This window comes from Microbacterium sp. NPDC056003 (assembly GCF_042274785.1).
Classification (GTDB): domain Bacteria; phylum Actinomycetota; class Actinomycetes; order Actinomycetales; family Microbacteriaceae; genus Microbacterium.
Genome location: NZ_JBHJXQ010000001.1, coordinates 1 through 54,747, shown reverse-complemented (window position 1 = coordinate 54,747; position 54,747 = coordinate 1). Strand labels below are relative to the sequence as shown.

The 54,747-nt window shown below is 69.8% G+C and carries 56 protein-coding genes, 1 rRNA gene and 1 riboswitch (1 of these 58 only partly in view); of the genes, 32 read left to right on the top strand and 25 right to left on the bottom strand.

The genetic code is table 11. The annotated features are described in order from the left end of the window. Together ychF and ACFC1W_RS00280 are read left to right on the top strand one after the other, a co-directional pair. Positions 1-610, top strand: partial view of a redox-regulated ATPase YchF gene (gene ychF, locus ACFC1W_RS00285; RefSeq protein WP_375987360.1) — the 3' portion only. Its footprint begins 464 nt before the window's first position; 610 of the gene's 1,074 nt are visible here — the last part of the coding sequence; its start codon lies off the left edge, out of view; it ends in the stop codon at positions 608-610. A 95-nt stretch (positions 611-705) separates the two neighbouring features. Then, positions 706-1,272 (top strand): alpha/beta fold hydrolase, encoded by a 567-nt coding sequence (locus ACFC1W_RS00280; protein ID WP_375987358.1) that lies wholly within the window; start codon positions 706-708, stop codon positions 1,270-1,272. 10 nt (positions 1,273-1,282) lie between these two features. On the opposite strand, the gene ACFC1W_RS00275 is transcribed toward ACFC1W_RS00280, so the two are convergent. The 5 genes from ACFC1W_RS00275 to ACFC1W_RS00255 form a co-directional block, all read right to left on the bottom strand. Continuing rightward, positions 1,283-1,633 carry a LysR family transcriptional regulator gene (locus ACFC1W_RS00275; protein ID WP_375987356.1) on the bottom strand — a complete coding sequence of 117 codons (351 nt, stop codon included), beginning with the start codon at positions 1,631-1,633 and terminating at the stop codon, positions 1,283-1,285. A 102-nt stretch (positions 1,634-1,735) separates the two neighbouring features. Next, a complete protein-coding gene (locus tag ACFC1W_RS00270; protein WP_375991331.1) occupies positions 1,736-3,376 on the bottom strand; it encodes a glycoside hydrolase family 13 protein in 1,641 nt (546 codons plus the stop codon). 100 nt (positions 3,377-3,476) lie between these two features. Further along, positions 3,477-4,298, bottom strand: a complete 822-nt coding sequence (locus ACFC1W_RS00265; protein WP_241113237.1) for a carbohydrate ABC transporter permease — start codon at positions 4,296-4,298, stop codon at positions 3,477-3,479. Positions 4,299-4,399: 101 nt separating this feature from the next. Next, on the bottom strand, positions 4,400-5,332 hold the full coding sequence (locus ACFC1W_RS00260; RefSeq protein WP_375987355.1) for a carbohydrate ABC transporter permease: 933 nt from the start codon (positions 5,330-5,332) through the stop codon (positions 4,400-4,402). 23 nt (positions 5,333-5,355) lie between these two features. After that, the gene (locus tag ACFC1W_RS00255; protein WP_375987353.1) at positions 5,356-6,621 is read right to left on the bottom strand and encodes an ABC transporter substrate-binding protein; all 1,266 of its coding nucleotides are present in this window, start codon (positions 6,619-6,621) and stop codon (positions 5,356-5,358) included. A gap of 112 nt (positions 6,622-6,733) precedes the next feature. Between ACFC1W_RS00255 and ACFC1W_RS00250 the strand changes: the two genes are divergently transcribed. Then, the gene (locus tag ACFC1W_RS00250) at positions 6,734-7,954 is read left to right on the top strand and encodes an ROK family protein (protein ID WP_375987351.1); all 1,221 of its coding nucleotides are present in this window, start codon (positions 6,734-6,736) and stop codon (positions 7,952-7,954) included. A gap of 10 nt (positions 7,955-7,964) precedes the next feature. On the opposite strand, the gene ACFC1W_RS00245 is transcribed toward ACFC1W_RS00250, so the two are convergent. Beyond that, complete coding sequence (locus tag ACFC1W_RS00245; protein ID WP_375987349.1) at positions 7,965-8,108, bottom strand: hypothetical protein; 144 nt, start codon at positions 8,106-8,108, stop codon at positions 7,965-7,967. Positions 8,109-8,165: 57 nt separating this feature from the next. Between ACFC1W_RS00245 and ACFC1W_RS00240 the strand changes: the two genes are divergently transcribed. Beyond that, positions 8,166-8,798: a hypothetical protein gene (locus ACFC1W_RS00240; protein ID WP_375987347.1), complete on the top strand. Its 633-nt coding sequence runs from the start codon at positions 8,166-8,168 to the stop codon at positions 8,796-8,798. A gap of 613 nt (positions 8,799-9,411) precedes the next feature. On the opposite strand, the gene ACFC1W_RS00235 is transcribed toward ACFC1W_RS00240, so the two are convergent. The 4 genes from ACFC1W_RS00235 to ACFC1W_RS00220 all read right to left on the bottom strand — a co-directional run bounded on the left by ACFC1W_RS00235 (position 9,412) and on the right by ACFC1W_RS00220 (position 12,036). Further along, on the bottom strand, positions 9,412-9,633 hold the full coding sequence (locus ACFC1W_RS00235) for a hypothetical protein (protein ID WP_375987346.1): 222 nt from the start codon (positions 9,631-9,633) through the stop codon (positions 9,412-9,414). Positions 9,634-9,724: 91 nt separating this feature from the next. Further along, positions 9,725-10,237 (bottom strand): DUF1697 domain-containing protein, encoded by a 513-nt coding sequence (locus tag ACFC1W_RS00230; protein ID WP_375987344.1) that lies wholly within the window; start codon positions 10,235-10,237, stop codon positions 9,725-9,727. A 56-nt stretch (positions 10,238-10,293) separates the two neighbouring features. After that, positions 10,294-11,226 (bottom strand): alpha/beta fold hydrolase, encoded by a 933-nt coding sequence (locus ACFC1W_RS00225; RefSeq protein ID WP_375987342.1) that lies wholly within the window; start codon positions 11,224-11,226, stop codon positions 10,294-10,296. Positions 11,227-11,295: 69 nt separating this feature from the next. Then, a complete protein-coding gene (locus tag ACFC1W_RS00220; RefSeq protein WP_375987340.1) occupies positions 11,296-12,036 on the bottom strand; it encodes an alpha/beta fold hydrolase in 741 nt (246 codons plus the stop codon). 175 nt (positions 12,037-12,211) lie between these two features. On the opposite strand from ACFC1W_RS00220, the gene ACFC1W_RS00215 reads away from it, so the two are divergent. The 6 genes from ACFC1W_RS00215 (at position 12,212) to ACFC1W_RS00190 (ending at position 16,108) form a co-directional block, all read left to right on the top strand. Next, the gene (locus ACFC1W_RS00215) at positions 12,212-13,117 is read left to right on the top strand and encodes an RNA polymerase sigma-70 factor (protein ID WP_375987338.1); all 906 of its coding nucleotides are present in this window, start codon (positions 12,212-12,214) and stop codon (positions 13,115-13,117) included. A gap of 131 nt (positions 13,118-13,248) precedes the next feature. Next, positions 13,249-13,527, top strand: coding sequence for a hypothetical protein (locus ACFC1W_RS00210; RefSeq protein ID WP_375987336.1), 279 nt, complete (start codon positions 13,249-13,251; stop codon positions 13,525-13,527). A gap of 79 nt (positions 13,528-13,606) precedes the next feature. Continuing rightward, the gene (locus ACFC1W_RS00205) at positions 13,607-14,365 is read left to right on the top strand and encodes an SDR family oxidoreductase (protein ID WP_375987334.1); all 759 of its coding nucleotides are present in this window, start codon (positions 13,607-13,609) and stop codon (positions 14,363-14,365) included. A 131-nt stretch (positions 14,366-14,496) separates the two neighbouring features. Then, positions 14,497-15,231 carry a hemerythrin domain-containing protein gene (locus tag ACFC1W_RS00200; protein WP_375987332.1) on the top strand — a complete coding sequence of 245 codons (735 nt, stop codon included), beginning with the start codon at positions 14,497-14,499 and terminating at the stop codon, positions 15,229-15,231. A gap of 2 nt (positions 15,232-15,233) precedes the next feature. Then, entirely contained in the window at positions 15,234-15,716 is a 483-nt protein-coding gene (locus ACFC1W_RS00195; RefSeq protein WP_375987331.1) for an SRPBCC family protein, read from the top strand. Between the two features lie 62 nt (positions 15,717-15,778). Then, positions 15,779-16,108: a hypothetical protein gene (locus tag ACFC1W_RS00190; RefSeq protein WP_375987329.1), complete on the top strand. Its 330-nt coding sequence runs from the start codon at positions 15,779-15,781 to the stop codon at positions 16,106-16,108. 5 nt (positions 16,109-16,113) lie between these two features. Here the strand turns inward: ACFC1W_RS00190 and ACFC1W_RS00185 are convergent, their stop codons facing one another. From ACFC1W_RS00185 to ACFC1W_RS00175, 3 genes are all read right to left on the bottom strand, one after another. Beyond that, on the bottom strand, positions 16,114-16,398 hold the full coding sequence (locus ACFC1W_RS00185; protein WP_375987327.1) for a hypothetical protein: 285 nt from the start codon (positions 16,396-16,398) through the stop codon (positions 16,114-16,116). After that, complete coding sequence (locus ACFC1W_RS00180; RefSeq protein ID WP_375987325.1) at positions 16,385-16,714, bottom strand: ATP-dependent DNA ligase; 330 nt, start codon at positions 16,712-16,714, stop codon at positions 16,385-16,387. Before ACFC1W_RS00180 ends, ACFC1W_RS00185 begins: the two co-directional genes overlap by 14 nt. Positions 16,715-16,829: 115 nt before the next feature. Next, a complete protein-coding gene (locus ACFC1W_RS00175; RefSeq protein WP_375987323.1) occupies positions 16,830-17,159 on the bottom strand; it encodes a hypothetical protein in 330 nt (109 codons plus the stop codon). 155 nt (positions 17,160-17,314) lie between these two features. Between ACFC1W_RS00175 and ACFC1W_RS00170 the strand changes: the two genes are divergently transcribed. From ACFC1W_RS00170 to ACFC1W_RS00160, 3 genes are all read left to right on the top strand, one after another. After that, complete coding sequence (locus ACFC1W_RS00170) at positions 17,315-17,794, top strand: GNAT family N-acetyltransferase (protein WP_375987321.1); 480 nt, start codon at positions 17,315-17,317, stop codon at positions 17,792-17,794. 58 nt (positions 17,795-17,852) lie between these two features. Further along, entirely contained in the window at positions 17,853-18,683 is an 831-nt protein-coding gene (locus ACFC1W_RS00165; protein WP_375987319.1) for a DNA-formamidopyrimidine glycosylase family protein, read from the top strand. A gap of 200 nt (positions 18,684-18,883) precedes the next feature. Further along, positions 18,884-19,387, top strand: a complete 504-nt coding sequence (locus tag ACFC1W_RS00160; RefSeq protein WP_375987317.1) for a hypothetical protein — start codon at positions 18,884-18,886, stop codon at positions 19,385-19,387. 52 nt (positions 19,388-19,439) lie between these two features. On the opposite strand, the gene ACFC1W_RS00155 is transcribed toward ACFC1W_RS00160, so the two are convergent. From ACFC1W_RS00155 to ACFC1W_RS00145, 3 genes are all read right to left on the bottom strand, one after another. Then, on the bottom strand, positions 19,440-20,024 hold the full coding sequence (locus ACFC1W_RS00155) for a carboxymuconolactone decarboxylase family protein (RefSeq protein ID WP_375987315.1): 585 nt from the start codon (positions 20,022-20,024) through the stop codon (positions 19,440-19,442). 89 nt (positions 20,025-20,113) lie between these two features. After that, positions 20,114-21,631 (bottom strand): MDR family MFS transporter, encoded by a 1,518-nt coding sequence (locus tag ACFC1W_RS00150; RefSeq protein ID WP_375987313.1) that lies wholly within the window; start codon positions 21,629-21,631, stop codon positions 20,114-20,116. 200 nt (positions 21,632-21,831) lie between these two features. Continuing rightward, a complete protein-coding gene (locus ACFC1W_RS00145) occupies positions 21,832-22,044 on the bottom strand; it encodes a hypothetical protein (protein ID WP_191767242.1) in 213 nt (70 codons plus the stop codon). Between the two features lie 53 nt (positions 22,045-22,097). Between ACFC1W_RS00145 and ACFC1W_RS00140 the strand changes: the two genes are divergently transcribed. Beyond that, positions 22,098-24,113 (top strand): ABC transporter ATP-binding protein, encoded by a 2,016-nt coding sequence (locus ACFC1W_RS00140; protein WP_375991327.1) that lies wholly within the window; start codon positions 22,098-22,100, stop codon positions 24,111-24,113. A 31-nt stretch (positions 24,114-24,144) separates the two neighbouring features. On the opposite strand, the gene ACFC1W_RS00135 is transcribed toward ACFC1W_RS00140, so the two are convergent. The 6 genes from ACFC1W_RS00135 to ACFC1W_RS00110 are packed head-to-tail and all read right to left on the bottom strand — an operon-like array spanning position 24,145 to position 30,795. Further along, a complete protein-coding gene (locus ACFC1W_RS00135; RefSeq protein WP_375987311.1) occupies positions 24,145-25,095 on the bottom strand; it encodes a glycosyltransferase family 2 protein in 951 nt (316 codons plus the stop codon). After that, positions 25,092-26,237 (bottom strand): cysteine desulfurase family protein, encoded by a 1,146-nt coding sequence (locus ACFC1W_RS00130; RefSeq protein ID WP_375991325.1) that lies wholly within the window; start codon positions 26,235-26,237, stop codon positions 25,092-25,094. The genes ACFC1W_RS00135 and ACFC1W_RS00130 overlap by 4 nt, the downstream gene beginning before the upstream one ends. 16 nt (positions 26,238-26,253) lie before the next feature. After that, a complete protein-coding gene (nadC, locus tag ACFC1W_RS00125; protein ID WP_375987309.1) occupies positions 26,254-27,111 on the bottom strand; it encodes a carboxylating nicotinate-nucleotide diphosphorylase in 858 nt (285 codons plus the stop codon). Then, complete coding sequence (gene nadB / locus ACFC1W_RS00120; RefSeq protein ID WP_375987307.1) at positions 27,105-28,715, bottom strand: L-aspartate oxidase; 1,611 nt, start codon at positions 28,713-28,715, stop codon at positions 27,105-27,107. Before nadB ends, nadC begins: the two co-directional genes overlap by 7 nt. Next, entirely contained in the window at positions 28,712-30,064 is a 1,353-nt protein-coding gene (gene nadA, locus ACFC1W_RS00115; protein WP_375987305.1) for a quinolinate synthase NadA, read from the bottom strand. The genes nadB and nadA overlap by 4 nt, the downstream gene beginning before the upstream one ends. 11 nt (positions 30,065-30,075) lie before the next feature. Continuing rightward, positions 30,076-30,795: an NUDIX domain-containing protein gene (locus tag ACFC1W_RS00110; protein ID WP_375987303.1), complete on the bottom strand. Its 720-nt coding sequence runs from the start codon at positions 30,793-30,795 to the stop codon at positions 30,076-30,078. Positions 30,796-30,920: 125 nt separating this feature from the next. Between ACFC1W_RS00110 and ACFC1W_RS00105 the strand changes: the two genes are divergently transcribed. The 4 genes from ACFC1W_RS00105 to gcvP all read left to right on the top strand — a co-directional run bounded on the left by ACFC1W_RS00105 (position 30,921) and on the right by gcvP (position 36,804). Further along, positions 30,921-32,090, top strand: coding sequence for a MarP family serine protease (locus ACFC1W_RS00105; RefSeq protein ID WP_375987301.1), 1,170 nt, complete (start codon positions 30,921-30,923; stop codon positions 32,088-32,090). A gap of 44 nt (positions 32,091-32,134) precedes the next feature. Then, a riboswitch (glycine riboswitch) is annotated at positions 32,135-32,230 on the top strand. Between the two features lie 163 nt (positions 32,231-32,393). Beyond that, on the top strand, positions 32,394-33,518 hold the full coding sequence (gene gcvT, locus ACFC1W_RS00100; RefSeq protein ID WP_375991322.1) for a glycine cleavage system aminomethyltransferase GcvT: 1,125 nt from the start codon (positions 32,394-32,396) through the stop codon (positions 33,516-33,518). A 26-nt stretch (positions 33,519-33,544) separates the two neighbouring features. Then, a complete protein-coding gene (gcvH, locus tag ACFC1W_RS00095; protein ID WP_375987299.1) occupies positions 33,545-33,928 on the top strand; it encodes a glycine cleavage system protein GcvH in 384 nt (127 codons plus the stop codon). Next, positions 33,925-36,804, top strand: coding sequence for an aminomethyl-transferring glycine dehydrogenase (gcvP, locus tag ACFC1W_RS00090; RefSeq protein WP_375987297.1), 2,880 nt, complete (start codon positions 33,925-33,927; stop codon positions 36,802-36,804). The genes gcvH and gcvP overlap by 4 nt, the downstream gene beginning before the upstream one ends. Before the next feature lie 46 nt (positions 36,805-36,850). Here the strand turns inward: gcvP and ACFC1W_RS00085 are convergent, their stop codons facing one another. Then, positions 36,851-37,654: a CPBP family intramembrane glutamic endopeptidase gene (locus ACFC1W_RS00085; RefSeq protein WP_375987295.1), complete on the bottom strand. Its 804-nt coding sequence runs from the start codon at positions 37,652-37,654 to the stop codon at positions 36,851-36,853. 196 nt (positions 37,655-37,850) lie between these two features. Here ACFC1W_RS00085 and ACFC1W_RS00080 point away from each other — a divergent pair, with 196 nt between their 5' ends. The 3 genes from ACFC1W_RS00080 to ACFC1W_RS00070 all read left to right on the top strand — a co-directional run bounded on the left by ACFC1W_RS00080 (position 37,851) and on the right by ACFC1W_RS00070 (position 42,678). Then, on the top strand, positions 37,851-39,716 hold the full coding sequence (locus ACFC1W_RS00080; protein WP_375987293.1) for an ABC transporter family substrate-binding protein: 1,866 nt from the start codon (positions 37,851-37,853) through the stop codon (positions 39,714-39,716). Positions 39,717-39,940: 224 nt separating this feature from the next. Then, entirely contained in the window at positions 39,941-41,476 is a 1,536-nt protein-coding gene (locus ACFC1W_RS00075) for an ABC transporter permease (RefSeq protein WP_375987291.1), read from the top strand. Positions 41,477-41,478: 2 nt separating this feature from the next. Next, positions 41,479-42,678 (top strand): ABC transporter permease, encoded by a 1,200-nt coding sequence (locus tag ACFC1W_RS00070; RefSeq protein WP_375987289.1) that lies wholly within the window; start codon positions 41,479-41,481, stop codon positions 42,676-42,678. Here ACFC1W_RS00070 and ACFC1W_RS00065 read toward each other — a convergent pair. After that, a complete protein-coding gene (locus ACFC1W_RS00065; protein WP_375987287.1) occupies positions 42,669-43,268 on the bottom strand; it encodes a PH domain-containing protein in 600 nt (199 codons plus the stop codon). The genes ACFC1W_RS00070 and ACFC1W_RS00065 overlap by 10 nt on opposite strands. Before the next feature lie 53 nt (positions 43,269-43,321). On the opposite strand from ACFC1W_RS00065, the gene ACFC1W_RS00060 reads away from it, so the two are divergent. From ACFC1W_RS00060 to ddaH, 10 genes are all read left to right on the top strand, one after another. After that, on the top strand, positions 43,322-45,004 hold the full coding sequence (locus ACFC1W_RS00060) for an ABC transporter ATP-binding protein (protein ID WP_375987285.1): 1,683 nt from the start codon (positions 43,322-43,324) through the stop codon (positions 45,002-45,004). A 119-nt stretch (positions 45,005-45,123) separates the two neighbouring features. After that, entirely contained in the window at positions 45,124-47,037 is a 1,914-nt protein-coding gene (gene typA / locus ACFC1W_RS00055; protein ID WP_375987283.1) for a translational GTPase TypA, read from the top strand. A 147-nt stretch (positions 47,038-47,184) separates the two neighbouring features. Then, positions 47,185-47,955 carry an AzlC family ABC transporter permease gene (locus ACFC1W_RS00050; protein WP_375987281.1) on the top strand — a complete coding sequence of 257 codons (771 nt, stop codon included), beginning with the start codon at positions 47,185-47,187 and terminating at the stop codon, positions 47,953-47,955. Further along, positions 47,952-48,266, top strand: a complete 315-nt coding sequence (locus ACFC1W_RS00045; protein WP_375987279.1) for an AzlD domain-containing protein — start codon at positions 47,952-47,954, stop codon at positions 48,264-48,266. The genes ACFC1W_RS00050 and ACFC1W_RS00045 overlap by 4 nt, the downstream gene beginning before the upstream one ends. 40 nt (positions 48,267-48,306) lie before the next feature. Beyond that, entirely contained in the window at positions 48,307-48,678 is a 372-nt protein-coding gene (locus ACFC1W_RS00040; RefSeq protein ID WP_375987277.1) for a DUF6113 family protein, read from the top strand. A gap of 9 nt (positions 48,679-48,687) precedes the next feature. Then, entirely contained in the window at positions 48,688-49,008 is a 321-nt protein-coding gene (fdxA, locus tag ACFC1W_RS00035) for a ferredoxin (RefSeq protein WP_191767224.1), read from the top strand. Between the two features lie 27 nt (positions 49,009-49,035). Beyond that, positions 49,036-50,145 carry a succinyldiaminopimelate transaminase gene (dapC, locus tag ACFC1W_RS00030; protein WP_375987274.1) on the top strand — a complete coding sequence of 370 codons (1,110 nt, stop codon included), beginning with the start codon at positions 49,036-49,038 and terminating at the stop codon, positions 50,143-50,145. Positions 50,146-50,330: 185 nt separating this feature from the next. Beyond that, positions 50,331-51,626, top strand: coding sequence for a citrate synthase (locus tag ACFC1W_RS00025; RefSeq protein ID WP_191767222.1), 1,296 nt, complete (start codon positions 50,331-50,333; stop codon positions 51,624-51,626). 53 nt (positions 51,627-51,679) lie between these two features. Then, the gene (locus ACFC1W_RS00020; protein ID WP_375987272.1) at positions 51,680-52,048 is read left to right on the top strand and encodes an SHOCT domain-containing protein; all 369 of its coding nucleotides are present in this window, start codon (positions 51,680-51,682) and stop codon (positions 52,046-52,048) included. Between the two features lie 4 nt (positions 52,049-52,052). Next, positions 52,053-52,814: a dimethylargininase gene (ddaH, locus tag ACFC1W_RS00015; protein WP_375987270.1), complete on the top strand. Its 762-nt coding sequence runs from the start codon at positions 52,053-52,055 to the stop codon at positions 52,812-52,814. A gap of 19 nt (positions 52,815-52,833) precedes the next feature. Here ddaH and dapD read toward each other — a convergent pair whose 3' ends face one another. Beyond that, positions 52,834-53,790, bottom strand: coding sequence for a 2,3,4,5-tetrahydropyridine-2,6-dicarboxylate N-succinyltransferase (gene dapD / locus ACFC1W_RS00010; RefSeq protein WP_375987268.1), 957 nt, complete (start codon positions 53,788-53,790; stop codon positions 52,834-52,836). Positions 53,791-54,457: 667 nt separating this feature from the next. On the opposite strand from dapD, the gene ACFC1W_RS00005 reads away from it, so the two are divergent. Next, positions 54,458-54,747, top strand: a 16S ribosomal RNA gene (locus ACFC1W_RS00005); the annotation flags it as partial.

The window sequence follows — 54,747 nt, the reverse complement described above, 5'->3', positions numbered from 1 at the left end:
GCTCGACCCCTCCGTCCTTGCGGCGGCCGTCGAGGCGCGCGAGGCGCTGCAGCGCGGCGAGCTGCTGTCGGCCTCGGGCGTCGACCTGTCGCCGATCCGCGAGCTCGGGCTGCTGACCGCGAAGCCGTTCATCTTCGTCTTCAACGTCGATGAAGCCGTGCTGACTGATGAGGCGCGCCGCGCGGCGCTCGCGGCGCTCGTCGCACCGGCCAAAGCGGTCTTCCTCGACGCGAAGATCGAGTCGGAGCTCATCGATCTCGACCCCGAGGACGCCGCAGAGCTGCTCGCGTCGACGGGTCAGGATGAGTCGGGTCTCGACCAGCTCGCGCGCATCGGCTTCGACACGCTCGGCCTCCAGACCTATCTCACGGCAGGTCCGAAGGAGGCCCGCGCCTGGACGATCGGCAAGGGCTGGAAGGCGCCGCAGGCCGCAGGCGTCATCCACACCGACTTCGAGAAGGGCTTCATCAAGGCCGAGGTCATCTCGTTCGACGACCTGGTCGCGACCGGCTCGGTCGTCGAGGCGCGCGCCAAGGGCAAGGCGCGGCTCGAGGGCAAGGACTACGTGATGCAGGACGGCGACGTCGTGGAGTTCCGCTTCAACGTCTGAGCGTGCGTCCGCGGCGGCCCACCCGTCGCGCGCAGGCGTCGCCCCCTCCTGGGCGCGACGGCTCATCGAAACCCGAATCTGAGAGGACCTTCCTCATGACCGAGATCCAGACCTTCGATCCCGACGGACGCGCGATCCCGTTCGTCGAAGAGGGCGACGGCCCGGTCAAGCTCGTGCTGATCCCGGAGCGCGGTCAGGACGCGCTGGGCGTCGTCGGCCACTACCTCGCCGAGGAGGCGGGCTTCCACGTCGTGCGGATCGGCTACCGGGCGGGATCGGGCGGCCGCCTCTCAGCCGCGGAGCACGCCGAGGACGTCATCGCCGTCATGGACCACCTCGGCCTCGATCACTCGTGGATCGGCGGCCACGGCTTCGGCGGCACCGTCGCGCGAGCGGCCGTCGCGGCGCACCACGAGCGCGCGAACGGCCTGCTGCTGCTCGGGGTCGAGGACGAGGACATCCCGCTCGCTCCGGTGATCCCGGTGCTGATCGTGCAGGGCTCGGCCGACGACGTCACCGTCCCGGCCATCGGCGAGCAGCTGCAGACGACCGCGCCCGAGCGCGCCAGCGTGAAGACGCTCGACGGCGAGGGGCACTTCTTCCCCTCCACGAAGCCGATCGAGACCGCCGTCATCATCGAGGAGTACCTCGACTGGGACTGACGTCCGGTCGTCAGCGCCCCTGCCGCTTCTTGTAGGGCTTGGGCTGCCCCTTCACCGCGGGCGCGCGCCCCTTGCCTTTCGACGCTTTGGCCTTGCCGCCCGCCGGCGCAACCGGCTTCGCGGCAGGGGCCGGCTCGGCGGCGATCCGACTGCGGGCCTCGTCGAGCAGCAGCGTGCCGGCGGGCGTCAGCGTCCATCCGGACTTGCTGCGCGTGAAGAGCGGATGCCCCACTTCGGCCTCGAGCTTGTCGATCGACGAATGCAGCGAGGCGAGCGGCACGCCGAGCCTCTCGGCGGCGCGGGGCACGTGGACTCCGGCGTCGACGACGGCGACGAATCGCTGGAGCAGGGTGATGTTCACGTGAGCCTTCCCGGAGCGCGTCTGCGCCCGTTCAGGCTATCGGCACCCTCGCGAGAGAGGGGACGGATGCCGCGGCCGACGTCGGCCGCGGCATCCGTCGTCCTACGCTCCTGCGATCCAGACGGTCGTCTCACCCGGCAGGATCCGCTCGTCGCGGTGCGTGCTCGACAGCGAGATCGGCGGCCCGTCCGGCAGCGCGAACGGCTCGGTGCCGAAGTTGGTGAACACGGTCCACCCGTTGCTCCGGCGGAAGGCGAGCACGTCGTCGCGGCCCGTCTCGACCCAGGTCAGCGACTCATCGGTCTGCAGCAGGCGGCGCGTCGCCAGCGCCGCGCGATAGAGCGCGAGCGACGACGTCGAGTCGTCATCCTGGGCCGAGACCGCGTAGTCGGCGAACCAGGCCGGCTGCGGCAGGTGAGCGCCGCCGGTGCCGAAGCCGAAGGACGGCCCCTCCGCCGACCAGGGCAGGGGCACCCGGCATCCATCGCGACCGATGTCCTCGCCCGGGCTGCGGAAGAACGTCGGGTCCTGCCGATCCGCCTCGGGGATCGCCGCCACCTCGTGCAGGCCGAGCTCCTCGCCCTGGTAGATGTAGGCCGAGCCCGGCAGACCGAGAACGAACAGCGCCGCGGCGCGCGCACGGCGACTTCCGCGCTCCATGTCGAGAGCCGGCAGCGTCCCCCCTGACAGCAGCCACTCGTTGCCGTGCTTGCGCGTGGGTCGGCCGGCGGAGTCGCGCTCGGCATCGGGAAGCCCGTAGCGCGTCGCGTGGCGTACGACGTCGTGGTTCGACAGCACCCACGTCGTCGACGAGCCCGACGTCGCGGCGAGCTCGAGGTTGTCGCCCACGATACGGCGGAACTGGCGGGCGTCGAAGTCGGCTTCCAGGAGGTCGAAGTTGAAGGCCTGGCCGAGGCTCTCGGCGCGGGCGTACAGCGGGATGCGCGACGGCTCGACCCACGCCTCGGCCACCGCGGTGCGCGGCGGGTCGTACGAGTCGAACACCGCACGCCACTCGGCGTAGACCTCGTGCACGTCGTCGCGGTCGATCATCGGGTGGTTCCCGTCGCGGGGCATCGCGTCGAGCTCCGCCTGCGAGGGCAGCGGGTCGACGAAGTCCTTGGTGAGCATGTGCGCCACATCGATGCGGAAGCCGTCGACGCCGCGGTCGGACCAGAACCGCAGGGTCTTCACGAAGTCGGCGCGCACCTCGGGATTCGACCAGTCGAGGTCGGGCTGCTCGACGGCGAAGTTGTGGAAGTACCACTGCCCGTCGTCGACGCGCTGCCACGCCGATCCGCCGAACACGGACACCCAGTCGGCGGGAGGCTCCGAGCCGTCGGGGCCGGTGCCGTCGCGGAAGATGTACCTCGCGCGCGCGGCCGAACCGCGGCCCGCCGTCAGCGCTTCCTGGAACCAGGCGTGCTGGTCGGAGGTGTGGTTCGGCACGATGTCGACGATCACCTTGATCCCCGCCGCGTGGAGCGCGGCCAGCATGGCGTCGAAGTCGTCGAGAGTGCCGAGCCGCGGGTCGACGTTGCGGTAGTCGGCCACGTCGTAGCCCCCGTCGGCGAGCGCCGACGGGTAGAACGGGCTCAGCCAGACAGCGTCGATGCCCAGCTCCTTCAGATACGGCACGCGTGAGGTGACGCCCCTGATGTCGCCGATGCCGTCGCCGTCGGCATCGGCGAAGCTGCGCGGATACACCTGGTAGACCACGGCCTGTCGCCACCAGGCGGGCATCTCGAGGTCGTTGAGCTGGGCGGTGAGGGGAGCGGAGTGCGCGGTCGTCACGGGGACGCGGTTCCTTTCGGTCGGTTTTCGAGTGAGGGATGCCGCGGCCTCAGCCTTTGACGGCTCCCTGGGTGACGCCTTCCACGACCCATCGCTGGGTGAAGAGGTAGACGACGATCGCGGGTGCCATCGCCATGAGGTACGAGGCGAACGACACGTTGTAGTTGTTGCTGAACTGGGTCTGGAAGATGTTCTGCACCACCGGCAGGGTCTGCGACGCGGGGTCGGAGATGATGAGCGACGGCATCATGAAGTCGTTCCACGAGGCCAGGAACGCGAAGATGCCGACCGTCGCGCTCATCGGTGCGAGGAGCGGGAAGATGAGCTGCCAGAAGGTCTGCCACGTCGACGCGCCGTCGATCCGCGCGCTCTCCTCCAGTTCGGCGGGGATGGAGCGGAGGAAGGCGGTGAAGAGCAGGATGCTGAAGCTCAGCTGGAACATGATCTTGAGGATCACGACGCCGATCGGGTTGTCGAGCCCGGCGAGACCCGTCAGCTGGATCTGGGGGAGCGCCACCACCGGGAACGGCAGGAACATCGCCGCGAGCAAGTAGTAGAACGAGTACCGGAACAGCTTGTGGTCCCAGTTGCGCGAGATCGCGAACGAGGCGAGCGATGCGAGGAGGATCGTGCCGGCGACGGTGAAGACCGTGATGAACAGCGAGATGATGAACGCGCGCGGGAAGTTGGTCAGCTCCCACGCCGTGACGAACCCCTCGACGCTCCACGGTGCGGGCAGCGAGAACGCGTTGCCGTCGACCGCCTGACCCTGCGTCTTGAAGGCCATCATCACCGTGACGTAGAGCGGGATGAGCACGGTGATCGCGCACAGGGCGAGCACGATCGTGCCGGACCAGTTCACGCGCTCCATTGCGAAACGCGAACGGGAGCGGGCCGGCTTGCGGGGGGCGTCGCCGTCGAGAACGCGCTCGGCGGTCATGTCCTCGGCAGCGAGGGCGGGCTGCGTGGTCATCAGAACACGTTCCTTCCGCGAGTCAGGCGAAGTTGGAGGAGCGAGAGGGTGATGGCGATCAGGAAGAAGATCGTCGCGTTGGCCATCTGGTAGGCATAGTCGCCGCCGGAGAAGCCGGTGAAGATCGTCATCGCGATGCTCCGGGTCGCCGTTCCCGGGCCGCCGTTGGTGAGGCCGACGATGATGTCGTAGGCGTTGAGGAAGTCCTTGAAGCCGATGATGACGTTGATCACCACGTAGCCGGCGACCAGCGGAAGGGTGATGCGCCAGAGCTGCTGCAGCTTTCCCGCGCCGTCGATCGACGCTGCTTCGTACACGTCGCCGGGAATCGCCAGGAGGCCGGCGATGTAGATGAGCAGTGTGCCCGGGATCGCCTGCCACGCGGTGACGATGACGATCGCGACCCAGGCGAGGTCGGGGTTGGCGAGAATGCTCTCGCTCATCCAGCCGATTCCCCAGGCCTGCCCGAGCGCCGGGACGGAGTTGGAGAACAGGAAGTTGAAGACGTAGGCGATGATGATGCCCGAGATCACCATCGGGATGACGAAGATCGTCCGCAGGCCCGTCTTCAGGCGCACCCGGGAGACGAGTCCGACGGCGAGCAGGAACGCCAGCACGTTGACGACGATCACCGTGACGAAGGCGAACCAGAACGTGAACAGGTAGCTCTGCAGGATCGCCGGATCGGTGAACACCGCGAGGTAGTTGACGAGGCCGATGAACTCCCAGTCGCCGAAGCCGATGGAATTGGTGAAGCTGAAGAAGATGCCGATGACCGCAGGGATCGTGATGGCCAGCGTGAACAGGATGAGCGAGGGCAGGAGGAAGGCGTAGTAGATGCCCTCCACCTTGCGGCGTCTCCGCGGGACGGGCTCCTCCGCCCGCCGGCTGTCGGTCTGCGACTCCGTGACGGCCGCCGTGGTCGTTGCCATGAATGCGTTCCCTTCGTCTCGCGCTATTGGCGCAGCGCCAGTCGGGCCCAGTCGGCGTCGAGCGTGCGCAGCGTGCTCTCGACGTCGGCTCCGGTCACGATGCCTTGCATGTAGTTGTCGGTGGGGATGGTCAGCGGGATCGCCTTCGAGGCGCCCTGGTAGAACTTCGCGGCGTCGTAGTACTCCTTCATGCCGACGATGCGCTCGTCGCTGACCGGCGCGGAGTCGGTCGTGGTGCCGTAACCGAGGAAGGCCGCGTTGTACTCGTCCATCACGTCCTTCTGGAACAGGTAGCTGAGGAACTCGCGCGCGCCCTCCTTCTGATCGGATGCCTCGGGGATCCACGCGGCGAGGTCGATGTTGACCCGCACCCTCAGATCGTCGGGGTCGTCCGTCATCGGCAGCGGGAAGGTGCCGAGGTCGAGGTCGGGGTTCGTCTTGTCGATCTCGCCGAACGCCCATGGACCCTGGAGATACATCGCCGCCTCCTCCTTGGCGAAGGCGAGGTTGCCGTCGCCGTACGCGCGGCTCGCGGCATCCGCGTTCGTATAGTTCTTCACCAGCTCCGTCATCTGCTCGACCGGCGGGGTGAGCGTCTTCTCGAAGGACACGGGGGAGTCCGGCCCGACCTCCGTGCCGAGCTCGTTCAGCTGCGCGTAGAAGTCGGCCACATCGATCCGGCCGCCGACGGCGTAGTCGAACCAGCCCTGTCCGACGGTCCACGGGTCTTTGAAGGTGCCGTAGATCGGCGTGATCCCGGCGGCCTTGAGGGTCTCGCACACCTCGATGAGCTCATCCCACGTGGTGGGCACCTGGAGGTCGTGCTCCTCGAAGATGCGTTTGTTGTAGATGACGGATGCCGCCATCACCGAATACGGCAGTACACTGGTGCGCCCCGGGTAGGTCGCGTACTGGTCGACGAGATCCTGCACCTCGGGGAGGATGCGCTCGGCTTCGGGCATGTCACTCAGGTCGCTGAGGGCCCCGCGCTCCATGAAGCGTGCCATCTCCATGTTGTAGTTGAGCAGGCCGAGATCGGGCGGATCACCGCGCAGGAACCCCGCCTGCAGGTTCGACGAGGTGTCGAAGACCACGACGACCTCGTCCTGGCTGGCGTTGTACTCCTTGATGAGATCGCGGAAGTAGGGGATCGCCTCGGGCTTGCTCAGGTGGAATCTCACTTCGGCGGGTCCGGACGCAGCGCCGGCGCACGCGGCCAGAACAGAACCCGCCAGAGCGAGGACCGCGGCCGCGGCTGCGGCGCGACGGAGAACGGATGACACAGGCACGTCGTTGTCCCTTTCCGAGGATCGCTGGGGCAATCATTGGTTCGGTGAGTAAATTTAGCTATCAAATCAACTCTGGTTAATCCAAGATTGCAGGAGAACCGGCGAAAGGTCAATGGTCTTGTCTCAACCCCCGCTCAGTGCTTCCCGTCTTCGTCGAGCCAGCCTCGACGCGGTGCTCGGATTCGCGTGGGACGCCGACGTCTTCACCGTCTCGGACGTGCTCGACGCGGTCGGGCTCACCCGGTCGACGGCGATCGACGTGCTCGAAGAGCTCGTGGCGCGCGGTCTCCTCATCGAGCTGCCGAACGCGCGCGCGGTGGGGGAGTACAGCAAAGGAAGGCCGGCGCGACGGTTCGCCTTCCGGCCGGACGCCGCGCTCGTCGTCGGCGTGGACGCCGGACGCGCGAGCCTCACGGTGACGCTGGCAGACCTGCGGGGTGACTCCGTCGCAGTGCGGCGTCTGGCCGTCGACCGCGCGCACGACTCCGGCGAGGAGCGACGGCAGGCCGCCGCCGGACTCGTCGACGCGGCTCTGACCGACGCGGGGTTCTCGCGTTCGGACGTCGCGGCGCTGTGCATCGGCGTGCCCGCGCCCGTGAACGCGCACGGTGAGTCGCCCGCGCATCGCGACGGGTTCTGGAGGCGGATGAACCCGGAGTTCGGCGAGCTCTTCGGTGCCTGGGCCCCGCTCGTCCGCGTCGAGAACGACGCGTCGCTGGCGGCGGTGGCCGAGCGCACGGTCGGCGCGGCGGTCGGATGTGACGACTTCGTCGCCTTGATGGCGGGTGAGCGGCTCGGTGCCGGCGTCTGCGTCGACGGACGTCTGCTGCGGGGCGCGCACGGGGGCGCGGCCGAGATGGTGGCCTTCGATCACGTCAACGGCGTCGAGGGCGCGTGGGGTCTGGGGCACCGCGCGGCCGCGCTGGCTCGCGCGGCGCACGCGGAGGCGACGCTGCCCGCGTCGAGCGCACTCCGCGCGATGGACCCGGCGCAGATCGACGGGAAGGCCGTGCTCGGGCTGGCGAAGCAGGGCGATCCCGGGGCCCTCGACATCGCGCGCCAGGTCGGTGAGACGCTGGCCGTGATCGCCGGCGTGCTCGGGAGCCTCTTCGACTCGACGCGGATCATCGTGTCGGGGGCGGTGGCCGACGGAGCGGGGCCGGTGATCGAGGCGGCCGTGCGGGCGCTGCCTCAGGAGCTCGACCTGCCAGTGCCCGAGATCGTCGCTTCGACCTTGGGCGGCGACATCGTCTCGGTCGGGGCGGTGTGCGCGGCGGTCGAAGCCGCTCGCACCGGCGCTCTGGACCTGCCGGCGTTCGCGGCGGCAGGCTGACGCGGACCGACTACGCCTGGCGAGCGAGCTCGAGCAATCGCGCGCGGCCGGGTGCGATGTTCTGCTTGAGGCGCTCCCTGGCGTCGACCACTGCCGGATCGCCGGCGCGATCGGCGGGGATGCGCACCGGATTGAGGGGGTCTCGTTCGCCCACGCGCGCAGGTCGGGTTCGCTCGCCAGGGCCAGCGACGCATCGCCGCCGATGACCTGCATGGCTGCCCAGTCGGCGGGCGTGTTCGAGAAGGGGGAGGGACGGCAGACACGGTTCTTCTCGGTGTCGTCGTCGCGCGTCGCCTCGACGTGGCCGACGACGGCCGCGCCGAAGCAGGGGAACCCCACGCGCACCGGCTGCGGGGTGATAGCGTCCGGCGCCCAGATGGGGCGCAGTCCGGGGTACTTCAACCCCTCGGCGGCGCAGTGCACGACGAGCGTGTCGGACGGCACGCGCACGTCGCCGTCGGCGAAGCGCAGGCGGCCGGGCGCGACGGAGCGCACGTGCCCCCGCCGCACCACGTCGTCGATGGTGCGGACGAGGGCGAGCTCCCATGCGGCCAGCGTCGGGGTCTTGGCCATGGTCGGCAGCACCGTGGGGTCGATGCGCAGCATGATGCCAGCGTCCTCGAGCCGGAGGAACACGTCGTCGGGGGTGGTCGCCGCTGCTGCGGCGGCCATCGTGTCAGCCGCCATCGCGAGGAAGACGGCCGGGTCGGGCTGGACGAACGCGCGGTTGAGCATCCACGGATCACGGGCTCGCACCCAGGTGATCGCGCTCGGGTCGACGCCCTGCTGCAGCAGCCACGCGCACGTGTCGGTCCCGGTCTTGCCCGCGCCGACGACGACGTAGTGCCGTGGCGCCCGGTCGAGGCGCACCAGCTCGTTCACCGTGACGACGTGCGCGCCCTTCTCGACCGCGAACGGCGGCGGCGTGAGGAACGGGATATCGGGCGCCAGGTACCGAGCGTCCACGAGGCGCGCGCGAGGGGCATGGAATCGCGTCCCGCTCAGCAGCGACGCGAAGCGGCGCTCGCCGAGGTACTCGCTGCGGCCGTGGAACTCCACACGGCCGGTGGCGGTCAGCCGCGAGAGCACGTGGTCGTAGTACGCGCGCACCTCGTCGGCGCTCGCGCGCTCATGCAGGCCCCGCTCCGGACCATCGGTCTGCCGTCGTCCCTCGCCCAGCAGGGTGGAGGCGACGCCGTAGAACGCCGACGCCTGGTGCAGGCGCACGAAGCCGTACGCGTCGAGCCAATGGCCGCCGGCACCGTGTCGACGGTCGACGATCGCGACCGAGGCGCTCTCATCGGCGGCGACGAGGGCGTCGACGAAGGCCATCCCCATCGCCCCGGCACCGACGACGAGGTAGTCGACGTCGACGATCGACTCCATGCGCCCATGAGAGCAGGCGGCGTCGGGCGCGTCAATGGAGGGAGCGGTCGCGGCCGGAGCCGCGGACTCGGTCAGAGCGAGACGTCCGCCTCGATGAGCTCGGCGAGGTCTTCGACCGCGTTCGGCGGCAGCGAGACACCCGCTGCTTCCAGCCGTCGCCCGAGCAGCCGGCTCACGTCATCGGCCACGCGGCCGTGACGGATGTCGTCCTCCAGCTCGGCCACGACGTGATCGATCGCCTCGGCGAGGTGGTCGTCGGGCGCGACGTGAAGGTGCGCGCGGTGGAGGCTCATGCGCACACTCTTGTACGGTCTGCGCGCGAGCGCACCCCCTTGACGTGAGCGTCGATCTTCCTCGCGGGTGTCGTGTCGGGTCGTCCGCGCCTCATTCGCCGAACCGCGCCACCAGTCGGATGATCGTGGGGAGGCCGCGCGATGTGGCGCGCCGGCCGGTCAGTCGCTCGAGCACGGGAGTGGCATGCCCTTCGCCGTCGACGTCGTTGCGCACGACCGCCCACCCCGGCCCGGTGTCGACGAGGGAGCAGCGGTGTTCGGCGGCGAGGGCGACGACGTCGGGAGACCGGCCGTCGATCGGGCCGCCGCCGTGCAGGGTGAACTCGATTCGGTGCGCGTCATGCGTCGAGCCGTTGGCGTCGATGATCGCGGCCAGCTCTGTCAGACCGATCCACCGGATGCCGCGCTCGACGCCGGAGCGCACGCCGATCGCCTCCGCCGCCAGTTCGACCACCCGAGCGGGCTCGTCGGACTCGAAGACGATGGTGCCGTTGCTCTGGAAGGTCCGTGCGTCGGAGCACCCGGCGTCGGCGAACCCGGCCAGGATGTCGGACGTCGACGGGTGACCGCGCTGACCCTGGTTGACGTTCCGCATGAAGGCCACGCACCGCATGCTCCGAGCGTACGAGGCGGCGCGGACACGTCGGGGGCAGGCGAGACTCAGGGCGTGCCGGCGCCGTCCCCCGGCGGCTCGGCCACGTCGAGGATCGCCTCGGCGAACGCATGGGGGCACTCCGCCGGCAGGTGGTGCCCGGCATCCGGAATCTGCCGGTGCTCACGCAGGCCGGTGAAGAAGCGATCGTGCTGCGAGCCGTCGGTCGCCGGAAAATTCCCGTCGGCCGTGCCGTCTAGCGTGATCGTGGGCACCGAGATCGGCGGGAGCGCAGCGAGCCGTCGTTCGATGACTTCGTACTGGGGGGCGCCGGACGCGAGTCCCAGGCGGTGCCGGTACGAATGGATGACGACGTCAACGTAGTCGGGGTTCTCGAAGGCTACAGCCGCGCGGTCGAGCGTCGCGGCGTCGAACGTCCAGGCGGGAGAGTTGCGCCGCCAGATGACGTCGGCGATGCCGCGGGCGTCGCGCGAGAGGCCGGTGCGCCCGCGCTCGGTCGCGAAGTACCAGAAGTACCAGAAGCCAGCTTCCAGCTCGGGCCTCAGCGGGATGTCGGCGGCCGCGATGTCCTGGATCAGGTAGCCGTTCACCGATACCAGGCCGCCCACTCGCTCGGGCCACAGTGCGGCGACCACGCACGCGGCGCGCCCACCCCAGTCGTAGCCCGCGAGGATCGGCTCGTGCAGCGCGAGCGCGTCGAGGAAGGCGAGGAGGTCGGCGCCGAGCGCTGCCTGCTGACCTGAGCGCGTCGCACCGTCGTCGCGGAACTTCGTGGGTCCGTGGCCGCGCAGGTGGGGGACGAGCACGCGGAAGCCGGCCTCCGTCAGCAGCGGGACGACATCGACGAAGCTGTGGATGTCGTACGGGAAGCCGTGCAGCAGCACGACCGGTTCGCCGTTCGGGTCGCCCGCGTCGATGAAGGCGACGGTGACCGCTCCCGCGTCGACGGTGCGGAGCGGAGTGGTGAATGTCGTGGGCATGACGTGCTCTCCTCGGGTTGGGGGCGGCGCCCCGGCGACCGAACCGTCTGCCGGGGCGCCGCCGGTACATCACGCGGCGGCCGAGAGGCTCGCCACGTAGGCCTTGCCGGCCTCGGCGATCGTGGCGGCCACCGCGGCGGGCTGTGACACGCTGATCGCGTGCGAGGCGCCCGCGATCTCGGTGGTGCCCCGTGATCCGGCGCGTTCGGCGCCGGCGCGCAGCACCGCCGCCGGAATGTTGAGGTCCTGGTCGCCGAAGACGTGCCAGGACGGGGTGTCGCGCCAGGCCGGGCGACTCGTCGCAAGACCCTCCGACAGTGCGACCTCGGTCACCGGTCGCTGCGTCGCACCCATCAGCGCCGCGGCTTCCGGGGAGACGTCGGCGGCGAACTGGTGCGGGAACACGTCGGGGCGGATCGTGAACTCCACGCCGCCGGTCGAGACGGGGTGCGCGTCGAGGGCGTTGCCGAGGGTGCTGCCCGGGGCGCTCGTCGACAGGCTCAGGGCGCTGTCGCCGGTGTCCGGCACGAAGGCGGAGGCGTAGACGAGGGCGACGACGGCGTCGTTTCCGGATGCGGCCTCCGTGATGACGAGGCCTCCGTACGAGTGGCCGACCAGCACGATCGGCCCTTCGATCGAGGCCAGGACGTCGCGCACGTAGGCGGCGTCACCGGTCAGACTGCGCAACGGGTTGGCGACGGCGATGACTCGCACGTCGTGCTGCTGCAGCTGGGCGATCACACCGTCCCATGAGGACGACTCGGCGAATGCACCGTGGACGAGGACGATGGTGGGCTTCTGAGCGGACATGTCGGTTCCTTTCGACGATGGGTTGTCACCGTGCTGCGAGCTATGACCGAACGCGGCCGGAGTATGTGACCGCGTCGACGGATATCGCCTCGGCTGTCACATCGCGCCGGGGCATCCGGTCGTAGCTGGAAACGCGCGGGCGTACGCTGAGCGCGGCGACGGGAGCGGCAGCGCCATGATCGACAGCACACGACACGCAGAAGACCCCGACGACATCGCGCAGGCGGTCGTCGTCTTCGACGAGCACCGTCGACGCGTCTTCGGCATCGCCTACCGGATGCTCGGAACGGTCGCCGATGCCGAAGACATCGTGCAGGAGACCTGGATCCGCTGGCAGAACGCCGATCGCTCCGACATCCGCGAGCCCGGTGCGTTCCTCGCGACAGTCGCGACGAGACTCGCGATCAACGCGACGCAGTCCGCGCACGCGCGTCGCGAGACATACATCGGACCGTGGCTGCCCGAGCCCGTGAACACGGACGCCGATCCGGCGCTCGGAGCCGAGCGCGGCGAAGCCCTGCAGTTCGCGATCCTCCTGATGCTGGAGAAGCTGACCCCGACAGAGCGCGCCGCCTACATCCTGCGCGAGGCCCTCGACTACCCGTATGAGCGCATCGGTCAGATCATCGGCGCCACGGTCGCGAGCGCGCGCCAGCTCGTGAGCCGCGCCCGCAAGCACCTCGAGTCTGCCCGCCGCGCAGAGGTCGCGGCCGCCGAGCAGCGCCGCCTGCTCGAGGCCTTCCTCGTCGCCGCGCAGAAGGGAGACGTGGGCGATCTCGAGAAGCTGTTCGCCGAGGACGTCGTGAGCACGACCGACGGCAACGGCGTCAAGCTCGCCGCGCGCATCCCGGTCGCGGGCCGCAGTCGCGTCGCGAAGTTCATCTCCGCCTTCTCGAGCCACTTCTGGATCGGGAAGAGGATCGACTGGGTCGAGCTCAACGGTCAGCCGGCGGCGACGATCTCCGAGGGCGGGGTCGTCACGACCGTCGCCATGATCACGGCGGCGGATGACGGCATCCGTCAGATCCACTGGATCATGAGTCCGGACAAGCTCCGGCACGTCACCCGGGCCGGGGCGTGAGCGGCCGGCCCTGCGCGTCGTGGTCGCATCTCTCCCCGCGGAGCTCGCCTCCTCGCGCCGCGCAGCACGAACGCCTGGTCCGTGCGCTGATCGCCGCCGCCGAGGCACGCGATGAACGCGGACTGAGTCGGATGCTGCATCCCGGCATCCGACTCACGGTCGACGGAGGCGGCGTCGTGGCGGCGCCGAGCTCGCCGCTCGAAGGCCGATCAGCGGCCTCGGCATTTCTCACAGAGGCGCTGTCCGCTCCGGCGGCGCTCCGTGTGGAGGCGGTGAACGGCGTCGCCGGAGTCGTGCAATGCGTCGACGGTCACGTCACGGGGGTACTCGGCCTCCGCTCTCGTGGCCGTCTCCTCGTCGAAGGGTGGCTCGTGGTCAACCCCGACAAGCTGATGCGCTGGCGCTGCTGATCGGCCGTCACAGATCCGGTGCGGACGCGGTCAGAGATGGTGAGCGCGGTTCCTCGCGCTTCTGAACGAAAGGCTCATCATGGCAAGGATCGTCGTCATCGGAGGCTCCGGGCTCATCGGCTCGAAGGTCGTCGCGAAGCTCACCGAGCACGGGCACGCAGCCCTGTCCGCCTCGCCGCAGTCGGGCGTGGACACGCTCACCGGCGAAGGGCTGGCCGACGCGCTGCGGGGGGCCGACGTCGTCGTCGATGTGTCGAACTCGCCGTCCTTCGCGCCGGACGACGTGATGGCGTTCTTCACGACCTCGACACGCAACATCGTCGCCGGGGCGCGGGAGGCGGGTGTGGGGCACTACGTCGCACTGACCGTCGTCGGCACCGACCGCCCGAACACGATCGAGTATTTCGCGGCGAAGGCGGCTCAGGAGGAGCTCATCCGCACATCCGGCATCCCCTACACGCTGGTGCACGCGACGCAGTTCTTCGAATTCATCGGCGGGATCGCCGCCGTGTCGACGAACGGCGACGCGCTCCGGCTGCCCGGCAACCTCGTGCAGCCGATCGCGGCGGACGATGTCGCGACAGCTGTCGCCCGTACGGCCGCCGGCTCGCCTCTGAACGCGGACGTGGAGATCGGCGGCCCCGAGATCATGGGCCTGGACGAGATGGTGCGGCGCGGGCTCGCCTTCCGGAACGATCCGCGCGAGGTCGTGACCGATCCCGAGGCGGAGTATTTCGGCGCGAGGATGCAGGAGCGCACGCTCATGCCGGTGGACGGGGTGCAGGTGTTCGCGACGACCCTCGAGGAGTGGCTGCCGGCCAACCCGCCGCGCAGCTGATCGGGATCCGCGCGGCCGGCGGGGTGTGCAGGGGTGCTGTGCGCACCCTCCTCTCGGGTGTATCGTTCGGCTGTCCGCGACGCAGACTCTGCGAGCGCGGGTGGCCGGCGGACGACACTGGGGAGTGCGACATGGTCACCAAGCTGCCTTCGTCCGGGGCGATGCCGGAGGGCCAGGAGGCCGGGTGCGACACGTCCGGCCTGATCCTCGTGCACCGGATCTTCCGCTGGCTCTACAGCGAGCTGCCGAAGCTTGTCCGCGAGGTGCGGCCCGGTGACACCGCCCGCGCGGCGATCGTCGGGCGCTACGCGAACCTCGACTTCTTCGCCCTGCACATGCACCACGAGACCGAGGACCTCGCGCTGTGGGATCGGCTGACGTCGCGCGACCCCGCGTGCGGGGTGCACGTCGAGCAGATGAAGGCGCAGCACGCCGAGGTGGCCCGCCAGCTGGCGATCATCGAGCCGCAGCTGCAGCCCTGGGTTGCGTCGGCCGATCCGCAGCTCGGCGAGGCGTTCGCCCGCGACATCGACGCGCTGCGTGAGACGCTCACCGCGCACCTCCGCCAGGAGGAGGCGAGCATCATGCCCGTCGCGGGCGCTGTGCTCTCACAGCAGGAGTGGGACTGGATGGAGGAGCACACGCGAGCGGAGCTCGCCGCGCACCGCAAGGAGCTGGGCAAGGACATCATGGCCCTCCAGGCGGGGCTCCTGATCGCCAGCGTGCCCGAAGCCGAGCGCGAGGAGTGGATGCGTGCGAACATCCCGGTTCCAGTGCGGGTGCTGTATCAGCTGCTGCTGAAGCGGCAGTACGACCGCGCGATGCGCGATCTCTACCCCGACCGTCCTGTTCCCGCGATGGTGTGACGATGATGTGGCGGCGCGTGGTGCTCGACGTGCTCCTGCCTCACCCTGCCGAGCGCGTCTACCCGCTCCTGGCCGATCCGGCCCGATGGCCCGACTTCGCGCCGGCCGTCGCCTTCCGCCAGCGCATCGGCGACGGCACGCCCGACGTCGGGAGCCGCTGGTGGGCGGTCGACCGCATCGGACCGTTCCGCGTGCGGTTCGCCGACGTGCTCGAGAGCATCGAGCCGGGGGAGCGCGTCGTATGGCACTCCACCTCGCCGTGGAACTCGCGCGTCGAGTACGTCTGCGTGCCCGAGGACGGAGGCACACGCGTGCACGCCCGCTACGAGGGCGACATCGCGGGCTGGTTGCAGCTGACCGCGCTCCTGCCGGACGTCGCGTGGAGGTGGATCCTGATGCGTGACTTCCGCGGCATCACCCGCCTGCTCGACGCGGAGGACCGGGCCATGGGGAAGACCGCAGACAGGACGCCGCACCTGCAGTAGCGACCGCCTCCCGATGGCGCAACCCCCGTGCGCCGCTTCTCGGCCTTCGTTAGACAAGGGACATGAAGTCGCTGATCTATGCGGGGAGCGAGTTTCTCACGAGCGATGCGATCGCCGACGCCCTCCTCGAGTACGGAGCAGCGCTCGCCGAAGGACGAACGGGGGCCACGGTCGAGATCCCCATCGTCGACGCGGCAGGCACGGTCACGACCGCGGTGTTCCTGGTCGGCCCGGCCAGCCAGATCGTCTCGCGCGAAGTCGTCACGGATCTCGCCGAGCCTGATCACCTCGAAGTCGTCGAGCACCTCGAAGCGCTCACGCGGCGGCTGCACCCGACCGCGCGCGCCGACACCGAGACACCTCCCGACATGGACTGGAGCTGGGAGAGCTGAGCGCCTTACGGCTCCGGCGGCGCCTCCGGATGCATCTCGTCGCCATCGGGGTTCCACAGTGATCCGCCGGCCACCTCGGGGGCGTCGTCGGGGATCGGGATGATCGCGAGCGATACGCCCGGCGTGAGCATGAGGTGAGCCCATCGCGGCGCGCCCTCGCCGTCGTTGACCGTGATCCACCCCACCCCGCCGGATGCGAGCTGCTCCTCGATCTCGGCGCGGAGCGATTCGAGATCACGGCCGCCGACGCTGTAGTGCTCGCCGCCGTAGATGATGTCAATTCTCTTCATCGCGCATCTCCGTCGAGCTCTCGGCGGGTTCCGGCACGAGGTAGAGGCCTGCCGGGGAGTTGGCGGTGTACACCAGCGCCTCGATCCAGGCCATGTTTATCGCCGGCTTGCGGCTCCCGTAGTACTTGTACACGAGCGTGCACCGCGGGTGCACCCACACGGTGGTGCGGCCGTCGCCGATGCTCGTGTCGTCCTTCCAGGTGAAGTGGAACGGCTCGCCCCGGCGCAGCTTCGTGCCGATGACGAGCTGAAGATGCGCCAGCGTCCGGTCGTCGAAGTCGACCTTGACCGATCCGTCATAGATGAACTTTCCCATCGTCAGCCTCCGCGACGGCCCCGGATCGGGGCGATCACGGGGGCGGGGCCGCCGACACCACTGTCGTCGCGGGCGCGGCCCGGGCCAACTCCCTTGACACCCGCAGACCTCGCGGCTATCGAGCAGAGCGGCGGGCCCAGCGGAAGGAGAGCGGGGCTCGGTGCGGGATGGGGACCGGCTTCGAGTCGCTGCCCGCCGTCGACGACAGGCGGCGCCGGGTCCCCGCGACGAGCACGGCCTCCAGTGAGGGGAAGGTCTCGACGGCGGGTCCGCGCCACACCCACACAGCCTCGTACTCGCCGCCGGCAACCCGCTCGATGTAGGCGACAAGGGTGCCGTCCGCGTCGCCGCCCGGTCGGATCCGCGACCGGTCGCACAGCCGCCAGGCGCCGTCCCCCATGGGCACGAGCTCCAGATGGTGAACCGGTGCAGCCTCGATCGTCATGGGTCCCACTCCTTCGTCGCAGGCATCATGCGGTCCGCTTCGATGGAGGAGGGAGGGGGTTGACTTCCGCGCACGCACTGTCTACTCCTGTGACCGCAGACGGTGCCGTCGTCAAGCGCGTGCCTCCGCGGTGTTCTTCGCGCTAGACAGGAGGCATGCCCCACTCCGATGACATCGAGATCCGCGACATCCGCCCCGACGACGCCGGAGAGACGCTGACGCTGCAGCGCGCGGCGTTCGTGCAGGAGGCGCTGATCTACGACAGCGTGCAGATGCCGCCGCTCACGCAGTCCCTCGACGAACTGCGTGCGGAACTCGTCGGCAACCTCGGGTGCGTCGCCGTCGATCACGGGAGGCTGGTGGGTGCAGTGCGTGCGCAGGCGGACCGCGAGCTCCTCCTGATCGGCCGGCTGGCCATCGCGCCCGACCGACAGGGCGAGGGTCTCGGATCCCGGCTTCTCGAGGCCGTCGAAGAGCGGGGAAGGGCGAGCGGATGCCGCGAGGCGGAGCTCTTCACCGGATCGCTCAGCGAGGCGAACCTGCGGTTGTACGAGCGGTGCGGCTATCGCGAGACCACGCGGGTGAAGGAAGACGACGGCATCGAGCAGGTCTTCCTGCGCAAGCCCCTCGGCTGATCCCAGGGATCGCGATCGAGGGTGCCGTGGTGTCGGGACCCGGTGCCAGGATGGGGACATGCCGGAGTCTCCCGAGGTCCAGGCGCTCGCTGAGTTCCTCGACGACCGTGTGCGCGGTCGCACGGTCCGCGAGGTCGACATCCTCGAGTTCCGCACGGTCAAGACGCGCCAGAGCCCGCCGTCCACCCTGGTGGGGCGCGCCTTCGGCGGCGCCGAGCGGTACGGCAAGCACATCGCGCTCGCCGTCGACGACGACACCCGGCTCGTGGTGTCGCTGGGGCGCCACGGGTGGGTGCGCTGGCGTGACACCGCGTCCGACGAGCTGCCGACCGACGCCCCGCCGGCGCTGGCCGAGGTCGCGCTCGACGATGGGTCGGTGATGCAGGTGACCGATGCCGGCACGTGGGTGTCGCTCGGCCTGTTCGTCGTCGACGATCCGCTCGCGGTGCCGGCGATCGCCAAGCTCGGCCCGGATCCCGCCGACCCGTCGTACTCGCAGAACGACTTCGAGGTCGCGCTCGGCCGGCGCCGGAAGCAGGTGAAGGCGATCCTCCAGGAGCAGGAGTCGATCGCGGGCATCGGCAACGCCTACTCCGATGAGATCCTGCACCTGGCGAAGGTGTCGCCCGTGGTGCACGCGGCGGCACTCGACGACGACACTCGCTCCCGCCTCTACGCCGCGACGATCGAGACCGTGCGGGGCGCGATCGGCGCCCGGCGCGGCATCCCGATCGATCTCCTGAAGGCGGCCAAGGTCGCTTCGATGCGCGTGCACGGTCGCGCGGGCGAGGCGTGTCCGGTGTGCGGCGACACGATCCGCGATTTCTCGTTCGCGAGCACTGATGCGCAGTACTGCCCGACGTGCCAGACCGCCGGCGAGGTGCTGTGAGCACGTCCTGCGGCCGGCCCGGTGTCTCCGCGGGTAGCATGGCGTAATGACTTCTTCGCAGCTGCCCACCCCGACCCTCCAGCCCGTCGCCGAGGACAAGAATCTCCTCACCGTCGTCGAGTCCGCAGGATCGTGCTGCGGTGGCGGCAGCTGCAGCACCGACTGACCCGTCACCCCTCGCGCGCGCGACGCTGACTGCGATGTCCGACGAGCAGCTCCACATCACGCCGCGCATCGCGCGCGTCCTCATGTCGGAGGAGGCGATCTACGGCCTCATCCTGGTGTCGGGCATGATCGTCGTCAGCGCCGGCAGCACCTCTCTGATCGCGTTCCTGACCGTCGCCGTCACCGTCGTGGTGTTCTACGCGGCGCACGTGTACGCGGGCACCCTCGGGCGCCTCGCCGTAAGTGAGGGGCAGCGCGGCCTGCGTTCGAGCCTCCGCGCCGCAGCGAAGCAGTCGTCCGGCATGCTTCTCGCGTCGATCGCACCGCTCCTCGCCCTCCTGCTGGGCACGCTGAGGGTGATCCCCGATGACACGGCGCTGTGGTCGGCGCTCATCCTGAACACCGTGATCCTGGGCGGTCTCGGATGGACCGCGGTCGCGCGCTGGAGCACCCACTGGTGGGCGCGCGTGATCAGCGCGCTGCTGACCGCCGCGTTCGGCGGGATCCTGATCCTCCTCAAGGCGGTCATCCACCACTGACGCCGCAGCTGGCCGATGCGACGCCGGGCATGCCGCCGAGGTAGGCCGCCGGTCAGGGGGCAGGGTCGAGCGGCGAGAGCAGCGCGGCGACCAGCTCCGGGCCCAGGTCGGGCACCTCGTCGGTCGGCACCGCAAGGGCGAGCAGCGCCCGGCTGAGGAAGTTGCGCGCCGCGGCGGCGAGCGTGATGTCGACGATCTGCCGGTCGCTGAAGCCGACCGCGCGCAGCCGCTCGGAGTCGGCATCCGTCATGCTGCGCGGATCACTCGACAGCTTCTCGGCGTAGGCCATCACCGCGACGTCCGCCTCGCTCAGCCCGGCGGACGTGTAGTCGCGCGCGACCCGTGCGAGCTGATCCTCGTCCATGAGTTCGGCGCGCAGGGTTTTCCGGCCGTGTGCGAGCAGGCAGTGCGACGAGCCGATGGCACGTGCCGCGCCGAGTGTGGCGAGCTCGTACACGCGGATCCCGATCGAAGGCACGATCGCGTGCAGGAGCCCCTCGAACGCCTGGTGCGCCTCGGGATTCACGGCCAGCGCCTGGGTGTGGGAGAGGACGAACCCCACGTCGGCGATGTCGCCGGAGTACATCTCGGCCGCGTGGCCGGTCACCTCGTCGGGTGCGGGCGTCTGAATGATCATCGGGGCCTCCTGCTGCTCGGTGGCGGATCCCACAATGCCGGATGCCCCACCCCCCGTCGAGGGGATGGGGCATCTCGGTGATGCGCGGGTCAGTGCGCGGCCGGCGCGCCCATCGGCTGGTCGGCCGGCTTGCGGATGAGGAACGCCCCCACCAGCAGAGGCAGCGACAGGAACGCGGCCGTGAGGAACGCGGCGTGGGTGCCCGCGGCCCCGGCGGTGAGTGCGTCGGTGCCCGCCTCGGTCGCGGCGCTGTCGGCCGCGGCCATCACGCCGAACATCAGCGCGATGCCGGCGGCACCGGCGACCTGTTGCGCGGTGCCGACCACCGCCGAGCCGTAGGAGTAGAACCTCGGCTGCAGGGACGCCAGCGACGCCGTGAACAGCGGCGTGAACGACAGCGCCAGCCCGAAGGACAGCACCGTCTGCACGACCGCCACCAGCCACACCGGGGTGGCGATACCGAAGGTCGTGTAGACCCAGAGCATCGACGATGTGATGACGGCGCCCGGCACGAGCAGGACGGTCGTGCCCCAGCGGTCGTAGATGCGGCCGATGAAGGGTCCGGCGAGGCCCATCGCCAGCGCGCCGGGGAGCACCACGAGACCCGTGGTCAGCGGGTCGACCTCGAGCACGTCCTGGAGGTACAGCGGAACGACCGTGATCGCGCCGAAGAACGCCATCGACATGATCACCATCTGGCCCATCGACAGGGAGAAGTTCCGGCTGCGGAAGACCCGCAGGTCGAGCAGCGCGTCGTCCTTGCGCTGCAGCAGCACCTGGCGCCAGCCGAACAGGCCGAGCGCGACGACGCCGACCGTGAGCGACACGATGAGGGTCGTCGTCGACGTGGCCGTCGCGGCCGCGGCATCCGCTCCGCCGCCGTGACCACTGGCGCCCAGCTGGCTCAGCCCGAACACGAGACCGCCGAAGCCGAAGGCCGAGAGGATGACCGACAGCACGTCGATCGGTGCGCGCGTGGTCTCGCCCAGGTTGTGGATCCAGCGGCCGCCGACGACGAGCGCGACGATGGCGATGGGCAGCACGATGCCGAAGATCCAGCGCCACTCGAAGTTGTTGAGGATCGCGCCCGCAAGGGTCGGGCCGATCGCCGGGGCGAGCGACATCACGATGCTGACGCGGCCCATCATGCGGCCGCGGATCGCCGGCGGCACCACCGTCATGAGCGTGGTCATGAGCAGCGGCATCATGATCGCGGTGCCGGACGCCTGGACGACGCGCGCGACGAGCAGCACCGGGAAGCCGGGCGCCAGGAAGGCGATGAGCGTGCCGGTCGAGAACAGCCCCATCGCGGCGATGAACATCGCACGCGTCGTGAAGCGGCGCAGCAGGAAGCCTGTGATCGGGATGACCACGGCCATCGTCAGCATGAACGCGGTCGTGAGCCACTGCGCCGAGAGCGCGGTGATGCCGAGATCGGTGATGAGGTGCGGGATGGCCACGCCCATCGTCGTCTCGTTCAGGATCGCGACGAAGGCGGCTGCGAGCAGCAGCCAGATGACGCGGCTCTCCTGTGGGCCGAGCTTCGGCCTGACGTCGGGGGATACGCGGATGCCGTCGGTGGCGGGATGCATGTCGGTGGCGGCCATAGGGCGTCTCCTCATGGGATGGAAGGGCGAAGGACGGCCATGGGTCATGGCGAAGGATCGGCCATGCACGGATGGCGGGCGAGGGCCGCACGAGAACGGCAAGCCATGAGCATAACGGCGGGGTCGGACACGACATTCCCGCAGGACCGGATCGGATCCGGCTTCTCGTCAGGGGCGGGACGCTCCCGCGAGAACGGAGGTCAGTTCTCGAGCGTCTCCTCCGACGCCGGGCGATCCCACTTCTCGCTGCCGATCGCGTCGGTCGCGTGCGGTGTGGGCTCGTTCTCCTCGACGAAGGGAGGAAGCGGATTGAGCAGATCCTCTTCGGGGATGGCCTTGAGGGCGTCGATCTCCTCGCGAAGCGCCGCCAGGTCGGAGCCGTCGTGCTGCGGGTTATCAGGAGTGGAGACCATGGGGCAAGCCTAGCGGGAGCGGGGGAGGCCGTCAGTAGGCTTCGAGGGTGAGCATGCGTGGCGGTGGCGGCGGGGGAGGCCATCCCGGATTCCGCGGTGTCGACATCGAGTCGCAGAAGAAGTTGAACGCGGCCGCGCCCAAGATCCCGAACCTCGGCCGTCGCGTCATGGCGCTCTTCCGTCCCTATGCGTGGCCCCTCGCCATCACGGGTGTGCTCGTCATCGTGGGCGCCGGCATCGCGGTCATCCCGCCGCTCATCGTCCAGCGCATCTTCGACGACGCCCTCTTCCCGGTCGACGGTGGACCACCCGACCTCCCGCTCCTGTGGCAGCTCGTCGGCCTCATGATCGCGCTGTTCCTCCTCTCCGCAGGGCTCGGCGTGCTGCAGACGTGGTTCACGTCGACCATCGGCAACAAGGTCACCGGAGACCTCAGAGTGACGCTCTTCGATCACCTGCAGTCGATGGAGCTCGGCTTCTTCACGCGCACCAAGACCGGCGTCATCCAATCACGGCTCCAGAACGACGTGGGCGGCGTCTCGGGTGTGCTCACGAACACGTTCACGAGCATCCTCGGCAATGTCGTCACCGTCATCGCCTCGCTCATCGCGATGATCATCATCGACTGGCGCCTCACGATCATCGCGGTCGTGCTCATGCCGATCCTCGTCGTCGTGCAGCGCCGCGTCGGCCAGGTGCGGGCGCGCATCGCGGGCGAGACGCAGGAGTCGCTGTCCGAGCTCACCGCCATCACGCAGGAGACCCTGAGCGTCTCGGGCATCCTCCTCTCCAAGTCGTTCAACCGGCAGCGGGCCGAGTCCGCGCGATACTCCGACGAGAACCGCAATCAGGTGCGGCTCCAGGTGCGTCGCGCGATGAGCGGTCAGGGCTTCTTCGCCGTCGTGCAGGTGCTGATGGCCAGCGTTCCTGCGGTCATCTACCTCGTCGCGGGGTACTTCATCACCGGCGGCGAGGCGGTCATCACCGCCGGGACGATCGTCGCGTTCACGACCGTGCAGGCGCGCCTGCTCATGCCCCTCATGGGCCTCATGCGCGTGAGTCTCGACCTGCAGACCTCGGCGGCGCTGTTCGCGCGCATCTTCGAGTACCTCGACCTCGTGCCTGCGATCCAGGACGCCCCCGACGCCGTCGACGTCGTGCACGCCCCCGGTCCGATCGGGCGCATCGAGTTCCGTGACGTCGTCTTCCGGTATCCGGATGCCGCGGCGGGCGCCCGCCCGACCCTCCAGGGCGTCACCTTCACGGCCGAGCCGGGGCAGCATGTCGCGTTCGTGGGCCCGTCGGGCGCGGGCAAGACGACCGTGCTGTACCTCACGCCGCGCATGTACGAGGCGTCCGAAGGATCCGTGCTGTTCGCGGGCGAAGACGTGCGGCGCCTCACGCAGGAGTCGATCATCGACCAGGTCGGCATCGTGTCGCAGGAGACCTACCTGTTCCACGCGACGATCCGTGAGAACCTCCGCTACGCGCGACCCGAGGCGACCGACGCCGAGCTCGAGGCGGCCTGCCGCGCCGCGAACATCCACCACGTGATCGAGGGCTTCGACCTCGGCTACGACACCGTCGTCGGCGAGCGCGGCTACCGGCTGTCGGGGGGCGAGAAGCAGCGGATCGCGATCGCCCGCGTGCTGCTCAAGGACCCGCCCGTGCTGCTCCTCGACGAGGCCACCTCGGCGCTCGACACCGTCTCGGAGCGCGTGGTGCAGGAGGCGCTGGATGCTGCGGCCCGCGGCCGCACGACCTTGTCGATCGCTCACCGCCTGTCGACGGTCATCGCCGCCGACGTCATCCACGTGATCGAGGCGGGGCGCATCGTCGAATCCGGCACGCACACCGAGCTCATCGAGCACGGCGGCCTCTATGCCGAGCTCGCCGCGCAGCAGCTCGCGGCGTCGCGCATCCTCGAGGCCGAGGAGTCCGACCCGCCCGCCGACCACCCCGACCGACGCGCCGACCGCCCGCCGGTCGAGCCCGCATCGCGCACCCCGGCCGTCGCGCCTGTCCCGGCTGAGCCGTGGGTGCCCACGCCCGAGGTCCCCGGCACCTGATCTGCTCGGGCCTCATCGTCCGTGACGGGCGTCACCAGGCCAGGGCGTCGGCGACCGGCGGGGTCACCGGAGAGGGCGAGCGCGCGGCCAGGGAGCGCACGAAGTCGCCCAGCGCCGCGCGGTACGCGGGGTCGGGGTGCGCGCGGCCGAGCTCCACGAGGGGCGGGAGGTCCATCGCCAGGATGAGACGGACCCGGGATGCCGCGGCTCGCGCGTGGCCTGCGGCATCGAGCACCGCAATCCCGCCGGCGAGGGCCTCGAGGTAGTCGCGCAGCACGGGCAGCCCGTCCTTCCGCTGGGTGATCGACGAGCCGTCGGCGCGTTCGCGCCACTCGACCACCACGTCCGGGATCACGTCGAACGCACGCGCCTGCGTGTACATCTCTTGCGCGACGATCTGGTCCTCGTACGCCTTGCCCACCGGGAAACGCAGCCCGGTCCGCTTCCACAACGAGAGGCGGCTCACCTTCGACCACGCGACGATGTTGCCCGACACGTCGGGGTGGTCCTCGAGCGTGGCGCCGCGGCGGGCCGGATCGGTCGCCGCCGTCACCCACGGCTGCACCTCGCCCGCAGTGTAGCCGCCGACGGCGTCGGGCCGCAGCCGCACGTACGCGCCGACCGCGACATCGCTGCCGCTCTCCGTCACCGCCCCGACGAGCAGCTCGAGTGCGCGCGGGGTGTAGCGGTCGTCGGCGTCGAGGAACGCGACGAACGGCGTCTGGACCAGATCGATCCCGGTGTTGCGCGCGGCGCTGAGTCCGTTCTGCGAGCGGTGGTGCACGACGCGGAATCGCGGGTCCTCGGCGGCCGCGTCGTCGAAGATGGTGCCGGTGCCATCGGTCGAGCCGTCGTCGACGAGCACGGCGGTCCAGTCCTCGAGGCTCTGCGCGCGCAGGGAGTCGAGTGCCTCCGGCGCGAACTCGGCCACGTCGTACCCGGGGACGATGACGGTAACGACGGGTGCGCGAGGCGGGGTCACCCGCTCGATCCTACGGCCGCGACGGAGGCCGCGACCGCGTCGGCGACGGCGTCCAGCGGCTGGCCCAGCCAGTGCGGGAAGGTGAAGCGCACCGCGGTGCGGGCGACCTCGGGATCGACGCCCATCGCGACGAGCACGTGCGACGGTTCGTCGCTCCCTGCCGCGCACGCCGATCCGCTCGACGAGACCACGCCGCGCCGCTCGAGCTCGAGCAGCACCGCCTCGCCACTCGTGCGTGCGAACGTGAAGCTGGCCGTGCCGGGCAGCCGATGCACCGGGTCGCCGGTGAGCCCGGCCGACGGAACGGTCGCCAGCACGCGGGCGACGAACCGGTCGCGGATGGCGGTGACCCGAGCGGATGCCTCGCCCCGGTCCGCCTCGGCGAGCTCGAGCGCCGTCGCCAGGCCCACCGCTCCGGCGACATCCTCGGTGCCGCTGCGGCGGCCGCGCTCCTGCCCGCCGCCGTGCATCAGCGGCTCGAGCGGAACGCGTCCGCGCACCGCGAGGACGCCCGTGCCCTTCGGTGCTCCGACCTTGTGCCCGGCGAGCGAGATCGCGTCGACGCCGAGCTCGGCGGCCGACAGGGGCAGCCAGCCCGCCGCCTGCACCGCGTCGATGTGCACCGGCACCCCGCGCTCGCGCGCGACCGCGGCGATCGCGGCGACGTCCTGGATGGTGCCGACCTCGTTGTTCGCGTACCCCACGGAGAGCAGCGCGGTGTCCTCGCGCAGGGCGGCGGCCGCGGCATCCGGATCCACTCTCGCGAAGCGATCGACCGCGAGATGCGTGACCTCGAACCCATGGACTCGCGCGAGGTAGGCGGCCGACTCGAGGATCGACTCGTGCTCGATCGGCGTGGTCACGACGTGCCGGCGACCCCTCGCCTGCCACGCGCCGATGCCGATGCCTTTCACGGCGAGGTTGTTGGCCTCGGTGCCACCCGACGTGAAGACGACGTCGCTCGCGCGCATCCCGAGCACTCGCGCCACGCGTGCGCGCGCGTCGGCCAGCGCTCCGGCCGCCGCCTCACCGACGGTGTGGTGGCTCGACGGGTTGCCGAACCATTGCGTGAGGTACGGCATCATCGCCTCGAGCACCTCTGGACGCACGGGCGTCGTGGCGGCGTTGTCGAGGTAGAGCATGGTCATCGCGACCGCCTCAGGCGAGGTCGATCCGCACGTCGAGTCCGAGGTCGAGCGCGCGGGCCGAGTGCGTGAGCGCGCCGACCGAGATGACGTCCACGCCGGTCTCGGCGATGGCGCGCACCGTCTCGAGGGAGACGCCGCCGGATGCCTCGACCGTGGCACGGCCCGCGACCTGGGCGACCCCCGCCCGCAGATCGTCGAGCGAGAAGTTGTCGAGCATGATCGTGCCGACGCCCGCGGCGAGCACCGCCTCGATCTGGTCGAGCCGGTCGACCTCGACCTCGACGTGGGTGGTGTGGGGGAGGCGAGCGATCGCGCCCTGCAGCGCGGCGGTGATCGACACGCCCTTGCGGGAGAGGACGGCGAGGTGGTTGTCCTTGGCCATCACCGCATCCGAGAGCGAGTACCTGTGATTGTGGCCGCCGCCGTTCACGACCGCGTGCCGCTCGAACGCCCGCAGCCCCGGCGTCGTCTTGCGGGTGTCGGCGATGCGGGCGCCGGTGTGCGCCACCTCGGCGACGTAGCGGCCGGTCAGCGTCGCGACGCCCGACATCCGCTGCGTGAAGTTGAGCCCGACGCGCTCGGCCGTGAGCACGCCCCGAGCGGGGCCCTCGACCGTCGCGAGCACGTCACCCGGCGCGAACCACGCGCCGTCCTCGACGACGAGTTCGACCTCGATACGGGGATCCGTCAGGCGGAAGGCGGCCTCGAACACCTCGCCGCCGCTGAAGACGCCGCTCTCGCGGGCGACCAGATCCGCCCGCGCGATCGCGGTCTCGACGATGAGGTAGGCACTCGTGACGTCGCCCCACGGCGCGTCCTCCTCGAGGGCGGCCGCGACGGCGCGGTCGATGGTGGCGCGGTTCAGCATGCGACGGCCTCCTGGCGGCTCGGGGCGGACGTCACCGGGTCGTCCCGCCGGTAGTGCGCGCCGACCGACCCGCGCCGGGCCCGGGCTGCGGCGACGAGGTGCTCGGCCACCACGAGGAGATTCTCGTTCTCGTAGTCGAGTTCGGTGTGCGGCGTGCGCGTCTGGGTCCGCCAGACGGAGAGGACGGATGCCGCATGCCCGAGGCCCGGGTCGTCGCGGACGAGCCCGGCGTCGTTCCACAGCAGCTCTTGCAGGGCGGCGCGGGAGAAGGGCGGCACGTCGGCGGGGTCGTCGCCCGCCGGCACGGCCCCGGCGGATTCACCGACGGACGTGCGCTCGGCGACCGCACCCGTCACGACCGGCCAGCCCGCCGATTCCGCATCCGACGCGATCACATCGCCGGCACGGGCCCCGAACACGGCGCCCTCGAGCAGCGAGTTCGAGGCCAGGCGGTTCGCGCCGTGCACTCCCGTGCACGCGACCTCGCCGACCGCGTAGAGGCCGGGCAGCGAGGCGCGGCCGAACAGGTCGGTCGAGACCCCGCCCATCAGGTAGTGCGCGGCCGGCGTCACCGGGATCGGCTCCCTCGCCCAGTCGAGGCCGCGCTCGTGCACCGCCCGGTCGATCGTCGGGAAGCGCCGGGCGAGGAAGGCGGCGCGCTGCTCGGCGTCGTCGCCGTGCAGGTGGGTCGCGTCGAGGTGGACGGGGCGCCCGTCCTGGAGCTCCATCTGATGCGCGATGGCGCGGGCGACGACGTCGCGGGGAGCGAGCTCGCCGTCGGGATGCGCGTCGAACGCGAAGCGCCGACCCGTCTCGTCGATGAGCGTCGCGCCCTCGCCGCGCACCGCCTCGGACACGAGGAACGACGCTCCGACAGCCAGCACCGTCGGGTGGAACTGGAAGAACTCGAGGTCGCGCACGTCCGCGCCCGCCCGCAGGGCGGCGGCGATGCCGTCGCCTGTGGCGACCGCGGGATTGGTGGAGTGTGCGTAGAGCTCGCCCGCGCCGCCGGTCGCGAGCACGACGGCGTCGGCGGCGACGATCCCGCGTCGCCCGGCGACCGCCACCGAGTCGGCCGTCGCCTCGCGGTCGCCCACGAGCAGGTCGACGCCGCGCACCCGTCCTCCCTCGACCACCAGGTCGACGAGGAAGGCGTGCTCGATGACGTCGACACGGCTCGCGCGCAGGCGGACGACGAGCGCCCTCTCGATCGCGGTGCCCGTCGCGTCGCCGCCGGAGTGCAGGATGCGCGGGTACGAGTGCGCTGCCTCGAGGCCCTTGACGAAGCCGCCGTCCTCGCCGCGGTCGAACGCGACGCCGATGTCGATGAGCTCGCGGATGCGGGCGGGGCCCTCGTCGGCGAGCACGCGCACCGCCTCGCGGTCGCTGAGCCCGGCGCCCGCGACCAGCGTGTCGTGGATGTGGTCTTCGACGCGGTCGTCGGCGAACATCACGCCCGCGATGCCGCCCTGGGCGAAGCGGGTGTTGGCGTGGTCGAGCACGTCCTTCGTCACGAGCGTGACCCGGCAGCCGTGCTCGACCGCGTGCAGCGCGACGGTCAGCCCGGCGATGCCGCTGCCGACCACGACCGCGTGCGTCGTCATGACGCGTTCTCCCATGCGGCGGCGGGGGCTGCCGGGGGCTTGGCCGCGAGCATCCGCTCCAGGGCGAGTCGTGCCGGGTCGGCGACGTCCTGGGGGACCGTGATGCGGTTGCGCACTTCGCCCGCGACGAGTCCCTCGAGGACCCAGGCGAGGTAGCCGGGGTGGATCCGGTACATCGTCGAGCACGGGCAGACCACCGGGTCGAGGCAGAAGATCTCGTGCTGGGGATGCTGCGCCGCCAGGCGCTGCACGAGGTTCACCTCCGTGCCGATGGCGAAGGTCGTCGGCTCGGTCGCCGCCTCTATTGCCTTGCGGATGTAGTCGGTCGAGCCGGCTTCGTCGGCAGCGTCGACGACCTCCATCGGGCACTCCGGGTGCACGATCACGCGCACGCCGGGGTGCTCGGCGCGGGCCTTCTCGATCTGGTCGACCGTGAAACGGCGGTGCACCGAGCAGAAGCCGTGCCACAGGATCACGCGCGCATCGGCGAGGCTCGCGGCATCCGATCCCCCCAGCGGCCGGCGCGGATTCCACATCGGCATCTGCTCGAGCGGCACGCCCATCGCCTTGGCCGTGTTGCGGCCGAGGTGCTGGTCGGGGAAGAACAGCACCCGGCGTCCGCGCTCGAACGCCCATTCCAGGACGGTGCGCGCGTTCGACGACGTGCACACGATGCCGCCGTGGCGGCCGACGAAGCCCTTGATGGCCGCCGACGAGTTCATGTACGTGACGGGGATGACGGGCACGAGGCCATCGGCATCGGGGGAGTCCATGTCGCCGTAGACCTCGCCGAGCTGCTCCCAGCACTCCTCGACCTGGTCGATGTCGGCCATGTCGGCCATCGAGCAGCCGGCGGCGAGGTTCGGAAGGATGACGGACTGCTCGGGACGGGACAGCAGGTCGGCGGTCTCGGCCATGAAGTGCACGCCGCAGAACACGATCGCCCCGGCGTGCGGGTGCTCGAGCGCGGCGTTCGCGAGCTGGAACGAGTCGCCCACGTAGTCGGCGTGCACGACGACCTCTTCGCGCTGGTAGAAGTGGCCGAGTACGACGACACGGTCGCCGAGGATCGCCTTCGCGGTGCGGATGCGCTCGGCGAGTTCGGCCTCGGACGCGTCGCGATACTCGCGCGGCAGCTCTCCCTGGCGGGGCGACCCGGTCGGGATGACGTCGCCCATCGACGACCCGGGGCCGTAGCCGGGGCGGATGTCGAAGTCCCACGGACCCGAGGCGAGGTCGGTGTTGCAGGTCTCGGCGGTCGAGGTCCCCGACACGATGGCCTGGATCGCGTGGTCGACCGAGGCGTCGGTCAGAGGCCGGGGCTGCAGGGTGATGTTGACGGCGGACATGGCGTGCTCTTTCACTGGCGGCGGTCGAGCGGGCCGCGATCGGCCAGTTCGACGTCCTGGTTGTACCGGTACAGCCGTGCGGGTCGGTGGCTGCCGGTGCGGAAGCGGTCGGTCGGGATGAGGGTTCCGGAGTTCTCGACCTGCCGGCGGAAGTTCGCGGGGTCGAGGCGTCGGCCGAGGATCGCCTCGTACACCTCGCGGAGTTCGGCGAGCGTGAACTCGTCGGCGAGGAGGCCGTGCGCGATGCGGCTGTAGCCCACCTTGTTGCGGAGGCGCCACAGCGCGTAGTCCACGATCTGGTTGTGGTCGAACGCGAGCCGGGGAAGGGAGGCGGCATCGAACCACTGCACATTCTCGTCGCTCGCATCGGTCATCTCGTCGGGGCGGATGAGCGCCCAGTAGACGATCGACACGACCCGGCTGGGGGAGCGGTCGACGGCACCGAACGCATAGAGCTGTTCGAGATAGCTCGGCGCCAGCCCGGTCGTCTCGGCGAGGGTGCGGGATGCCGCGGCATCCAGCCCCTCCGCCGCGTCGAGCCAGCCGCCGGGAAGCGCCCACAGGCCTTCGTGCGGATCGCGCGTGCGGCGCACAAGGGGGAGCACCACGCTCGCGGTCTCGCTGCCGGGCAGGCGCCGCAACGTGAAGATCACCGTCGAGACCGCGACGCGCGTCGGCTCGACCGCGACGTCGGCGGTGGGGGCGGGGGTGAGGGCGCTGGTTCTTGTCATGATGACTCTTACTCCGACTTCATCTTAGTGTCATCGTGACACGAAGGGCAAATGAGGGTCGTCACACAGGTTCGATGCGTAGCCTGGCGCTCTCGGCAGAGCGCCGATCACCCGCAGGAGGATGCATGTCCGTCGTCGACATCGTGCTCATCGTCCTCCTCGTCGTCGGGCTGGTCGTGGGCCTCGGCCGCGGGCTCACGGGCAGCGTCGGACTGCTGCTCGGGCTGGCCGCGGGCGGATTCGCCGCCTACTGGCTCGTGCCGCTGATCAACGACGCCTGGCCGTGGCAGCAGTGGCGGCCTCTCGTCGTGCTGCTCGCGTCCGCAGCGCTCGTCCTCGGCGGAGCGACGCTCGGCGCGCTGGCCGGGTCCGCGCTGCGCCGCGGGGTCGATCGCACGCCGCTGCGGGCTGTCGACCGCGTCCTCGGCGGGGTCGCGGGCGTCGTCGTCGCCGCCCTTGCGATCTCGCTCACCGGGGCGAGCCTCGCCGCGACCGGCATGCCGATCGTCTCGTCCGCGCTCTCCTCGTCGACGGTGCTGCGCACGATCGACCGCGTGACCCCGGCGCCCGTCACGGCCGCGCTGGCGGAGCTCCGCGGCTTCGTGATCGACGAGGGACTGCCGGCCCTCGGCGATCTGCTCGAGTCGGGACCGGTCACCATGCAGCCCGTCGACCTCGACGATCCCGAGCTCACGCGGGCCGCGGCATCCGTCGCCCGCGTCTCGGGCACCGCCTACTCGTGCGGACGCAGCGCGACGGGAAGCGGCTTCGTCATCGCCCCCGACCGGGTGGTGACGAACGCGCACGTCGTGGCCGGCGTCGAGCAGCCGGTCGTCGAGCTGCCGGGCGTGCGGGCGCGCGAGGGGCGCATCGTCTACTTCGATCCGATCGACGATCTCGCCGTGATCGCCGTCGACGACCTCGGCGTGGCTGCGCTGCCCATCGCACCGACCCTCGCGGCGGGCTCGCCGGCGGTTGTGCTGGGCTACCCGCTCGGCGGGCCGTTCTCCATGGTCCCGGCGGGCGTGCTGTCGACCGGCACCGTCCCGGTGCCCGACATCTATGACGAATCGTCGGCGCTGCGCGAGATCTACTCGCTGCAGGCGCCGGTGCGTCCCGGCAACTCCGGCGGGCCGCTGCTGACGGAGGACGGAGCGGTCGCGGGAGTCGTCTTCGCGCGTGCGGAGAACGACGCCGAGCGCGGCTACGCGATGACGATGGCCGAGCTCACTCCGGTCGCCGCCGAGGCGCCCTCCCTGACCGGCGCGGTCTCTTCGGGACGCTGCACCGGCTGAGGCCCCGTCGCCCGGTATGCTGGCAGCGCAAGTCAACAAGGCCTACGACCCGGGCGGGAGAGCCTCGGCAGCACGCTGTCGAGCACCGAAGGAGCAAGCCTCCCCGCCAATCTCTCAGGTACGCGTACCGTCCGGATCCGGCCGACTCTGGAAAGCGATTCCGAGCGACGCACGCTCGAATCCGCCGAAGGTGAAACCCCGCATCCTCCTCACGGAGCTGCGGGCGAAACTCTCAGGCCCATGACAGAGGGGGAGTTCCACGGCGCCGTCCGGCGTCCGCCCGATCGCGACCCGGGAGAACTCATGACCGACCCCCGCACGACTCCGCTGCACGACCGCCACGCCGCGCTGGGCGCATCCTTCACCGACTTCGGTGGCTGGTCGATGCCCGTGCGCTACAGCTCCGACCTGGCCGAGCACCACGCCGTGCGCACCGCCGCCGGGCTCTTCGACATCTCGCACATGGCGCAGTTCGGGGTCGCCGGACCCGAGCGCGAGGCGTTCCTCGCTTACGCGCTCGCCTTCGACCCCGCGCCGCTGAAGCTCTCGCGCGCCAAGTACACGATGATCCTCGCGCCCGACGGCGGCATCATCGACGACCTCATCGTCACGCGCATCTCCGAGGAGCAGTTCCTCATCGTCGCGAACGCGGGGAATCGGGATGCGGTGCGCTCCGCCCTCCTCGACCGGCTCCAGGGCTTCGACGCCGAGCTCGTCGAGCTGCCCGACTCGCTGCTGGCGGTGCAGGGTCCGCGCGCCCGCGAGATCCTTCAGGCCGCCGAGGGCCTCGAGCACGACGACGCGCTCGCCATGGGCCACACGCTCGACACCCTCCCGTACTACGCGGCGATGGGCATGCGCTTCAGCGGCACGCCCGTGCTGGTGAGCCGCACCGGGTACACCGGCGAGGACGGCTTCGAGATCAGTGTGGACGCCGACCTCGCGCCCGCCCTGTGGGACGCCCTGCTCGCCGCGGGCGAACCGTTCGGGCTCGTGCCGGCCGGCCTGGCGTCGCGTGACACGCTGCGCCTCGAGGCGGGCATGCCGCTCTACGGCCACGAACTGTCGCGCCACATCATCCCCGCCCAGGCGGGTCTCGGCCGCGTCGTGCCGCTCAAGACCAAGTCCGTCGACTTCGTAGGCCGGTCGGCGCTGGAGTCCGTCGTCGCCGCCGACGCGCCTGTGCTCGTCGGCCTCGTGTCGGAGGGGCGCCGCGCCGGACGCGCGGGCTACCCGGTGCTGCACGGCGACGACGTCGTGGGCGAGATCACCAGCGGCGCGCTGAGCCCCACCCTGGGTCATCCCATCGCCATGGCCTTCGTGTCGCCCGCCCTCACGGAGCCCGGCACCGAGCTCTTCATCGACGTGCGGGGGACCCGCATCCCCGCGACCGTGACCGCCCTGCCCTTCTACCGTCGCGCCCAGTGACCGACGCCCGTCCACCGGAGGAATCCATGACCGACCTCAACACCCTCAAGTACACCGCCGAGCACGAGTGGATCGCCCTCGACGGCGACGTCGCGACCGTCGGCATCACCGACTACGCGGCCGACAAGCTCGGCGACGTCGTCTTCGTCGAGCTCCCCGGTGAGGGCACCGACGTGACCGCGGCCACGGTCGTCGGCGAGATCGAGTCGACCAAGTCGGTCGGCGAGCTCTACGCCCCCCTCGACGGCGAGGTCGTCGAGGTCAACGAGGCGGTCGTCGACGACCCGTCGCTGGTCAACTCCGACCCGTTCGGCGCCGGCTGGCTCGTCAAGCTCAGGGTCGACGCCGCGGCCGTGGCCGATCTCCTCGACCGCGACGCGTACGTCGCCCTGACCGGCGGCGACGAATGACGGGCGGCTTCGCCGAGCGCCACATCGGAACGGATGCCGCGGCCCAGCGTGTCATGCTCGACGCACTGGGCTACGACACCGTGGACGCCCTCGTGAAGCGCGCGGTGCCGGCATCCATCCAGGTCGCACCGCGCTCGACGAGCGACATCCCGCCCGCGGCGACCGAGGCGGAGGCTCTCGCCGAGCTGCGGATGCTCGCGTCGCAGAACCGCGTCGCCCGGCCGATGATCGGCCTCGGCTACTACGACACGTTCACACCGTCGGTGATCAGCCGCAACGTGCTCGAGAACCCGTCCTGGTACACCGCCTACACGCCGTACCAACCCGAGATCTCGCAGGGGCGCCTCGAGGCCCTCATCAACTTCCAGACCATGGTGACCGACCTCACCGGCCTCGAGACCGCGAACGCCTCGATGCTCGATGAGGCCACCGCCGTCGTGGAGGGGATGCTCGTCGCCCGCCGTGCGTCGAAATCGGCGTCGAACGTGTTCCTCGTCGACGCCGACGCGCTGCCGCAGACCAAGGCGCTCCTCGCGCATCGCGCCGGCGCCGTCGGCATCGAGCTGCACTACACGTCGTTCGACATGTCGCCCCCGCCGGCCGACATCGACGTGTTCGGTGCGTTCGTGCAGTACCCGGGTGCGTCGGGCCGCGTGTGGGACCCCACCGACGTCATCTCGGCGGTGCACGACCAGGGCGGTCTCGTCGTCGTCGCGGCCGACCTCCTCGCGCTCACCCTGCTGCGCTCGCCCGGCGCGCTGGGCGCCGACGTCGCCGTGGGCACCACGCAGCGCTTCGGCGTGCCGATGGGCTTCGGCGGTCCGCACGCGGGGTACATGGCCGTGCGTGCGGGTCTCGAGCGACAGCTGCCCGGCCGCCTCGTCGGGGTCTCGCAGGACGCCGCCGGCCACCCCGCCTACCGGCTCGCGCTGCAGACGCGCGAGCAGCACATCCGCCGCGAGAAGGCGACGTCGAACATCTGCACGTCGCAGGTGCTCCTCGCCGTCATGGCCTCGATGTACGCGGTCTACCACGGCCCCTCCGGGCTGAAGGGGATCGCGACCGACGTCGCGCGCAAGGCGGAGGCTCTCGCGCAGCGCCTGCGGGAGTACGACCTGCACCTCGTGTCGGACTCGTTCTTCGACACGATCCGCGTGGTCACGCCCGGGCCGTCGCGCCGCGTCATCGAGCGTGCGCGGTCGAAGGGATACCAGCTGTTCTGGGTGGACGACGCGACGGTGGGGGTCTCGGTCGACGAGACGACCACCGCCGACGACCTGGCGGCCGTCGCGTGGGCGTTCGGGCTGCCCGAGGCCGACGAGCACGACGTGCGCGACATCCCGTACGCGGACGCCCCGCCGCTCGCCGGCGTGCCGTCGCAGCTCGCGCGGGCCGAGGAGTACCTCACTCACCCGGTGTTCAACACGCACCGGTCCGAGACGGCGATGATGCGCTACCTCAAGCAGCTGAGCGATCGCGACTACGCGCTCGACCGGGGCATGATCCCGCTGGGCTCGTGCACGATGAAGCTGAACGCGGCGACCGAGATGGCTGCGGTGTCGTGGTCGGAGTTCTCCCGCGTGCATCCGTTCGCCCCCGAGGCCGACGTGCACGGCTACCTCGCGATGATCGAGCAGCTCGAGGTGTGGCTGGCCGAGGTCACGGGCTACGACGCGGTCTCGCTGCAGCCCAACGCCGGCTCGCAGGGCGAGCTCGCGGGGCTCATGGCGATCCGCGGCTACCACCGCGCGAACGGCGACGTCGAGCGCACGGTGTGTCTCATCCCGTCCTCCGCCCACGGCACGAATGCCGCGTCCGCGGTGCTCGCGGGCATGAAGGTGGTCGTCGTCGCGTGTGACGAGGCCGGAAACGTCGACCTCGACGACCTGCGGGCGAAGATCGCGGCCCACGCCGAGCAGCTCGCCGCGCTGATGATCACCTACCCGTCCACGCACGGGGTGTACGAGCACGACGTGCTCGAGATCACCCAGGCCGTGCACGACGCGGGCGGCCAGGTCTACGTCGACGGAGCGAACCTCAATGCCCTGCTCGGCTATGCGCGCTTCGGCGACCTGGGCGGCGATGTCTCGCACCTCAACCTGCACAAGACGTTCGCCATCCCGCACGGCGGCGGCGGACCGGGCGTCGGCCCGGTGGCGGCCAAGGCGCACCTGGCACCGCACCTGCCGTCGCATCCGCTGTCGCAGCGGAAGGACCACGCCGGCGGGGTGTTCGAGGGCGGCGCCATCTCGGCCGCACCGCACGGCTCGGCCAGCATCCTGCCGATCTCGTGGGCGTACGTCCGCATGATGGGCGCGGAGGGTCTGCGGGACGCCACCGCGGCTGCGGTGCTCGCGGCGAACTACATCGCGCTGCGCCTCAAGGACCACTACCCGGTGCTGTACGCGGGCGAGGGCGGCCTGGTCGCGCACGAGTGCATCCTCGACCTGCGCCCGCTCAAGGACGCGACCGGGGTCTCGGTCGACGACGTGGCCAAGCGCCTCATCGACTACGGCTTCCACGCCCCGACGATGTCGTTCCCGGTCGCGGGTACGCTCATGGTCGAGCCGACCGAGTCCGAGGACCTCGGCGAGATCGAGCGCTTCATCGAGGCGATGATCGCGATCAAGGCCGAGGCCGACGCCGTCGCGGCGGGAGAGTGGCCCGCGGGTGACAACCCGCTGTCGAACGCCCCGCACACAGCGGAGTCCGTCGTGGCCGGCGAGTGGACGCATCCGTACTCGCGCGAGATCGCGGTGTACCCGGTCCACTCGCTGGTGCGCACGAAGTACTGGCCGCCGGTGCGCCGCATCGATCAGGCCTACGGCGACCGCAACCTGGTGTGCGCCTGCCCGCCGATCGAGGCCTTCGCCTGACAGACGCAGGAGTGACGGGATGCCGGGCCCCCGGCATCCCGTCGCCCTAGGCGGTCGGGGTGGGGGTCGGTGTGCCCGACGGGGCCGGGGCGGGCGCGAAGAGGCTCGGCCACAGCGCAGCAGCGAGCGGGTACCCCACGAACGCGATGACGTCGATCACCGTGTGGGCGATGACGAGCGGCATGACGCGACCCCAGCGCCGGTAGCACCAGCCGAAGACGACGCCCATCGCGAAGTTGCCGACCATCGACGGGAAGCCCTGGTAGGCGTGGTAGGCAGCGCGCAGGGCCGCCGTCGACAGGATGACGGCCCACCAGCCCCAGCCGAGCCGCCGCAGCCGGTCGAAGAGGTAGCCGAGGAAGATGACCTCTTCGGTGAGTCCGGCTCGCAGGGCCGCCAGCAGCAGCAGCGGGACCGTCCACCATGATGCGTCGAGGGGGGATGCCTCGACCAGCACGGTCAATCCGAGCGCGCGGCCGAGCGCATAGAGGCCGAGCCCGGGGATGCCGATCACCGCGACCAGCGCGATCCCGCGGCCGACGTCCCCGCCGAACCGGCGGAAATCGAGCCCGATGCGGCGGAAGGCGGAGATGCCGGGCTCCCACAGGAAGAAGATCGCGAGGGCCACCGGGACGAGCGCGAATCCCTGCCCGAGGAACTGGTACAGGACGTCCCAGAACTCCTCCGCGCCGGCGGAGGGATTGAGCGACGTGGTCTGGTCGCCGAGGGCCGCCTCGCGCTGCAGCGCCTGGATCAGCCCCAGCACCGCGTAGATCGCCGACCGCCCCACGGAGAGCAGCAGGACGAGCGCGATCTCCCATCTCAGACGTATTCGGGACACACGGTCCATGGGGCCGGTGTCGGGCAGATTCCCAGACGCGAAAGCGTGCACGTTGTCAGATTGTCACACCCACGTAGCGCTGAGTTAAGGATATGTAACGGTTTGCTGTTCTGTTTTGCCCTGCCCCCGGAGCGTGCTTAGTGTGTCCGTGTCCGTGTCCAGCGCTGCCACAGGCTGGGCACTCAACCCTTGCACAGGAGGAAATGTGAAGATCGCGCGTCTTATGGCGGGCGTGGGTGTCGTGGCGGCAGGAGCTCTCGTGCTCTCCGGCTGCGGCAACCCATACCAGTCCGAGGTCGTGGAAGGCACCGAGATTACCACCGCGTACAACTCGGGCTTCTTCCACTTCAACGACGACAGCTCGGCCGGCAACAACACGGCCAACGGCAACGTCAAGTACATGACCGACACCTCGTTCGCGTACTACAACAACACCCCCGAGCTGGTGCGCAACACCGACTTCGGCGAGTACGAGCAGGTCAGCGAAGATCCGCTCACCGTCAAGTACACCATCACGGCTGACGCCGTCTGGTCGGACGGCGTTCCGATCGACGAGGCAGACATGCTCCTGCAGTGGGCTGCCATCTCGGGCAATGTGAACGACGCGTTCTCGCCCGCCGCCAGCACCGGCTACAGCCTGGTCACCGAGACGCCGGAGACCGGCGACAAGGAGATCACGTTCGTCTACGACGAGCCGTACGTGGACTGGGAGCTCGTCGGACCGCTGGGCGTCTCGGCGCACGGCACCTACGCGCTCGCGTTCCCGGACGAGTACTCGGACGTCCAGGCCGCGTACGACACCTGGAAGGAGTCGGGCGAGGAGGGTGACTTCACCGCGTACAGCGACGCCGCCAAGGAGTTCGCCGAGACCGCCAAGGAGAAGGTCGTCACGGCCATCACCGACGGTGACGAGGAAGTCCTGGCCGCTCTGGGCGACGCGTGGAGCAACGCCTACGGCTACACCACGCTGCCCGACAGCCCGGCTGCCGCGCTGACCAGCGGCCCGTACATCGTCGACGACATCGTCGAGGACCAGTACATCTCGATCGCCGCGAACCCGCTGTTCACGTGGGGTCCGTCGCCCAAGTTCGAGAAGATCACGATCCGCACGATCGCCGACTCGACCACCGCGCTGCAGGCTCTCGAGTCGGGCGAGCTCGACATCTGGTCGGGTCAGCCCACGGCCGACATCCTCCAGCTCGCCAATGACATCGACACCGCCACGGTGCAGACCGGTGTCCAGGCGTCGCACGAGCACGTCGACCTGACGGTCAACAACGGCGGTCCGTTCGACCCCGCGACCTACGGTGGCGACGAGGCGAAGGCTCTCGCGGTTCGCCAGGCGTTCCTGAAGACGGTTCCCCGCCAGGAGATCGTCGACAAGATCATCAAGCCGCTCAACCCCGAGGCCGAGGTGCGCAACACCAACCTCGTCTCGCAGGCTGACGTCGAGCGCTACCCGATCCTGACCGAGACCAACGGTTCGGCGGACTACGCCGAGGTCGACATCGAGGGCGCCAAGGCGCTGCTCGCCGAGGCCGGCGTGACCGGTCCGGTCGAGGTCGGCTTCTGGTACCCCGAGGGCAACGTCCGTCGTGGTCAGGAGTACGAGCTGATCGCCGCTTCGGCTGCTCTGGCCGGATTCCAGCTGGTCGACGAGAGCGAGCCCGACTGGGTCTTCACCGACCCGGCCGCCGAGCCGATCAACCCGCACGACGCCACGCTGTTCGCCTGGTCGCAGACCAGCCTCGCCGTGGGTGGATCCGACCAGATCTACGCCTGCTACGACGACCCGATGGCCAAGGGCGGCAACTACAACGGGTTCTGCGATGAGGAAGTCACCGATGCTCTCCACACGCTGAACGTCACGTCCGACTACGACGCCCAGACCGACCTGCTCGAGCAGGCCGAGACGGGCATCTGGGCGAGCGCCACGACGCTCCCGATCTTCCAGTTCCCGGGTCTGCTGGTCAACAGCGACAAGGTGACCGAGGTCAAGGAGATGCCCCTGAGCCCGGACTACTTCTGGAACTTCTGGGAGTGGACCCCGGCAGGCGCTGGCGCGGAGTAATCCATGCCATGCCGGGGTGGGCGGCTGAGCCGTCCACCCCGGCAGACATCGTGTGAACTGTGGGTGCCGAGGCGAACCCTTGGCACCCACAGTCATGTCCATCGAGGCTGCGCGACAGACACAGGTGTCGCTCAGCCTCCCTCGTAGTAGTTTTGGGGCGCCGTACCGGCGCTCCGGGACGGACGTAAAATCATGCTTTCAGCCCCATATCCGAGAGGGCTTCCGTGCTGACCTTCATCCTGCGACGACTGGGCGCCATCGCCCTCGTTCTCCTCGTCGCCTCGTTCATCGTCTACAACCTGACGGCGATCGGGACCGACCCCCTCCAAGACCTCAAGGGCAGCAATGCCCCCAACCGTCAGGAGATGATCGACAACCGCACCGAGCTGCTGCGGCTGGATCTCCCTGCTCCCGTCCGCTACTTCACGTGGCTCGGCGGCGCCGCCAAGTGCTTCATCGGCCAGTGCGATCTCGGCATCGCCTTCACCCGAAGCAACCAGCCCGTGACCGAGGCCGTGGCCTCCGCTGCATCATCGACGATCCAGCTGGTCACCGCGGCCACCATCGTGGCCATCATCTTCGGCCTCACGATCGGCATCCTGACGGCACTCCGCCAGTACAGCGGCTTCGACTACTCGGTGACGTTCCTCACGTTCATCGTCTACTCGCTCCCCATCTTCTGGATCGCCGTGCTGCTCAAGGAGTTCGGTGCCATCCGGTTCAATGAGTTCCTCTCGAATCCGGTGATCACGATCCAAGCGATCCTTCTCACGGGGCTGATCGCCGGCCTGATCTTCATGGCGATCATCGGCGGATCCTGGAAGCGGCGCCTCATCACGTTCGCCTCGGCCTTCGTGGCCGCAGGCGGCATGCTGGCGCTGCTGGGCGCGACGAACTGGTTCGCGGCCCCCTCGATCGGCATCGTCGGAGTCATCATCACCGGCATCGGCGCCGCAGTGGGCGTGACAGCGCTGTCGACAGGACTCGCGAACCGCCGCACGCTGTACGCGGCGCTGATCGTGGTCGGCATCTGGGCGGCGCTCTACTTCCCGCTCCAGTACCTGTTCTTCTACGTGCCGACCGGGTGGATGCTGTTCCTGATGGGCCTCGTGTCGATCGGCATCGGCATCGGCGTGGGCCTTCTCGTCGGAGGCGACGGCAAGAAGGAAGCGGCCCGCACGGCGGCGATCGTGAGCTTCATCACGTTCTTCGTGATCATCGTCGACCGGGTCATGCTGGTTTACACCGACTACGTCGACCGCATTCCCCAGAGCGGCGTCATCGCGACCATCGGTGCGAAGACCCCGGGGCTCAAGGGCGACATGTGGTTCCAGATCCTCGACGGGTTCGCGCACCTCGTGCTTCCGACGATCGCGCTGGCCCTCGTCTCGATCGCCGCGTACACCCGCTACTCGCGGTCGAGCCTGCTCGAGGTCATGAACCAGGACTACGTGCGCACCGCGCGGGCCAAGGGCCTGACGGAGCGGACTGTCGTCATGCGGCACGCCATGCGCAACGCCCTCATCCCGATCGCGACGATCATCGCGTTCGACATCGGAGCCCTCATCGGCGGCGCCGTCATCACCGAGACGATCTTCGCGTGGAAGGGCATGGGCGCGCTGTTCGTCGACGGCCTCAACGCCGGTGACGTCAACCTCGTTATGGGCTTCTTCGTGGTGACAGGCATCCTCGCGGTGATCTTCAACCTCATCGCGGACCTTCTGTACTCCGCCCTCGACCCCCGGATCCGGGTGAGCTGACCATGGTTACGACAATTCCCACCGATGCGCCGCAGGACCGCGGCAGCGAGCAGTCGATCGAGCAGAAGGCCGTCGCGGGCCTGAGCCAGGGCGCGCTGGTGCGCCGCCGGTTCTTCCGTCACGCCGGAGCGATGATCGCCCTGGTCGTCCTCGTCCTCGTCATCATCCTCGCCTTCACCTCGGTCGGCACCGTCATCGGCGGCACCGGCAAGCTGCAGGCCAGCGGCGACGGCACGCTCGACATCAACGGCTTCCGCATCCCCGGATGGTGGCCGCTGGACTGGTGGACGAGCTATCCCGTCGTCAACGGCGGACAGCCCACGCTGACGCTCTGGCCCTTCGCTCTCGGCGAGCACCCGTTCGGCCAGGACACCCTGGGCAAGGACATCTTCGCCCAGGTCATGCGCGGCACCCAGCAGTCGCTTACCGTCATGTTCCTCGTCGGCATCGTGTCGCTGATCCTGGGCGTGCTCTTCGGCGCACTGTCGGGGTACTTCCGCGGCTGGACCGACTCGCTGATCATGCGCTTCACCGACGTGATCATCATCATCCCGATCATCGTCATCGGCTCGATCATCGGAAAGATGCTCGGCGGCAGCAGCGCGGTGGTGTTCGGCATCTTCCTCGGTGTGCTGAGCTGGACGGGTCTCGCGCGTCTCGTGCGAGGCGACTTCCTCGCCCTGCGGGAACGCGAGTTCGTCGATGCGGCACGGGTCGCCGGCGCCGGGAACGGCCGCATCATCTTCCGCCACATCCTGCCCAACGCGGTCGGCATCATCATCGTCAACACCACGCTGCTCATGAGCGCGGCCGTGCTGACGGAGGCCGCGCTGAGCTTCATCGGCTTCGGCATCACGGCGCCCGATGTGTCGCTCGGGCAGATCATCAGCGAGTACCGCGAGGCCTTCCGCACCCGGCCGTGGCTGTTCTGGTGGCCGGGTCTGTTCATCGTCATCCTGGCGCTGTGCATCAACTTCATCGGCGACGGTCTGCGTGACGCATTCGACCCGCGTCAGCAGGGCAAGGTCAGCCGCCGCAAGGCGAATCGTGCGGTGGCGGCGATCCCGTCGGTGCAGGGCGTGCAGATGGTCGAGGGCCCGACGTCGTCCGACGACGAGCGGTACATGGACGAGTTCGGCGGCGGTGCGCTGCCCGAGCCGCCCGCCGTCGAGGAACGCCGCGAGCGGGGTGATCAGCCGTGAGGCAGGGCGAGGCTCAGCACAGCGGCGGCGATCAGCACCGCCGTCACCGCGATGACCGGAGTGTTCAGCGTCGAGACCGTGCCGTCGGGCGTGGTGCTGCCGCCGCTGCGGCGGTACTGCTCGAGGGTGCGGCGCACCAGCGCGGTCGCGTCGCCGCTGGCGGTGCCTTCGGCATCCGACGGACGGCGCATGTCGCCCTCGCCGGGCGTGCGGGCGACCTCCTCGCGGTTCGTCGTCATCGCCTGACGAGCGCTGGGCGCGGGAGCTGCCCAGGCGCGGATGCTGCGGCCGCCGGTCGTGTGGACGGTCAGCGCGTAGCGCGAGTCGACGTCGGCCACGTCGCCCCACGGCACCCGGTGGGTGCGGAAGACGTTGCCGACCTCGATGAAGCCCTCGCTGATCAGCACGTGCGGTCGGATGTAGAGGATCCACGCCAGCCAGGCCACGAGCACGATCGGCCACGCCCACACGATGAGGCTGGGCACGCCGTCCGTGACGGCGATGAAGACAAGACCGAGGGCGCAGATCGCGATCGCCACCCAGGCGACGATCTGACCGCCGCGCGGACGAAAAGTGACCGGTTCGGGCATCTGCCCATCCTGACACGGGAGACGGTTCGATGAGCATGAAAGAGGGTGCCCGCATGCGCGGACACGTCCCGCAGCAGGAGGGCGGCCCGGTGCTGTCCGTCAAGAACCTCGGAGTCGAGTTCTGGGTGGGCGGCGGCTGGGCGGCGGCGGCCAAGCACGTGACGTACGACCTGATGCCCGGCAAGGTGCTGGCGATCGTCGGTGAGTCGGGTTCGGGCAAGAGCACGAGCTCGATGGCGATCATGGGCCTGCTTCCCAAGAACGCCCGTGTCACCGGGAGCGCGAAGCTCGCCGGCCGCGAGCTGGTCGGCGCCCGCGACGAGGTGCTGCGCCAGGTGCGCGGCGAGGGTATCGCGGCGATCTTCCAGGAGCCGATGACGGCTCTCAACCCGGTCTACACGATCGGCTTCCAGATCTCCGAAACGATCCTCACCCACCGCCCGGGCATGACCCGCAAGCAGGCGAAGGCCCGCGCGATCGAGCTTCTCGGTCTCGTCGAGATGCCCGACCCGACCAAGGCGTACAACTCGTACCCGCACCAGCTGTCGGGCGGTCAGCGTCAGCGCGCGATGATCGCGCAGTCGATCTCGCTCGACCCGCGTGTGCTCATCGCCGATGAGCCGACGACGGCGCTCGACGTGACGGTGCAGGCCGAGATCCTCGACCTGCTGCGCCACCTCCACCAGAAGCTCGACTCGGCGATCATCCTCATCACGCACGACATGGGCGTCGTGGCCGACATGGCCGACGACGTCATGGTGATGAAGGACGGCGACGTCGTCGAGCACGGCACCGCGGCGCAGCTGTTCACCGCGCCCGAGCACCCCTACACGAAGGCGCTCATGGCGTCGGTGCCGCACCTCGGTCTGGGCACCGCCGTCGCCGAGGACGCGAGCCACCGCGACGACTCCACGGCGGCGCTGCTGCTCGAGAACGTGTCGATCGACTACCCCAAGCGCGGCCGCGTGCCGGCGTTCCGGGCCGTCGCCGACGCGTCTCTCTCGATCCAGCCCGGCGAGGTCGTCGGACTCGTGGGCGAGTCCGGCTCCGGCAAGACGACCATCGCGCGCGCCATCGTCGGGCTCGTGCCGATCGCTGAGGGACAGCTGCGGGTGGCCGGTCAGGACATGGTCGGCGTCGACCCGAAGCAGCTGCGCGCCGTGCGCCGGAAGCTCGGCATCGTCTTCCAGGACCCGGGCTCATCGCTGAACCCGCGCTGGCCCGTCGGCGAGTCGATCGGCGAGCCGCTCGAGCTGGCCGGTCGTGACCGCAAGGAGATCTCCAGCCGGGTGACCGAGCTCCTCGACATGGTCGAGCTGCCCCGCGACTTCCGCAACCGGTACCCGCACGAGCTCTCCGGCGGTCAGCGTCAGCGCATCGGCATCGCCCGAGCGCTCGCGCTCGACCCGAAGGTCCTCGTTGCCGACGAGCCGACGAGCGCGCTCGACGTGTCGGTGCAGGCGCGTGTTCTGGAGCTGCTGCAGCAGATCCAGAAGGAGAAGCAGTTCGCGACGCTCTTCGTCACGCACGACCTCGCGGTCGTCGACCTGCTCGCCGACCGCATCGTGGTGATGCAGCACGGCAAGATCGTCGAGCAGGGCTCGAAGGAGCAGATCCTCCGCAACCCGCAGGACGCCTACACGCAGCGGCTCATCGCGGCGGTCCCCGTGCCCGACCCGACCGAGCAGCGCGTCCGCCGCGAGGCGCGCGCCGCACTGCTTGCGCAGCAGGACTAGAGACAACCCGGAAGCGGCCTGGGCGTGCGCGTGCGCACCCTCAGGTCGCTTTCGGCTGCCTGCGCTAGGCTGGACCGTCGGCATCCCGGCCATTCCCACTTCTTGCAAGGATCTCTTTCATGGCGCGCGCCCTCCGTCCGGACCTCCGAAACGTCGCGATCGTCGCGCACGTCGACCACGGCAAGACGACGCTCGTCGACGCCATGCTCCGCCAGACCGGCTCGTTCGGATCGCACGAGCACATGGAAGAGCGCGCGATGGACTCGAACGACCTCGAGCGTGAGAAGGGCATCACGATCCTCGCCAAGAACACGGCGATCACGTACAGCGGCGCGCACACCGACGTCCCGGTGACGATCAACGTCATCGACACCCCGGGTCACGCCGACTTCGGCGGCGAGGTCGAGCGCGGCCTGTCGATGGTCGACGGCGTCGTGCTGCTCGTCGACGCGAGCGAGGGCCCGCTGCCGCAGACCCGCTTCGTGCTGCGCAAGGCGCTCGAGGCGAAGCTGCCCGTCATCCTCCTGGTCAACAAGACCGACCGCCCCGACGCCCGCATCGCCGAGGTCGAGGAAGAGGCGCACGACCTGCTGCTCGGACTCGCGTCCGACCTGCACGAGGACGTTCCCGATCTCGACGTCGACGCGCTGCTCGACGTGCCCGTCGTCTACGCATCCGGCCGTGCCGGTGCGGCGTCGCGCAACCGTCCCGCCAACGGCGAGCTGCCCGACAACGACGATCTCGAGCCGCTGTTCGGAGCCATCCTCGAGCACGTCCCTGCGCCGGCGTACGACGACGAGGCCCCCCTTCAGGCCTGGGTGACGAACCTCGACTCGAGCCCGTTCCTCGGCCGCCTCGCGCTGCTGCGCGTCTTCAACGGCACCCTGAAGAAGGGCCAGACGGTCGCATGGGTGCGGCACGACGGCTCGCACTCCAACGCCCGCATCACCGAGCTCCTCAAGACCCGCGCACTCGACCGCTACCCGGCCGAGTCCGCCGGCCCCGGCGACATCGTGGCCATCGCCGGCATCGAGGAGATCACCATCGGCGAGACGATCGCCGACCCCGAGGATGTCCGTCCGCTCCCGGCGATCACCGTCGACGACCCCGCGATCTCGATGACCATCGGCACGAACACCTCGCCGCTGGTCGGCAAGGTCAAGGGCCACAAGCTCACCGCTCGCATGGTCAAGGACCGGCTCGACCGCGAGCTCATCGGCAACGTCTCGCTCAAGGTCGTCGACATCGGCCGGCCCGACGCGTGGGAGGTGCAGGGCCGCGGCGAGCTGGCCCTCGCGATCCTCGTCGAGAACATGCGCCGCGAGGGCTTCGAGCTCACCGTCGGCAAGCCCCAGGTCGTCACGCGCAAGGGCGAGGACGGCAAGGTCCAGGAGCCCTTCGAGCACCTCACGATCGACGCCCCCGAGGAGTACCTCGGTTCGATCACCCAGCTCATGGCCGCTCGCAAGGGCCGCATGGAGACCATGACGAACCACGGCACCGGGTGGGTGCGCATGGAGTTCGTCGTGCCGTCACGCGGCCTGATCGGCTTCCGCACCGAGTTCCTCTCGACCACCCGCGGCACCGGCATCGCCAACGCGATCTCCCACGGCTACGACGACTGGGCCGGACACATCCAGGCCCGTCAGAACGGCTCGATCGTCGCCGACCGCGCCGGCGTCGTCACCCCCTTCGCGATGATGGCCCTGCAGGAGCGCATGAGCTTCTTCGTGCAGCCGACCGAAGAGGTGTACGAGGGCATGGTCGTCGGCGAGAACACGCGCGCCGACGACATGGACGTCAACATCACCAAGGAGAAGAAGCTCACCAACATGCGGTCGTCGACCGCTGACGAGCTCGAGCGTCTCACTCCGCCCCGGCAGCTCTCGCTCGAGGAGAGCCTCGAGTTCGCCCGTGACGACGAGTGCGTCGAGGTCACGCCCGAGAAGGTGCGCATCCGCAAGGTCGTGCTCAACGCGACCGAGCGCGGCCGCGCCACCGCGCGACTCAAGCGCCAGGACGCCAACGCGTAGCCATCGACCGGATGCCGCGACCCGCCGCTCCTCACCGAGCGTCAGGTCGCGGCATCCGTCGTCTGCGCGGAACCTCGGCAGGAATCGTGCCACGCATGTCGCACCGGCCCGCGGAGCGTGGGGGAGCCGCTCGGTAGCATCGATCGGGTGACTCTCGATCCCCACTTCGACGACGTCCACAGCGCCGGCGAAGCGCGCCGCGCGGCGCGCGAGGGCGTCGGCGTGGCGCTGGCGACGAGCGCATACGGGATCTCGTTCGGGGCCTTGGCGGTGGCATCCGGTCTCGATGTCTGGCAGACCTGCGTGATGAGCCTGCTCATGTTCACGGGCGGTTCGCAGTTCGCGTTCGTCGGGGTCATCGGCGCAGGCGGGCTCGCCGCGGCGCCGGCGGCCATCGCCTCGGCGGCACTCCTGGGGGTTCGCAACGTCGCGTACGGCATGCGCATGTCTCCCGTGATCGGCACCGGGTTCTGGCGCCGGGCCGCGGCCGCGCAGTTCACGATCGACGAGTCGACGGCGGTCTCGCTCGCGCAGACCACCCAGCATGCGCGGACTGTCGGCTTCTGGGTCACGGGGATCGGCATCTACATCGGCTGGAACCTCTCCACTCTCGCGGGCGCCCTGCTGGGCGACGTCCTCGGTGATCCGCGGGCGTACGGGCTGGATGCCGCGGCCGCGGCCGCGTTCCTCGCACTGCTGTGGCCGCGCCTGCGCCGCCGGCAGCCCATCGTGGTCGGGATCGCCGCCGCCGTGATCGCCACAATATTGACTCCGGTCCTCATGCCGGGGCTGCCCGTGATCATCGCGGCGACGGTGGCGATCGTCGTCGGCTGGTTCAACTGGCTCGGCGCCCACGATCCGATCGGGTCGGCGGAAGACGAGCCGCCTGACGTCGCCGAGCGGGAGGGACTGCCGTGACCCTGTGGACCGCGCTGCTCGTGGCGTCGATCGTGTGCGTGGCGCTCAAGACCGTCGGCTATCTCGTGCCGCCGAAATGGGTCGAGGCCCCTCGGCCGATGCGGATCGCCGACCTTCTCACCGTCGCTCTTCTCGCGGCGCTCGTGGCGGTGCAGACGCTCGGAGCCGGACAGGCGATCGTGGTGGATGCCCGCATCCCTGCCGTTCTCGTCGCCGCCGGACTGCTCCTGATCCGGGCGCCCTTCCTCGTGGTCGTGGCCGCCGCGGCACTCACCGCGGCCTTGCTGCGGCTGTGGGGCTGGGCGGCATAGGACGGGCCGGCGCGGGGCCGCCCGGCAGTAGAGTCGACGGGTGCGCTCCTCCGTCCCCGCCCGTGTGGGCACGTGGTTCGTGGCCCTCCTCGTCGGCGCGGTCTACGGCCTGGCGGGCACGATCGCGCACTCGTACGAACTCGGCTGGTTCCCCCTCGGTCTCGTGCTCGCGATCGTCGGCTGCGCCGGACTGCTCGTCGCGGTCCGCTTCCTCACCGCCGATCGATGGGCGGCGCTGGCGACCGGACTCGGCATGATGACGTCGACCCTGGTGTTCTCGGGGAAGGGGCCGGGCGGATCCGTCATCGTACCCGAAGGTGCGCTCGGAAGCGTGTGGACGCTGGCGCTGCCGATCCTCGTGGCGATCGTGGTGGCCTGGCCCGACCGCATCCGCCCTCTCGCAGAGAACTAGACTGGCACCGTGACGTATGTGATCGCTCTTCCGTGTGTGGATGTCAAGGACCGGGCCTGCATCGACGAATGCCCGGTGGACTGCATCTACGAAGGCGACCGCTCGCTCTACATCCACCCCGACGAGTGTGTCGACTGCGGTGCGTGCGAGCCGGTGTGCCCCGTCGAGGCGATCTACTACGAGGACGACCTTCCCGACGAGTGGCAGGACTACTACAAGGCCAACGTCGAGTTCTTCGACGATGTGGGCTCGCCCGGCGGCGCCGCCAAGGTGGGCGTGATCCACAAGGACCACCCGATCATCGCCGCGCTGCCCCCGCAGGCACCGTGACGCGCTGCGGCGGAGCAGAGGCCTGACATGGGTGTCGCGGACCTCGCCGACTACCCCTGGGACGCCGTCGCGCCGTACGCGGATCGCGCCCGCGCGCACCCCGGCGGCATCGTCGACCTCTCCGTCGGATCGCCCGTCGACGCGACACCGACCGTCGTCGCCGATGCCCTGCGTGCGGCGACCGACGCGCACGCCTATCCGCAGACGATGGGCACGCCCGCGCTCCGGGCGGCGATCGTCGAATGGTACGAGCGGCGGCGCGGCGTCCCCGGTCTGACCGCCGCGAACGTGCTGCCGACCGTCGGCTCGAAGGAGCTCGTCGCGCTGCTCCCGCTGCTCCTCGGCCTCGGGCCGGGCGACGTCGTCGTCCACCCCCGCGCCGCGTACCCGTCCTACGAGGTCGGCGCCCGCCTGGTCGGCGCGACGCCGCTCTCTTCCGACGCCCCCGCCGACTGGCCCGCAGAGACCCGCCTCGTCTGGCTCAATTCGCCCGGCAATCCCGACGGGCGGGTGCTGGATGTCGCGCAGCTGCGCGCGGCGGTCGCCCGGGCTCGCGAACTGGGCGCAGTGCTCGCCTCCGACGAGTGCTACGCCGAACTCGGCTGGGCGGCGCCGTGGGACGCCGACCCTGTCCCGTCGGCCCTGGACCCGCGCGTGACGGGCGGCTCGCTCGACGGCGTGCTGTCGGTGTACTCGCTCAGCAAGCAGTCGAACCTCGCCGGCTACCGCGCCGCGTTCCTGGCCGGCGACCCGCAGATCGTCGCGCGCCTGCTCACCGCCCGCAAGCACCTCGGACTCATGCTCCCGGCGCCCGTGCAGGCGGCCATGGTCGTCGCCCTCGGCGACGACGCGCACGTCGCCGCGCAGAAGGAGCGCTACCGTGCCCGGCGTGCGCTGCTCAAGCCCGCACTCGAAGGGGCCGGGTTCCGGATCGACGCCAGCGAGGCCGGCCTGTACCTGTGGGCGACCGAGGGGCGCGACGCGTGGGAGAGCCTCGGTCGCCTCGCCGACCTCGGCATCCTGGCCGGGCCGGGGCACTTCTACGGAGCGCACTTCCCGCAGCATGTCCGTCTGTCGCTCACCGCGTCCGATGAGCGCATCGGCGCGGCGGCTGAGCGGCTGGCGGAGATTTCGTGAGGTTTCCTCCATCGGATGCGGCTGCCCTTTGGCTGTGTCCGCAGTAGGCGCGTGAGCGGACTAGGCTGTAGGAAACGCGGCGGCGCGGCATTCCCCGTCCCCGCTGCCGTCCTCGGAAGACGCCTCCTGTGCGTCCGCGAGGCGGACGACACCCCCGGCACGACCAGAAATCGCGAGGAGGCGCCGTGAGCGAAGCGGGCACCCAGCAGGAGAAGGCCACCCTCACGATCGGTGACACGACCGCCGAGTTCCCGCTGCTGCGGGGCAGTGACGGCGCGCCGAGCGTGGACATCTCCACCTTCACCCGGCAGACGGGGCACACGGCTCTCGACTACGGGTTCGTCAACACGGCGGCCACCAAGTCGGCGATCACCTACATCGACGGAGACCAGGGCATCCTGCGCTACCGCGGCTATCCGATCGAGCAGCTCGCGAAGAACAGCACGTACCTCGAGGTGGCGTGGCTGCTGATCTACGGCGAGCTCCCGAGCGCGTCCGAGCTGGCCGAGTTCGACGAGAAGATCCGCCGCCACACCCTGCTGCACGAAGACCTCAAGCGGTTCTTCTCGGCGCTCCCGCACACGGCGCACCCGATGTCGGTGCTCTCGTCGGCGGTGTCCGCGCTGTCGACCTACTACGAGCACCAGTCCGACCCGAACAATCCCGAGCACGTCGAGCTGAACACCATCCGCATGCTCGCGAAGCTCCCGGTGATCGCCGCCTACGCGCACAAGAAGAGCATCGGACAGGCGTTCCTCTACCCCGACAACTCGCTCGGATTCGTCGACAATTTCCTCAAGCTCAACTTCGGCGTGCTGTCCGAGGTCTACGAGGTCGACCCGGTGATGTCGCGGGCGCTCGAGCGACTGCTCATCCTGCACGAAGACCACGAGCAGAACGCCTCCACGTCGACCGTGCGGCTCGTCGGTTCGACCGGCGCCAATCAGTTCTCGTCCATCTCGGCCGGCATCAATGCGCTCTACGGCCCGCTTCACGGCGGTGCCAATGAGGCCGTGCTCGACATGCTCGCGCGTATCCGTGACTCCGGCGAGAGCGTGCAGCGCTTCGTCGAGCGGGTGAAGAACAAGGAAGACGGTGTGAAGCTGATGGGCTTCGGGCACCGCGTCTACAAGAACTACGACCCGCGCGCCAAGCTCGTGAAGGAGTCGGCCGACGAGGTGCTGTCGGCCCTCGGCGTCAGCGACCCGCTGCTCGACCTGGCCAAGGAGCTGGAAGAGATCGCGCTCAACGACGCGTACTTCCAGGACCGCCGCCTCTACCCGAACGTCGATTTCTACACCGGTGTGATCTACAAGGCGATGGGCTTCCCCACGCGCATGTTCACCGTGCTGTTCGCGATCGGCCGCCTGCCCGGCTGGCTTGCGCAGTGGCGGGAGGCCGGTGCAGACCCGCAGACCAAGATCGGCCGTCCGCAGCAGCTCTACACGGGTGCGGGAGAGCGCAGCTACCCCGGACTCTGAGTCCGGCGCACGGGCTGCGCGGTGACGGCATTCCGGGGCAGTAGGGTGTGGCTATGATCAGCGCGGACTTCTTTCCCCCCGACGACTCCGGCTTCGGCTCTCCCAGCGTTCCCGCCGAGTTCTCGGTGGTCTTCGCGCTCTTCGCGATCGTGGTCGTCGCCGGCATCGGCTTCTCGATCTACGTCGGTGTCCGCAAGTACGCGATCCTCAAGCAGGCGGGCCACGATCCGCTCACGGTGGATGCGGCTCTGGCCGCCAAGGTTCTCAACAGCGACCTCCTGCGCCCGGGGACGGCCGTCGACGACGCCGCACCGGCCAAATCGCTCGAGGAGCGGCTGTCCGACGTGGACTCCCTCCACGCACGCGGTGTCATCTCAGACGACGAGCGCGCGGCCGCCCGTGCCTCGATCCTGCGTGGCTGAGCGGATGCCGCGGCTCCTGGTCCGTCGTCCGTCTCCGCTGCTCGCCGAGGGTGAGCTCACGCACCTCGACCGCGTTCCGGTCGATCCGGCGCTCGCGCACACGCAATGGGAGGCCTACGTCGACGTCTTCCGCTCCCGCGGCTGGGACGTGATCGAGGTCACCCCCGCAGACGGCCATCCCGACGGCGTGTTCGTCGAGGATGCCGTGGTGGTCTTCGGCGACCTGGCCGTGCTCTGCCGTGCCGGCGCGGAGTCGAGGCGCGGCGAGTCGAGCTCCGTGCGGGCGGCGGTCGAGGCATCCGGTCTCCGCCTCTCGACCATCGAGACACCGGGCACCCTCGACGGAGGCGATGTCCTCAAGGTCGGGCGCACCGTGTACGTCGGCGCGTCGTCGCGCACGAACGCGGACGGGATCGCGCAGCTTCGGGAAGCACTGGCGCCCGACGGCTGGGATGTCGTCGCGGTGCCGGTCAGCAAAGTGCTCCACCTCAAGTCGGGCGTGACGGCGCTGCCCGACGGCACCGTGGTCGGCTTCCCGCCGCTCGTGGACGCACCTGGCGCGTTCGCGCAGTTCCTCCCGGTGCCCGAGGAGCACGGCACAGCGGTCGTGGTCCTCGATTCGCGGACCGTGCTGATGTCGGCGGATGCCCCGGTGACGGCGGCGCAGCATCGGGCGCGCGGCCTCGACGTGCTCACCGTCGACGTCAGCGAGTTCGAGAAGCTCGAGGGCTGTGTGACCTGCCTGTCGGTGCGGATCCGCGACTGACGCGGTGCCGCCGTTCGGCTCAGGCGTGCAGCGCCTCGTTGAGCGTCACGCCGTGGCCGATCCGCCGGACGGCTTCGATCGCCCCGGTGAGGGAGTTGCGACGGAACAGGATGCCGTCGAGCCCCGACAGCTCCGCACCCTTCACCGTCACGCGCGACCCATCGGCGCGCGGCGGTTCGTCCGCGAGCACGACCTTCGAGCCCGCAGTCACGTACAGACCCGCCTCGACGACGCAGTCGTCACCGAGTGAGATGCCGATGCCGGCATTCGCGCCGAGCAGCGTACGGGCGCCGATCGACACCTTGTGCGTGCCGCCACCCGACAGCGTTCCCATGATCGACGCGCCGCCTCCGATGTCGCTTCCGTCGCCGACGACGACGCCCTGCGAGATCCGGCCTTCGACCATGCTCTGACCGAGAGTGCCGGCATTGAAGTTCACGAAGCCCTCGTGCATGACGGTGGTGCCGGGCGACAGGTACGCGCCGAGGCGCACGCGCGAGGCATCCGCGATCCGCACTCCCGGCGGCGTCACGTAATCCAGCAGCCGCGGGAACTTGTCGAGACTCTGCAGCTGGATCCCCTCGCGCACGAGGAACGGGCGCTGACGCGTGAGGGCGTCGGGATGCATCGGGCCCGCGTTGGTCCACGCGACAGTGGGAAGGTGGCCGAAGATCCCGTCGAGGTCGACATCGTTGGGGGCGACGATCCGGTGCGACAGGGCGTGCAGTCGCAGGTAGGCATCCGACGTCGATGCCGGTGGTGCGTCGAGGTCGACCTCGAGTGTGACCACCTCGACGGTGACCGCGCGGCGCGCGTCGGGCACCGCGAGGCGGTCCAGCGCGTCCGGCGGCATGGCGGGATCGAACCCGAACGGAATGCGTCCCGCTTCGGGGGAGGGGTACCAGGTGTCCAGGACCGTGCCGTCGTCCGCCGTCGTCGCGAGGCCGACGCCCCACACCCATCGCTCGTCGCTCATGCCTCAACGGTAGCGGCGCCGTGCCGCACGCCGGGGTGAGATTGCGTCGCGGGACGCGGTCGCGACAGGCGGACGGCGTGAGCGAATGCCGTGCGATCTGGGCTTCTCGGCGAGGGGAAGGAAGTGGGCGGATGCCGCGGCCCGGCCGCGACACGCCCGGGGTGCGGGGCCGATTCGACGGGGCGGGGGAGGCCGGGTAATGTTCTTGTTGTTCGCCCCACAGGGAAGCGGAGAGGCTGAGAGCCTTACCCCCCTCAAGCGGCGGACCACCTTCCTTTCGAAAGCTCCTCTATGAGGCTGCCGGCCTTCGGGTCTAGAATGGGAGTCTTCCTCTCGTGGACCGCGGTCATCGATCGCTGCTGCAGGCCTGTGGGCTTCGGCGCGTCGGTTTGACAGACGGAACGGGATGGATAAGATTGTGAAGTTGCCCTGCCGGGCCGGCCGCGTGGCTGGTTGGTGGGAGCGTCCGATCCTTGAGAACTCAACAGCGTGCACTTGTCAAATGCCAATTAACCTCGTCGGTCATTTTTTGATCGGTTGAGATTCCTTTGGATCAAGTCCAGCCTCTTTTTGGGGTTGGCGTATGGATTGTCAGTGATGGCATCCGTTTGGTCAGTTTCGAACTCGCTGCTCGACTCGTTTTCCCGGGTTGTGGTGGCAAACATTTTTTATGGAGAGTTTGATCCTGGCTCAGGATGAACGCTGGCGGCGTGCTTAACACATGCAAGTCGAACGGTGAAGCAGAGCTTGCTCTGTGGATCAGTGGCGAACGGGTGAGTAACACGTGAGCAACCTGCCCCGGACTCTGGGATAAGCGCTGGAAACGGCGTCTAATACTGGATACGAGCAGCGGAGGCATCTTCAGCTGCTGGAAAGATTTTTTGGTCTGGGATGGGCTCGCGGCCTATCAGCTTGTTGGTGAGGTAATGGCTCACCAAGGCGTCGACGGGTAGCCGG

What these genes read in the sequence shown, in the direction of transcription:
- ACFC1W_RS00280 (WP_375987358.1), top strand. Translation starts at nt 706, where the DNA reads ATGACCGAGATCCAGACCTTCGATCCCGACGGACGCGCGATCCCGTTC.
- ACFC1W_RS00270 (WP_375991331.1), bottom strand. Translation starts at nt 3,376, where the DNA reads ATGCCCGCCTGGTGGCGACAGGCCGTGGTCTACCAGGTGTATCCGCGC.
- ACFC1W_RS00265 (WP_241113237.1), bottom strand. Translation starts at nt 4,298, where the DNA reads ATGGAGCGCGTGAACTGGTCCGGCACGATCGTGCTCGCCCTGTGCGCG.
- ACFC1W_RS00260 (WP_375987355.1), bottom strand. Translation starts at nt 5,332, where the DNA reads ATGGCAACGACCACGGCGGCCGTCACGGAGTCGCAGACCGACAGCCGG.
- ACFC1W_RS00250 (WP_375987351.1), top strand. Translation starts at nt 6,734, where the DNA reads ATGGTCTTGTCTCAACCCCCGCTCAGTGCTTCCCGTCTTCGTCGAGCC.
- ACFC1W_RS00240 (WP_375987347.1), top strand. Translation starts at nt 8,166, where the DNA reads ATGGCTGCCCAGTCGGCGGGCGTGTTCGAGAAGGGGGAGGGACGGCAG.
- ACFC1W_RS00235 (WP_375987346.1), bottom strand. Translation starts at nt 9,633, where the DNA reads ATGAGCCTCCACCGCGCGCACCTTCACGTCGCGCCCGACGACCACCTC.
- ACFC1W_RS00225 (WP_375987342.1), bottom strand. Translation starts at nt 11,226, where the DNA reads ATGCCCACGACATTCACCACTCCGCTCCGCACCGTCGACGCGGGAGCG.
- ACFC1W_RS00220 (WP_375987340.1), bottom strand. Translation starts at nt 12,036, where the DNA reads ATGTCCGCTCAGAAGCCCACCATCGTCCTCGTCCACGGTGCATTCGCC.
- ACFC1W_RS00215 (WP_375987338.1), top strand. Translation starts at nt 12,212, where the DNA reads ATGATCGACAGCACACGACACGCAGAAGACCCCGACGACATCGCGCAG.
- ACFC1W_RS00210 (WP_375987336.1), top strand. Translation starts at nt 13,249, where the DNA reads ATGCTGCATCCCGGCATCCGACTCACGGTCGACGGAGGCGGCGTCGTG.
- ACFC1W_RS00205 (WP_375987334.1), top strand. Translation starts at nt 13,607, where the DNA reads ATGGCAAGGATCGTCGTCATCGGAGGCTCCGGGCTCATCGGCTCGAAG.
- ACFC1W_RS00200 (WP_375987332.1), top strand. Translation starts at nt 14,497, where the DNA reads ATGGTCACCAAGCTGCCTTCGTCCGGGGCGATGCCGGAGGGCCAGGAG.
- ACFC1W_RS00195 (WP_375987331.1), top strand. Translation starts at nt 15,234, where the DNA reads ATGATGTGGCGGCGCGTGGTGCTCGACGTGCTCCTGCCTCACCCTGCC.
- ACFC1W_RS00190 (WP_375987329.1), top strand. Translation starts at nt 15,779, where the DNA reads ATGAAGTCGCTGATCTATGCGGGGAGCGAGTTTCTCACGAGCGATGCG.
- ACFC1W_RS00185 (WP_375987327.1), bottom strand. Translation starts at nt 16,398, where the DNA reads ATGAAGAGAATTGACATCATCTACGGCGGCGAGCACTACAGCGTCGGC.
- ACFC1W_RS00180 (WP_375987325.1), bottom strand. Translation starts at nt 16,714, where the DNA reads ATGGGAAAGTTCATCTATGACGGATCGGTCAAGGTCGACTTCGACGAC.
- ACFC1W_RS00175 (WP_375987323.1), bottom strand. Translation starts at nt 17,159, where the DNA reads ATGACGATCGAGGCTGCACCGGTTCACCATCTGGAGCTCGTGCCCATG.
- ACFC1W_RS00170 (WP_375987321.1), top strand. Translation starts at nt 17,315, where the DNA reads ATGCCCCACTCCGATGACATCGAGATCCGCGACATCCGCCCCGACGAC.
- ACFC1W_RS00165 (WP_375987319.1), top strand. Translation starts at nt 17,853, where the DNA reads ATGCCGGAGTCTCCCGAGGTCCAGGCGCTCGCTGAGTTCCTCGACGAC.
- ACFC1W_RS00160 (WP_375987317.1), top strand. Translation starts at nt 18,884, where the DNA reads ATGTCCGACGAGCAGCTCCACATCACGCCGCGCATCGCGCGCGTCCTC.
- ACFC1W_RS00155 (WP_375987315.1), bottom strand. Translation starts at nt 20,024, where the DNA reads ATGATCATTCAGACGCCCGCACCCGACGAGGTGACCGGCCACGCGGCC.
- ACFC1W_RS00150 (WP_375987313.1), bottom strand. Translation starts at nt 21,631, where the DNA reads ATGGCCGCCACCGACATGCATCCCGCCACCGACGGCATCCGCGTATCC.
- ACFC1W_RS00145 (WP_191767242.1), bottom strand. Translation starts at nt 22,044, where the DNA reads ATGGTCTCCACTCCTGATAACCCGCAGCACGACGGCTCCGACCTGGCG.
- ACFC1W_RS00140 (WP_375991327.1), top strand. Translation starts at nt 22,098, where the DNA reads ATGCGTGGCGGTGGCGGCGGGGGAGGCCATCCCGGATTCCGCGGTGTC.
- ACFC1W_RS00130 (WP_375991325.1), bottom strand. Translation starts at nt 26,237, where the DNA reads ATGCTCTACCTCGACAACGCCGCCACGACGCCCGTGCGTCCAGAGGTG.
- nadC (WP_375987309.1), bottom strand. Translation starts at nt 27,111, where the DNA reads ATGCTGAACCGCGCCACCATCGACCGCGCCGTCGCGGCCGCCCTCGAG.
- nadB (WP_375987307.1), bottom strand. Translation starts at nt 28,715, where the DNA reads ATGACGACGCACGCGGTCGTGGTCGGCAGCGGCATCGCCGGGCTGACC.
- nadA (WP_375987305.1), bottom strand. Translation starts at nt 30,064, where the DNA reads ATGTCCGCCGTCAACATCACCCTGCAGCCCCGGCCTCTGACCGACGCC.
- ACFC1W_RS00110 (WP_375987303.1), bottom strand. Translation starts at nt 30,795, where the DNA reads ATGACAAGAACCAGCGCCCTCACCCCCGCCCCCACCGCCGACGTCGCG.
- ACFC1W_RS00105 (WP_375987301.1), top strand. Translation starts at nt 30,921, where the DNA reads ATGTCCGTCGTCGACATCGTGCTCATCGTCCTCCTCGTCGTCGGGCTG.
- gcvT (WP_375991322.1), top strand. Translation starts at nt 32,394, where the DNA reads ATGACCGACCCCCGCACGACTCCGCTGCACGACCGCCACGCCGCGCTG.
- gcvH (WP_375987299.1), top strand. Translation starts at nt 33,545, where the DNA reads ATGACCGACCTCAACACCCTCAAGTACACCGCCGAGCACGAGTGGATC.
- gcvP (WP_375987297.1), top strand. Translation starts at nt 33,925, where the DNA reads ATGACGGGCGGCTTCGCCGAGCGCCACATCGGAACGGATGCCGCGGCC.
- ACFC1W_RS00085 (WP_375987295.1), bottom strand. Translation starts at nt 37,654, where the DNA reads ATGGACCGTGTGTCCCGAATACGTCTGAGATGGGAGATCGCGCTCGTC.
- ACFC1W_RS00070 (WP_375987289.1), top strand. Translation starts at nt 41,479, where the DNA reads ATGGTTACGACAATTCCCACCGATGCGCCGCAGGACCGCGGCAGCGAG.
- ACFC1W_RS00065 (WP_375987287.1), bottom strand. Translation starts at nt 43,268, where the DNA reads ATGCCCGAACCGGTCACTTTTCGTCCGCGCGGCGGTCAGATCGTCGCC.
- ACFC1W_RS00060 (WP_375987285.1), top strand. Translation starts at nt 43,322, where the DNA reads ATGCGCGGACACGTCCCGCAGCAGGAGGGCGGCCCGGTGCTGTCCGTC.
- typA (WP_375987283.1), top strand. Translation starts at nt 45,124, where the DNA reads ATGGCGCGCGCCCTCCGTCCGGACCTCCGAAACGTCGCGATCGTCGCG.
- dapC (WP_375987274.1), top strand. Translation starts at nt 49,036, where the DNA reads ATGGGTGTCGCGGACCTCGCCGACTACCCCTGGGACGCCGTCGCGCCG.
- ACFC1W_RS00020 (WP_375987272.1), top strand. Translation starts at nt 51,680, where the DNA reads ATGATCAGCGCGGACTTCTTTCCCCCCGACGACTCCGGCTTCGGCTCT.
- ddaH (WP_375987270.1), top strand. Translation starts at nt 52,053, where the DNA reads ATGCCGCGGCTCCTGGTCCGTCGTCCGTCTCCGCTGCTCGCCGAGGGT.
- dapD (WP_375987268.1), bottom strand. Translation starts at nt 53,790, where the DNA reads ATGAGCGACGAGCGATGGGTGTGGGGCGTCGGCCTCGCGACGACGGCG.